General features: G+C 64.3%; 49 protein-coding genes (1 of these 49 running past the window's edge). 14 read left to right on the plus strand and 35 right to left on the minus strand.

The annotated features are described in order from the left end of the window. The first annotated feature begins 138 nt into the window (after nucleotides 1–138). Nucleotides 139–2,139, plus strand: coding sequence for an SDR family oxidoreductase (locus CH285_RS00880; protein ID WP_032365596.1), 2,001 nt, complete (start codon nucleotides 139–141; stop codon nucleotides 2,137–2,139). An 8-nt stretch (nucleotides 2,140–2,147) separates the two neighbouring features. Here the strand turns inward: CH285_RS00880 and CH285_RS00885 are convergent, their stop codons facing one another. Then, nucleotides 2,148–2,342, minus strand: coding sequence for a hypothetical protein (locus CH285_RS00885; RefSeq protein WP_176458562.1), 195 nt, complete (start codon nucleotides 2,340–2,342; stop codon nucleotides 2,148–2,150). 460 nt (nucleotides 2,343–2,802) lie between these two features. Here CH285_RS00885 and CH285_RS28590 point away from each other — a divergent pair, with 460 nt between their 5' ends. The 3 genes from CH285_RS28590 to CH285_RS27395 are packed head-to-tail and all read left to right on the plus strand — an operon-like array spanning nucleotide 2,803 to nucleotide 8,480. Beyond that, nucleotides 2,803–3,897, plus strand: coding sequence for a DNA cytosine methyltransferase (locus tag CH285_RS28590; RefSeq protein WP_094642592.1), 1,095 nt, complete (start codon nucleotides 2,803–2,805; stop codon nucleotides 3,895–3,897). A 37-nt stretch (nucleotides 3,898–3,934) separates the two neighbouring features. After that, entirely contained in the window at nucleotides 3,935–6,838 is a 2,904-nt protein-coding gene (locus tag CH285_RS00895; RefSeq protein WP_176458563.1) for an ATP-binding protein, read from the plus strand. Nucleotide 6,839: 1 nt separating this feature from the next. Beyond that, a complete protein-coding gene (locus CH285_RS27395; RefSeq protein WP_255032217.1) occupies nucleotides 6,840–8,480 on the plus strand; it encodes a response regulator receiver domain in 1,641 nt (546 codons plus the stop codon). 129 nt (nucleotides 8,481–8,609) lie between these two features. On the opposite strand, the gene CH285_RS00900 is transcribed toward CH285_RS27395, so the two are convergent. The 4 genes from CH285_RS00900 to CH285_RS00915 are packed head-to-tail and all read right to left on the minus strand — an operon-like array spanning nucleotide 8,610 to nucleotide 12,336. After that, nucleotides 8,610–9,113: a hypothetical protein gene (locus CH285_RS00900; protein ID WP_094642594.1), complete on the minus strand. Its 504-nt coding sequence runs from the start codon at nucleotides 9,111–9,113 to the stop codon at nucleotides 8,610–8,612. A gap of 9 nt (nucleotides 9,114–9,122) precedes the next feature. After that, nucleotides 9,123–9,881, minus strand: a complete 759-nt coding sequence (locus tag CH285_RS00905) for an alpha/beta fold hydrolase (RefSeq protein ID WP_373454711.1) — start codon at nucleotides 9,879–9,881, stop codon at nucleotides 9,123–9,125. A 20-nt stretch (nucleotides 9,882–9,901) separates the two neighbouring features. Next, entirely contained in the window at nucleotides 9,902–11,476 is a 1,575-nt protein-coding gene (locus CH285_RS00910; protein WP_094642609.1) for a DNA polymerase Y family protein, read from the minus strand. Beyond that, on the minus strand, nucleotides 11,473–12,336 hold the full coding sequence (locus tag CH285_RS00915; RefSeq protein WP_032387024.1) for a hypothetical protein: 864 nt from the start codon (nucleotides 12,334–12,336) through the stop codon (nucleotides 11,473–11,475). Before CH285_RS00915 ends, CH285_RS00910 begins: the two co-directional genes overlap by 4 nt. Before the next feature lie 205 nt (nucleotides 12,337–12,541). Between CH285_RS00915 and CH285_RS00925 the strand changes: the two genes are divergently transcribed. Then, entirely contained in the window at nucleotides 12,542–13,762 is a 1,221-nt protein-coding gene (locus CH285_RS00925) for a serine/threonine-protein kinase (protein ID WP_176458564.1), read from the plus strand. A gap of 23 nt (nucleotides 13,763–13,785) precedes the next feature. On the opposite strand, the gene CH285_RS00930 is transcribed toward CH285_RS00925, so the two are convergent. Genes CH285_RS00930 through CH285_RS00940 form a run of 3 tightly spaced genes read right to left on the minus strand, consistent with a single transcriptional unit; the run spans nucleotide 13,786 to nucleotide 16,768 of the window. After that, complete coding sequence (locus tag CH285_RS00930; protein WP_032374665.1) at nucleotides 13,786–14,793, minus strand: MerR family transcriptional regulator; 1,008 nt, start codon at nucleotides 14,791–14,793, stop codon at nucleotides 13,786–13,788. A gap of 53 nt (nucleotides 14,794–14,846) precedes the next feature. Then, on the minus strand, nucleotides 14,847–15,494 hold the full coding sequence (locus CH285_RS00935; protein ID WP_032365604.1) for a response regulator: 648 nt from the start codon (nucleotides 15,492–15,494) through the stop codon (nucleotides 14,847–14,849). Then, nucleotides 15,491–16,768, minus strand: a complete 1,278-nt coding sequence (locus CH285_RS00940; protein ID WP_255032218.1) for a PspC domain-containing protein — start codon at nucleotides 16,766–16,768, stop codon at nucleotides 15,491–15,493. Before CH285_RS00940 ends, CH285_RS00935 begins: the two co-directional genes overlap by 4 nt. 248 nt (nucleotides 16,769–17,016) lie before the next feature. On the opposite strand from CH285_RS00940, the gene CH285_RS00945 reads away from it, so the two are divergent. Beyond that, nucleotides 17,017–18,408 carry a PspC domain-containing protein gene (locus CH285_RS00945; protein ID WP_094642610.1) on the plus strand — a complete coding sequence of 464 codons (1,392 nt, stop codon included), beginning with the start codon at nucleotides 17,017–17,019 and terminating at the stop codon, nucleotides 18,406–18,408. After that, a complete protein-coding gene (locus tag CH285_RS00950) occupies nucleotides 18,405–18,662 on the plus strand; it encodes a hypothetical protein (protein WP_027496370.1) in 258 nt (85 codons plus the stop codon). The genes CH285_RS00945 and CH285_RS00950 overlap by 4 nt, the downstream gene beginning before the upstream one ends. Nucleotides 18,663–18,667: 5 nt before the next feature. Here the strand turns inward: CH285_RS00950 and guaA are convergent, their stop codons facing one another. The 4 genes from guaA to guaB form a co-directional block, all read right to left on the minus strand. Continuing rightward, nucleotides 18,668–20,257 (minus strand): glutamine-hydrolyzing GMP synthase, encoded by a 1,590-nt coding sequence (guaA, locus tag CH285_RS00955; protein WP_094642596.1) that lies wholly within the window; start codon nucleotides 20,255–20,257, stop codon nucleotides 18,668–18,670. 50 nt (nucleotides 20,258–20,307) lie between these two features. Continuing rightward, a complete protein-coding gene (locus tag CH285_RS00960; protein WP_032408015.1) occupies nucleotides 20,308–22,062 on the minus strand; it encodes an FAD-dependent oxidoreductase in 1,755 nt (584 codons plus the stop codon). Nucleotides 22,063–22,250: 188 nt separating this feature from the next. Next, nucleotides 22,251–23,390 carry a GuaB3 family IMP dehydrogenase-related protein gene (locus CH285_RS00965; protein ID WP_094642597.1) on the minus strand — a complete coding sequence of 380 codons (1,140 nt, stop codon included), beginning with the start codon at nucleotides 23,388–23,390 and terminating at the stop codon, nucleotides 22,251–22,253. Between the two features lie 55 nt (nucleotides 23,391–23,445). Continuing rightward, nucleotides 23,446–24,969, minus strand: coding sequence for an IMP dehydrogenase (gene guaB, locus CH285_RS00970; RefSeq protein ID WP_032365609.1), 1,524 nt, complete (start codon nucleotides 24,967–24,969; stop codon nucleotides 23,446–23,448). Nucleotides 24,970–25,269: 300 nt separating this feature from the next. On the opposite strand from guaB, the gene CH285_RS00980 reads away from it, so the two are divergent. Then, the gene (locus tag CH285_RS00980; RefSeq protein WP_027496364.1) at nucleotides 25,270–25,674 is read left to right on the plus strand and encodes a DUF5319 domain-containing protein; all 405 of its coding nucleotides are present in this window, start codon (nucleotides 25,270–25,272) and stop codon (nucleotides 25,672–25,674) included. Nucleotides 25,675–25,763: 89 nt separating this feature from the next. Here the strand turns inward: CH285_RS00980 and CH285_RS00985 are convergent, their stop codons facing one another. From CH285_RS00985 to CH285_RS00995, 3 genes are all read right to left on the minus strand, one after another. Beyond that, complete coding sequence (locus CH285_RS00985; RefSeq protein WP_052055057.1) at nucleotides 25,764–26,780, minus strand: anti-sigma-D factor RsdA; 1,017 nt, start codon at nucleotides 26,778–26,780, stop codon at nucleotides 25,764–25,766. Continuing rightward, the gene (locus tag CH285_RS00990; RefSeq protein ID WP_027496363.1) at nucleotides 26,773–27,351 is read right to left on the minus strand and encodes a sigma-70 family RNA polymerase sigma factor; all 579 of its coding nucleotides are present in this window, start codon (nucleotides 27,349–27,351) and stop codon (nucleotides 26,773–26,775) included. Before CH285_RS00990 ends, CH285_RS00985 begins: the two co-directional genes overlap by 8 nt. A 135-nt stretch (nucleotides 27,352–27,486) precedes the next feature. Further along, on the minus strand, nucleotides 27,487–28,329 hold the full coding sequence (locus tag CH285_RS00995) for a hypothetical protein (RefSeq protein ID WP_141214989.1): 843 nt from the start codon (nucleotides 28,327–28,329) through the stop codon (nucleotides 27,487–27,489). A 687-nt stretch (nucleotides 28,330–29,016) separates the two neighbouring features. Between CH285_RS00995 and CH285_RS01005 the strand changes: the two genes are divergently transcribed. Continuing rightward, entirely contained in the window at nucleotides 29,017–29,310 is a 294-nt protein-coding gene (locus tag CH285_RS01005; RefSeq protein ID WP_027496361.1) for a WhiB family transcriptional regulator, read from the plus strand. A gap of 79 nt (nucleotides 29,311–29,389) precedes the next feature. On the opposite strand, the gene groL is transcribed toward CH285_RS01005, so the two are convergent. Together groL and groES are read right to left on the minus strand one after the other, a co-directional pair. Then, the gene (gene groL, locus CH285_RS01010; protein WP_027496360.1) at nucleotides 29,390–31,003 is read right to left on the minus strand and encodes a chaperonin GroEL; all 1,614 of its coding nucleotides are present in this window, start codon (nucleotides 31,001–31,003) and stop codon (nucleotides 29,390–29,392) included. A 98-nt stretch (nucleotides 31,004–31,101) separates the two neighbouring features. Next, nucleotides 31,102–31,401: a co-chaperone GroES gene (gene groES / locus CH285_RS01015; protein ID WP_008718149.1), complete on the minus strand. Its 300-nt coding sequence runs from the start codon at nucleotides 31,399–31,401 to the stop codon at nucleotides 31,102–31,104. Nucleotides 31,402–31,922: 521 nt separating this feature from the next. On the opposite strand from groES, the gene CH285_RS01020 reads away from it, so the two are divergent. Beyond that, entirely contained in the window at nucleotides 31,923–33,608 is a 1,686-nt protein-coding gene (locus CH285_RS01020) for an Hsp70 family protein (protein ID WP_080732015.1), read from the plus strand. Here CH285_RS01020 and tsaD read toward each other — a convergent pair. The 8 genes from tsaD to glmS form a co-directional block, all read right to left on the minus strand. Then, on the minus strand, nucleotides 33,593–34,630 hold the full coding sequence (gene tsaD / locus CH285_RS01025) for a tRNA (adenosine(37)-N6)-threonylcarbamoyltransferase complex transferase subunit TsaD (RefSeq protein ID WP_057474249.1): 1,038 nt from the start codon (nucleotides 34,628–34,630) through the stop codon (nucleotides 33,593–33,595). The two genes, CH285_RS01020 and tsaD, sit on opposite strands and share 16 nt — an antisense overlap. Beyond that, a complete protein-coding gene (rimI, locus tag CH285_RS01030) occupies nucleotides 34,627–35,115 on the minus strand; it encodes a ribosomal protein S18-alanine N-acetyltransferase (RefSeq protein ID WP_027496358.1) in 489 nt (162 codons plus the stop codon). The genes tsaD and rimI overlap by 4 nt, the downstream gene beginning before the upstream one ends. Continuing rightward, nucleotides 35,112–35,786 carry a tRNA (adenosine(37)-N6)-threonylcarbamoyltransferase complex dimerization subunit type 1 TsaB gene (gene tsaB / locus CH285_RS01035; protein ID WP_032371131.1) on the minus strand — a complete coding sequence of 225 codons (675 nt, stop codon included), beginning with the start codon at nucleotides 35,784–35,786 and terminating at the stop codon, nucleotides 35,112–35,114. Before tsaB ends, rimI begins: the two co-directional genes overlap by 4 nt. 124 nt (nucleotides 35,787–35,910) lie before the next feature. Continuing rightward, entirely contained in the window at nucleotides 35,911–36,438 is a 528-nt protein-coding gene (gene tsaE / locus CH285_RS01040; protein WP_032371041.1) for a tRNA (adenosine(37)-N6)-threonylcarbamoyltransferase complex ATPase subunit type 1 TsaE, read from the minus strand. Next, a complete protein-coding gene (locus CH285_RS01045; protein ID WP_027496355.1) occupies nucleotides 36,431–37,444 on the minus strand; it encodes an alpha/beta fold hydrolase in 1,014 nt (337 codons plus the stop codon). The genes tsaE and CH285_RS01045 overlap by 8 nt, the downstream gene beginning before the upstream one ends. Nucleotides 37,445–37,447: 3 nt before the next feature. Continuing rightward, entirely contained in the window at nucleotides 37,448–38,650 is a 1,203-nt protein-coding gene (alr, locus tag CH285_RS01050; RefSeq protein ID WP_094716600.1) for an alanine racemase, read from the minus strand. A 76-nt stretch (nucleotides 38,651–38,726) separates the two neighbouring features. Continuing rightward, nucleotides 38,727–40,160, minus strand: coding sequence for an NAD(P)H-hydrate dehydratase (locus tag CH285_RS01055; RefSeq protein ID WP_094642600.1), 1,434 nt, complete (start codon nucleotides 40,158–40,160; stop codon nucleotides 38,727–38,729). Nucleotides 40,161–40,211: 51 nt separating this feature from the next. Beyond that, nucleotides 40,212–42,074, minus strand: coding sequence for a glutamine--fructose-6-phosphate transaminase (isomerizing) (glmS, locus tag CH285_RS01060; protein ID WP_094642601.1), 1,863 nt, complete (start codon nucleotides 42,072–42,074; stop codon nucleotides 40,212–40,214). 99 nt (nucleotides 42,075–42,173) lie between these two features. Here glmS and CH285_RS01065 point away from each other — a divergent pair, with 99 nt between their 5' ends. Continuing rightward, complete coding sequence (locus tag CH285_RS01065) at nucleotides 42,174–43,034, plus strand: dienelactone hydrolase family protein (RefSeq protein ID WP_032388212.1); 861 nt, start codon at nucleotides 42,174–42,176, stop codon at nucleotides 43,032–43,034. A gap of 282 nt (nucleotides 43,035–43,316) precedes the next feature. Here the strand turns inward: CH285_RS01065 and CH285_RS27640 are convergent, their stop codons facing one another. Both CH285_RS27640 and CH285_RS01080 read right to left on the minus strand, forming a co-directional pair. After that, entirely contained in the window at nucleotides 43,317–45,227 is a 1,911-nt protein-coding gene (locus tag CH285_RS27640; protein WP_094642603.1) for a hypothetical protein, read from the minus strand. Then, nucleotides 45,224–45,529 (minus strand): type VII secretion target, encoded by a 306-nt coding sequence (locus CH285_RS01080; protein WP_094642604.1) that lies wholly within the window; start codon nucleotides 45,527–45,529, stop codon nucleotides 45,224–45,226. The genes CH285_RS27640 and CH285_RS01080 overlap by 4 nt, the downstream gene beginning before the upstream one ends. A gap of 150 nt (nucleotides 45,530–45,679) precedes the next feature. On the opposite strand from CH285_RS01080, the gene CH285_RS01085 reads away from it, so the two are divergent. Continuing rightward, nucleotides 45,680–46,720: an LLM class F420-dependent oxidoreductase gene (locus CH285_RS01085; RefSeq protein ID WP_027496347.1), complete on the plus strand. Its 1,041-nt coding sequence runs from the start codon at nucleotides 45,680–45,682 to the stop codon at nucleotides 46,718–46,720. A gap of 21 nt (nucleotides 46,721–46,741) precedes the next feature. On the opposite strand, the gene glmM is transcribed toward CH285_RS01085, so the two are convergent. The 8 genes from glmM to eccCa form a co-directional block, all read right to left on the minus strand. Beyond that, complete coding sequence (gene glmM / locus CH285_RS01090; protein WP_027496346.1) at nucleotides 46,742–48,088, minus strand: phosphoglucosamine mutase; 1,347 nt, start codon at nucleotides 48,086–48,088, stop codon at nucleotides 46,742–46,744. A gap of 106 nt (nucleotides 48,089–48,194) precedes the next feature. Beyond that, a complete protein-coding gene (gene rpsI / locus CH285_RS01095) occupies nucleotides 48,195–48,719 on the minus strand; it encodes a 30S ribosomal protein S9 (protein WP_094642605.1) in 525 nt (174 codons plus the stop codon). Continuing rightward, entirely contained in the window at nucleotides 48,716–49,159 is a 444-nt protein-coding gene (rplM, locus tag CH285_RS01100) for a 50S ribosomal protein L13 (RefSeq protein ID WP_027496344.1), read from the minus strand. The genes rpsI and rplM overlap by 4 nt, the downstream gene beginning before the upstream one ends. A gap of 184 nt (nucleotides 49,160–49,343) precedes the next feature. Beyond that, a complete protein-coding gene (locus CH285_RS01105; protein WP_027496343.1) occupies nucleotides 49,344–49,685 on the minus strand; it encodes a TraR/DksA family transcriptional regulator in 342 nt (113 codons plus the stop codon). A 111-nt stretch (nucleotides 49,686–49,796) separates the two neighbouring features. Beyond that, a complete protein-coding gene (locus CH285_RS01110) occupies nucleotides 49,797–50,078 on the minus strand; it encodes a WXG100 family type VII secretion target (RefSeq protein ID WP_032365622.1) in 282 nt (93 codons plus the stop codon). Between the two features lie 63 nt (nucleotides 50,079–50,141). Beyond that, nucleotides 50,142–50,480 (minus strand): WXG100 family type VII secretion target, encoded by a 339-nt coding sequence (locus tag CH285_RS01115; RefSeq protein WP_032365623.1) that lies wholly within the window; start codon nucleotides 50,478–50,480, stop codon nucleotides 50,142–50,144. 187 nt (nucleotides 50,481–50,667) lie between these two features. Beyond that, the gene (locus CH285_RS01120; protein ID WP_141214991.1) at nucleotides 50,668–52,164 is read right to left on the minus strand and encodes a type VII secretion-associated protein; all 1,497 of its coding nucleotides are present in this window, start codon (nucleotides 52,162–52,164) and stop codon (nucleotides 50,668–50,670) included. Continuing rightward, nucleotides 52,161–56,147 (minus strand): type VII secretion protein EccCa, encoded by a 3,987-nt coding sequence (gene eccCa, locus CH285_RS01125; RefSeq protein WP_094642606.1) that lies wholly within the window; start codon nucleotides 56,145–56,147, stop codon nucleotides 52,161–52,163. Before eccCa ends, CH285_RS01120 begins: the two co-directional genes overlap by 4 nt. Nucleotides 56,148–56,357: 210 nt before the next feature. Here eccCa and CH285_RS01130 point away from each other — a divergent pair, with 210 nt between their 5' ends. Then, nucleotides 56,358–57,347, plus strand: coding sequence for an LLM class flavin-dependent oxidoreductase (locus tag CH285_RS01130; protein ID WP_032388205.1), 990 nt, complete (start codon nucleotides 56,358–56,360; stop codon nucleotides 57,345–57,347). Between the two features lie 126 nt (nucleotides 57,348–57,473). Then, a protein-coding gene (gene eccD / locus CH285_RS01135; RefSeq protein WP_052066176.1) for a type VII secretion integral membrane protein EccD crosses the window boundary here: on the plus strand, nucleotides 57,474–57,671 show its beginning. The gene runs 1,359 nt beyond the window's last position; 198 of the gene's 1,557 nt are visible here — the first part of the coding sequence; it begins with the start codon at nucleotides 57,474–57,476; its stop codon lies beyond the right edge, outside the window.

Genomic DNA, 57,671 nt, shown 5'->3' on the forward strand with positions numbered 1-57,671 from the left:
CCTCTCGGTTGTCGGTGCAGTTGTGGTAACCACACCGATACCGGAGGTCCTCACCTATCTGTCGCTGCCACGCCGTCCACAACGTCCCTGCTCATTACAACTAGCCGTCAAACTTACCGAGGAGTAAGGTCGCCTCGCATGGCGAGCTACATCGTGACCGGCGGTACGGGGTTTCTGGGTAAGAACGTGCTGCCCCGACTTCTCGGACGTGATGCGGACGCCCTCGTCCATGTACTCGTTCGACCGCAATCGGTCGCTCGACTCGAGAAGCTGGCCGACGATCTGGACGGCGGCGACAGAATCCGCCCACTGATCGGCGATCTCGTCGAACCCGGGCTCGGCCTGAAAGACGTTCCGGCCGACGTCGATCACATTCTGCATCTCGGTGCCGTCTACGACCTCACGGCGGGAGACGAGCAAACCCCGACCAATGTCGCCGGAACAGCGTCGGTGGTCGAACTGGCAAAAAGGACCGGCGCTCGTCTGCACCACATCTCGTCGATCGCAGTGGCAGGTGACTACCGAGGGACGTTCTCCGAGAACGATTTCGACAAGGGGCAGAACTTTCCGACGGCGTATCACCGCACCAAGTTCGAGTCCGAGAAACTGGTTCGCGGCAGCTCCGCAGACTGGCGGGTGTACCGCCCCGCTGCCGTGGTCGGACACTCCGAGACCGGCGCGACAGACAAGATCGATGGCCCGTACTACTTCTTTCCACTGTTCGCCGAGCTGGCGAAACTGCCTCCGTTCCTGCCGATCACGGTACCCAAGATCGGACACACCAACCTGGTTCCGGTCGACTACGTCGCGGACGCCATCGTGGAACTGGTTCACCGAGACACCCCGTCCGGCAGCGTTTTTCACCTGGTGAATCCGGAGCCTCAGTCGATGGCCGAGGTGTACTCCGCATTCTCTTCGGCTGCCGGATCCCGCGCCAGAATCGTCGACATCCCAGGGAAGCTGGTTGCCCCCGTGGTGTCACCCACATCCGCAGCGGTTCGGAAACAACGCAACGCTGCGCTTCGCGATCTGGGCGTGCCGCCGGTGATGCTCGATCATCTAACTCTGCCGACCGTCTTCGAGTCCGCAACGACACAGAAAGCATTGCAGGGCAGCTCCATCGCACCGCCGCCGCTGCGGACGTACGCCGACCGCCTGTGGCAATACTGGATGGAGAATCTCGACCCCAAACGCAACCGCCGAGACGATCCACGCGGTCCGCTGTTCGGACGCCACATCGTCATCACCGGCGGGTCCTCCGGTATCGGCAGAGCCAGTGCGGAGGCCGCAGCGCGAAAAGGAGCGGTGGTCATCGTGCTCGCGCGCGGCCAAGATCAGTTGGACGAGGTCGTCGAGCAGATTCGCGCCGACGGCCATGTCGCTCATGGGTATTCGTGCGATGTCACCGACAGCGAGTCGGTCGAACGAACAGTGAAAGCAATACTGCACGACCACGGGCATGTGGACATGCTCGTCAACAGCGCGGGCCGATCCATTCGCCGCGCGCTCTACCGTTCCACCGACCGACTGCACGATTACGAACGCACCATGGCCGTCAACTACTTCGGAGCGATTCGTGTGGTGTTGGCGCTACTGCCGCACATGCGCGAACGCAGCTTCGGGCATGTGGTCAACATCTCCAGCGCTGCAGTGCTGGGGCACCCTCCTCGGTTCTCGGCGTACGTGGCGAGCAAGGCAGCACTCGACGGTTTCACCGATGTTGCTGCAGCAGAGACGCTCTCGGACGGAATCACCTACACGACCATTCACATGCCGCTGGTGGACACCCCGATGATCACCCCGACGGGCGACAAGAACGTCGGCACTGTCTTCTCACCGGAGAAGGCGGCCGCGATCGTCATCCGCGCGCTGAGCGACAAGCCGAAGCGAATCGACACCCCACTGGGAACACTCGGACAGTTCGGGGCCATCTTCAGCCCCAAGGGCAAAGATCGCACGATGCATCAGCACTACCGAAAATTCGCCGAGTCGGCCGCCGCCAAGGGCGAAACGCCGGTACCCGTCGAAGACGGGAAAGCGCCCTATCGGGTTCGGCCGTACGACCCGTCGACCCCCAGCGCGCGTATAGGCAAGGTCGTCCGCCGCATCGGCAGGTTGGTACCCGGCACCAGTTGGTGACGTGCACGTCAGGGGGCCACGGCAGTCCACAGGGTCCAGCGATCGCGTTCGATCAACTCACCTTCGGCCAGGCGAGCACGTAGATACTCGACCAACTCCGTAAGTTCGACGTCGGAGAGTTCGTGCAGGATCGAGCGCCCCGACGTCGGCGAGTACCGCACCCGATCGACGTAGCGGTGACGAATTTCCCACAGCTGCTGCATAGCAAAACGGCGTCACGCAGCCATCACCATGGCACACAACGAAGACCAACGCGCCTGTAGCGGCAAGCCGCTTGCCTGACTTCAGCCGTGAACCGCGTGACGAACTCGGCCGATACGTGTTGGCCGTCGGCGGTATCGAACCACGCAAGGGCAGTCTCGATCTGCTCGACGCCCGGCGGCAGGAGTTCCGCCAGACGTGGCTGTTGCGGCTGCCAATCACGGACCAAGCGGAACTGTATGGGTAGAGTGGGACAACCGAATGAATGGACTGCCCAAGAACGTCAGGAGCGATGAGATTGCGAGGCCTGGTGACGCTGTTTCGGGCCAACTCCGAGACGTCTTTTCTTCATGGAATCCGAGTCGCAGCAACCCGCGGACAACCGTCCATTAGTGGAAGCAGTTCACAGAACGACACCCTGACCTTAGCTACTAGCACTCAAGCCACACTGACCCAGACAGGATGCAAGTGAACTCACCAACACGTCACTCGTCCGATGTCGGTCTGGGATCCTCACTCAACCCGACAGTAATCGACTTTTTCTCGGGCTGCGGAGGCACAAGCACTGGGCTACAAGCAGCTGGAATGCGCATTGCAGCCGCGATCGACTTCGACTCGGAGGCGGCCGCAACTTTTCGGGCCAATTTTCCCAACACTTCATTCCACGAAGCCGACATACGCGAGCTCCAGATCGACGCTTTCGACCACCTCGCAGGTCTAGGAACACCGCTCGTGTTCTCTGCATGTGCGCCCTGCCAGCCATACAGTACGATGCGTCCGTCGGCATCTCGCGCTCGACATCGCGAGCGCTCCTTGCTGCTTACACTCCTACCGTTTATCGATCGATTGGAACCAGACGTCATTCTGGTTGAAAACGTCCCTGGCCTCCAGAAAGTCACGGGCGGATCCACATGGAATCGGTTCCTTGCCCACATTCGTCGAGCAGGATATACGCCAAGCTGGAAAATCATCGACTGCCGGGACTATGGAGTCCCGCAACGCCGCAAGAGGCTCGTGCTTCTTGCCTCTCGGCACGGATCTATTGACATCCCGTCAGCCACTCATGGCACCGACACCATTCCGTATACGACGGTCAGAGACTACATTGGCCACCTTAGACCATTGCGAGCTGGCGAAACTGACCATACTGATCCAATTCACCGGTGCAGATCACTGGGCGATTTAAATTTACGTCGAATTTCTGCCCTACCTGACGGCGGAAGTCGCTCCCAGTGGCCCCAAGAGCTCTGGCTAGATTGTCACCGCAACTCGAAAGGCCATCAAGACACATACGGTCGCATGCGTTACGACGCGACTGCCCCAGTTCTTACTACAAAGTGCACAGACCTTACAAACGGGCGATATGGACACCCAGTCCAAGATCGTGCGATTAGCGCTCGTGAGGCTGCGCTGCTTCAGACGTTTCCCCCAAAATTTCAATTTCTCGGCAGCTTACGATCAGTTTCAAAACAGATAGGAAACGCGGTACCTGTACTAGTCGCAAAGACTATGGGAATGCAAATTATTCACCATCTAGATAGCGAATTGGCCCAGTAGCATGGCTGGGTTTAGGACCAGCGCACGGGCAGTTGACATGCTTGGTCGCCAACAAATCGCTGGAATCCCCAGCGCGATTAGTGAGCTTTTCAAGAATGCACATGACGCCTATGCCACCACTGCCGCAGCTGATTTCATCCGATACAGGGATACCTTCATCCTGCGTGACGATGGCCATGGAATGTCACGAAGTGACTTTGAGCTTAGATGGCTCACTTTGGGAACGTCCTCCAAATCTGTAGAACAGCGCGGTCCGCTTAGCGAATCTCACCCCAAACGCGCAATTCTTGGCGAAAAAGGGATCGGACGTCTCGCCATAGCCGCCATCGGTCCACAAACACTAGTCATCAGCAAAGCAATCGGCCACCCTCGTATTGCAGCACTTGTACATTGGGGCGTTTTTGAACTTGCACATGCCGACCTCTCTCAATTGACGATACCTGTCTGCGAAATTCAATCCGGTGAAACTCCCGATATTGGCAGCATGGGAAAACAGATATTGGATAATCTAGAGAGTTTAATGACTGAAGATGATAAGGGACTTTACGCCCGAGTCAAAACAGACATCGAAAAATGGTGTACCAACGATCCATTCTCAGTCTCGGAAATTGCTGGCTTTAAATTGGCGGAGTTGAAATCGGGAACTGCATTTGTCATCTTGCCTACATCACCGGACCTCAAAGCGGATCTGGAATCGCTAAACCCACGCGAATCTCCAACTCTCCTCAGAACGCTGATTGGATTCGCAAATACGATGACGCCAGGCCATGCAGAGCCTGAGCTAAAAACTATTTTTCGCGACCATCGCGCACCAGATGATATTCGAGATCTAATCGAAGAGCAAGAGTTCTTTACAGTCGAGGAGTTTCTTCGTGCAGACCACCATTTTCAAGGCGATTTTGACGAGTACGGTCAGTTTTCGGGGACTGTGTCCATCTTCGGAGGAGAACCAATTTCGTTTCCCTTACCCTGGAGACAGGCAAGAGGCGCGAAGACGCAGTGTGGACCATTCAGCCTGAACTTAGCTTATATTCAAGGGAGACAAAAGCAATCTCGACTTGAACCCAATGAGTACTTCCTGATATCAGAAAAGCTCGAACGGTACGGAGGCCTTTACCTGTACCGAGATGGCATACGCGTACTTCCCTACGGTGACAATAGATTTGACTGGCTCGATGTCGAGCTACGCCGAACAAAGTCGGCTTCGGATCACTTCTTTTCTCACCGACGCATGTTTGGGGCTGTCGAAATATCCCGAAAAAATAATAGCAAACTGCGCGAAAAGGCGGGGCGAGAAGGTTTCGCAACAAATGAAGCTTACCGCCAATTCCGTTCGATTCTTGAGAATTTTCTAATTATGGTTGCGGCTGAGTTTTTCCGTGAGGGCGGAACGCAGACCGAGATTTACGACGAGGGCAGAATCGCAAACGAACGAATGGAGAATGCGCGCCGTGTAAGAAGTAAGCAGGTTAGGGCGCGCCGGTCCGAGTACAGTACCGCACTAGATCGATTTTTCGATCTAGTGGATTCTGGGCAGCATGACAACAATGCTTCTGAGATAAGCAATTCGGTTAGGGCAGCAATCGAGCGAGCGCAGCAGGAAAGCGACCCTGACTTAGGAGTGGAGCATCTTGTTAGGGCCGAGCTCAAAGCGCGCGCGGACCTGCGCGACTTAATCGATAGACTTCAAGTTAAACGTCCACGCGGTGTCGCTCTTAGTCCCGAACTAACCAGACGTACTCTTGCGTACGAAAAGACAAGAGCAGAAATACTATCATCGACAGTTGAACCCACGGAACGAGAGATTCAGGAGGCTCTTGGCTCCGCGGGCGTTGCACTAAATTCTGCACTGCACAGACGACTGCGATTTGACGAGCATATTGACGATGCAGTGTCCGAGGCCAAATCCGAATCTGCTAATGCCCGTCGCGAGCTTTCTAAGCTCACAGTGGAGACGAACAACAGAAGCAAGGAACTGGCTCGCAAAGCTCAAACTTCGGTGGACTCCACAGTGGCGCAGGTTGTTTCCGAGTCCGCTGCCACAGATGTTTCGATGCTATCTGACAAAGAATTTAGTTTCTTGTGCGGCAGCTTGGAAGGCAGGGTCAGGGACTCGGCGGCGGTGAATTCGGAAATAATGCGGTCCGTTACCGAACAGCTTGCCTCGATTGCTTGGGTACAACCAGGTGAACAAGCAACCACTGTGTCACTGCTCGACCAGCTGGAACAGTTAGAAGCGCGTGTTGAGTCACTTACGGAACGTGCCGCGCAGGACTTTGAGCTAGTTCAAATTGGCATGGCAGTCAATATTGTCACTCATGAGTTTGAAAATAGCATTCGTTCTGTTCGAGACAACCTTAGGCGACTAAGGAAATGGGCGCAGCAGAATTCAGAGCTGAGGCCACTCTACACAGACTTGCGGGCGTCTTTCGACCATCTCGACAGTTACCTTAAGCTTTTCACACCACTCCACCGGAGGCTATACCGAGAACCGGCGGAAATTCGGGGAGTTGATTTAATAAGATACTTAAACGACGTCTTCGAGAGAAAGCTGGAGAGTGGGCGAATTGATCTCCAATCTAGTCAAACTTTCGAAGGACTTCGGGTCCGAATGTTTCCATCAACGCTGTACCCGGTACTCGTAAATCTTATTGATAACGCCATTTACTGGCTGTCAGAATACTCAGGTCCTCGAAAAATCACGCTAGATAAAATTGGTAATAAAATTTCTGTAACAGATTCCGGACGTGGAGTAAAGCTGGGAGACGAGGAATCCGTTTTCGAGCAGGGATTCTCTAGGAAGCCAACCGGTTCGGGATATGGCCTCTACGTCGCCCGAGAAGTTCTGCGTCGCGATGGTGCCGATATTGAGTTAGCCGCTTCATCGCCGGATCGAGGCGCCCGATTCGAAATCGTACTTCCGAATCAACGCGAGGAATGAAATGGTATCCAGGTTTGAACGGCATGTGCAGAAGCAAGTTTTGGACTTTCTGCAAACTGTCTTGATGATTGACGATGAAGCGTTCCGCAAAGCATCGCGTCCGCAAGTTGATAGTGGGGAGAGCTGGGGTGACGATGAAACCCCATACGAAGTCGGTGGCGTAACGAAGCTGAGCCCACCGTCCGAGACGTTCGTTGGAGATGAACTGGACGCACAAGAGGTTTCCGTCTGTTTTGCGGAAAAGGGCCTAACTTGCGCGATCCTTTCTCCTCAAACCAGTCAGGAAAATGAAGAGTTCAAACCAGCATTCGTAAAGACAGCCAAACGAGCCGACGCGCTGATACTTGATTGGAACTTAAACGAAGATGACGGTAAGACTACGTTAAAATTAATTGATTTGGTCTTGAAGGATGATACTAAATCTCCAAAGCGTCGACTCAGGCTCTTTATTATTTATACCGGCGAACCTGACCTTGAGAAAATTGCTGAACGTGTTTGCATCGCGACAGACCGAAGCTTAACGAAGGATGAAGTCCATTGGGATTCCGGCTTTAATCTCGCGTTTAGTCGTGGCCCCGTTCGCGTAGCAGTGTTCGCCAAAGAGCATGTTCAACACCTGCCGCGGGCGTTGTCGAATAGGAAGAGAAAAATTTCATCACTACCGCTGGTGGTAGTGGAGGAATTTAGCCGCCACAGCATGGGGCTTGCAACGAGCGCGTCACTGTCAGCCCTTGCTGGCATCCGAAACGATGCGCACCGGCTAATCGCTGCGTTGGCACCAGAATTGGATGCGGCGATACTCGGCCAGCGCGTCTCCGTTCCACATCCAGAAGATGTCGAACGGCAGGTCGAGTCGCTTATCGCATCCGAGCTCCTTGCGATTGTGCAAGACCATCAAGTCGGTAGTCACATGGGGTTCCAACGAATCAAGGAGTGGTTAAATCATAACAAGCATCTGTCACCTCGCGGAATTACTGAGTGGGAGATTGTGACGGCAGATTTACGACTAGAGCTACTGTCCGACGGTTTTAGCGACTCGGTAGTTTCGCATTTAATTCATTCTGGAACAAGTAAAAACAAATTGGAAAAGATGCGGCGGGAGGGGGCGGCTTTCTTCTCATCCAGCGCGGATGAACGCATCGCTTCCGATCGTCTTTTCGCAGTGCGAATGTCAATGCGCAGTAGATACTCGAAGCCTGTTCCAGTTCTACAGTTGGGTTCGATAATCGAACAACGTGGCGCGTATGCAGTATGTGTGCAGCCACTATGCGACAGCGTGAGAATTGAAGGTAAAAGAGACTTTCCCTTACTTCCTCTCGAAATTGCTAAAGAAGGTGACGGCGTGCCTGGCGATGGGCTACTGACTGTTCCTGATGATCGCGTCGAGAGCGGTTTTGTTCGCCTACGGGTCCGCGCAAAGCCCGCGAGGTTGCTAATGCAAGAATTTAAGGCTGGCGATTCGGGTGTCGTTCAGGCCCGATCGTACAATGGGGTTCGACGTTTCGCTTCAACGTCCGGTCAGACATGGAGGTGGGTTGGTGAGCTTAAGACCGCCCACGCTCAGAGAGTGGCTGAGAAATTGTCCGCTCAATTTTCCCGCGTTGGTTTAGACGAAGCAGAAGTCTTGCGCCAAGGTCTTTGATCGAGACGCAAGTGGATTCGATGATGGTGTCTTTCAAGCTTTCCTTAAAAATGCTGATAGTTCGCTTCTTTAAATTGGTAAGGAATTATCGAAACTGCTATACCGGTGGTGAGCTCGGCAGGCTATCCGTTACATAGCCTTCGCCCACACTCGCAGAAATCCCTGACTCAGGTATGTCAATGAGCCGATGGCCAGTATCCATTTGACGGTGCTGACCACGGTGGTGGCCCGTACGACGGTGTCGGAGATCTGTTCTCGGTTGTCCACCAGTATCAGCCCGACGACGTTTTCGATGTAGTCACCGGCAGCGGAGGCCACGGGAGCGAGAGCCAATGCCGTCGTTACTGCAGGGCTCAGCGGAGTCTTCGCCGCCAAGCTCCTCGCACCCGCACGCAGTGCGATGGCATAGATGGCCGGGTGGACGAAGTCGGGCAGATAATGACTGCGAAAGCAGGCGATCTCCGTCTCGTCCATGCTCGCCAGAATCTGTCGGTACCGCTGTTCGGACCAGGCCGTCTGCACGGCAAGCACTTTCGGTGCCGCGGGTCCCAGCAACCGGGCGATATTGGCCTGGGAGACGACGAACAACGCCGACCATCCCAGTAGCTTCCGATCCAGCACAGTCAGCGACATGAGAGCAGATTACTGTGTCAGAAATGGACGAACTACCGCTTCGAAGGCTGAGTAGCCATCGCGGTGGATGCTGTGTCCGGTCCTGAATGCCTCCACTCGACAGTTCGGAATGCTCGCCACCATCGCGTCGAGCCGAACCGGATCGACCATGCCGCCCGGACCTCCACGAAGTACCAACGTCGGAGCAGTGATGTCGGCCAACGACTCCCACCACCGCGGGTTCGGCCGACGGAACTGCTCGAGAGCAGTGGAGGTCATCGATCGATCGAACGCGAGTACCGCACGGGGATGCAGAACAACGCTGGTCGCCGCATGCCAAAGTTCGGTGACCGACGGCATCCGGCCGGTCAGGGTCGGCGGGGCGTCCCCGGGCCTGATCGGTATCGGAAGTTCTTCGAGAACCAGGCGTCGGATGAGAGACGGGCGACGCTGCGCCACGAGCGAGACCGCGTATCCACCGAGTGAATGCCCGACGAGATCGACTTCGGTGAGCCCGAGGTGATCGATCAGGGCGAGGAGATCACCGCCGAACATGTCGAACTCGTACGTGGGCGTGTGGGCACTCTTGCCGTGCCCGCGCAGATCGACGGTGATCACCCGACGACCGTGCGCGGTCAGAGCCCGAGCGAAGCGATCCCAGGTTCCGCTGTCTCCGCCCATGCCGTGCACCAGCATCACCGGCACCGCACTCGTGTGTTCCAGCGGCGCGAACGAGCGATAAGCGATGTCGACGCCATCGAGGTCGACCGTCTCGGACATCATCTGCATTTCCCCGACGGTAGCGGTTCCTACTCGTAGATTCCTTCTACCCGCCACAGACCGTCGTCGAACACCAGCAGCAACGCCCTTTCGTCGTCGAGCACCACCTGTGCCCGCGCCGTCGGCCCCGTCGATCCTTGCCCGCTGTCCCACCACAGATCGTCGACGGGCCACGGCCCGGCCAGGCCCGTCAACTCCCATTCCTTGGTCCCCCACCGCAATCTCTTGGGCGGCGCATCGAACACACCGCGGTCGGTGACGCCGATTCCCGAACCCGCCCGATTCATCAGCGTCACTGCCGGGCGTGTCTCGATCACCGCCGCCGGTGCCGGCTCGGGTAGTCGGCCCGGCCACGGGGCCGATGGATCGGACAGCGGCACCAACTCGTCTCCCAGTGGACGCAACGTGATCCGCTCGGCCGGCCCGCGTCCACCGCTGAGAACACCCCCGAGCACCGATTCGCCGCCGAGCAGACCCTGAACGCGTACCAACGCCCGACGCGCCCTGTCGTCCTCGTCACCGACACTGCCCCACAAACCCAGCTGCAACTCCCCTGCTGCCACCACTTCGATCGGCTCGAGGCGCAGGACGGTGATCGCCGACGTCGGCTTGTTCTCGCTGCGTCCGGTGATCCAGCCGTCGAGTTGCCACCGCACGCGATCGGCCGTGCCCTCCGGCGTCAACGGCTCGGCGCACCGCCAGATTCGCGACAAATTCTCACCGTTACCGGTACTGGCGTGCACCAGCAACCGAGTGCACGCAACAGCAGCCGCGGCAAGCTTGGTGTGCAGCTGCTCGGCCAATGCGCGCCCGGCGAACGCGGCTGCATCCACCCGGTCGATCGGCGGATCGCACAGATACTCCACATCCAGGTCGGGAGGCAGAGCACGGGCAGACGGCGGCCTTTCGGGCTCACCGCGGGCACTGCGATGCGCCAGCACGGCATCGGTACCGAATCGCGATGCCACATCCGACGGAGACAGGGCAGCGAAGTCCCCGATTCTGCGTAAACCCAAGCGGTGCAACAGATCCACGAGTTCACCACGATCGGCTGCGGCCATACTGGGTTCCGCCGAGAGTTCGGCAATTGGTAACGGCGAAAGAAACCCGGCACCACCACCGCGCGGCACCACCTGTGCGTACCGTGCGGCGACGACTGCGGTGGACAACTCGTCGGCAATCCCGATCTGACATTCGACACCGGCAGCCGACGCTTCGTCGATCAACCGCTCCGCGGCGCGATGCTCGGTACCGAAGTACCGTCCGACACCACGCGCTGCAAGAACCAACAGGCCCGGCCGCAGCACTTCGACGCCGGGGGCGATGGCCGCGACAGCCGAGACCACGGGCTCGAACAGGCGTGCATCACGATCGGTATCGGCAACGGCCACATGCACGTCGGGGCACCGCGCCTGCGCCTCCCGGCGACGTAGGCCGCGCTTGATGCCCGACGCCCGTGCCGTGGCCGAGCAGGCGACGACCCGGTTGGCCGACGTGACGACCACCGGATGCGTCGCCGGTAGATCGGCCTGAGCTGCTGCGGCGACGGCAGGCCAGTCGGGACACCATAGCGCCAGAACACGGTTGGACTGGCCGGTACTCATGTCGAGACCGCGATCGACAACGGATTCGACTCCTGCTGTTCGGCGTGCCATTCGATGCGGCCGTTCTCCGCACGCAAGTCGAATCGAACCGTACGAGGACGCATCGCTTTGCCCCGCGCGCACACCGACAATCGAACCCCACGCAGCCGGCCACGCCCCAGCTCACGGCCGGTGCCGAGGCCGTCGTAGCCGTGCACCGACGCGTCGAGTCGTAGCTCGGCTCCGTCCCAGTGCCCGTCGGTCACCACCAACGTCGATCCCTTGCTGCGGGCGCGCGCCACTACTGCCCTGGCCCGAGTCGGTGGTACCGACAGGCCGCCGAGACCGAGGACGACGAGATCGACGCCGTCGAGCAGGATCGCCGCCACTTCCACCGGGTCGGGGCCGGGATCGGGAATCAGAGCCAACTTGCTCAGTTGCGCGCCCATCTCCACCGCAGCCAGCAGCCCGAAGCGGGGCTGACCTATGACGGCGACATGGCCACCGGCACCGGTCACCGCGGCCACCAACCCGATCAACAACGAACCGGCACCGGACACCGAGGCCACCGTTCCGCGAACCAGACCACCGTGCGGAAGAACCTCCATCAGCGCCGACGGCACCGGAAGAACAGGCCGCCTACGGGTCGGTACCGACACCTGCTCCGAGCTGTCGACGACGTCGGATTCGGGGTCGGAATCGGGGTCGGTAGGGCGGGGACGAACGGGAGCAGAATTCTCGATGCGCACCGAGGCCGTTTCACCGCGAGACGGTACGGCAGCCATCCGACTGCGTAGCAGCGCCACCCGCTCGGGAAGCGACAACCCGTCGAGCGCGTCCGGCGGTACGGAAGCCTGTGCTGCAGCCTCGGAAACAGACATGTCACTCCCCTTCACTGCATGAAAAATCGAGCCGAAACACCGGTGTTCGACGGACGCGGGAAGTGACGTATTCGAACACAATTTCGATCTGCACCCAGTAAAGCCGTTCGGACGGCAACTCGTCAAGGCGATGCCGTAGCCCCTGGTAGAGGCGGTAGTACCGCTGCTGCGGGCACACCGCGGCATCGTCCACTAACCTGTGGACGTGACCGATCAGCAGCGTGTTCGACGGGTAGTCGGGCCCGACTACCTCCTCGCCGGCAGATACCGTCTCGCCGGCAAGCTCGGCGGTGGCGGCATGGGCGCGGTCTGGCTCGCCACCGACACCCTTCTGCACCGGCAGGTGGCCGTCAAACAGGTCACCTCCACCACCCGATTGACCCCGGAACAGGCAGTGGACGTGCGCAACCGGGCCATGCGCGAAGGACGGATCGCGGCCCGCCTGTCGAGCCCACACGCCATCGCGATGCACGACGTCGCTCTCGTCGACGGCGAGCCGTGGTTGATCATGGAATACCTGTCCTCACGCAGCCTCGCGCAGGCGCTCGGCGTCACCGACTCACTACCACCGTTCGAAGTCGCTCAGATCGGTGCGCAGATCGCCGACGCCCTGACCGAAGCACACGACGCCGGAATCGTGCATCGCGACATCAAGCCGGGCAACATTCTGATCGCCGACCGCGGCAAGGATCTGGGCATCGTCAAGATCAGCGATTTCGGCATCTCTCGAGCCAAGGGTGACGTGGAGGAAGCCGACGACAGCGTCATCACCGGCACCCCCGCATACTTCGCCCCCGAGGTCGCCCGCGGCCAGGACCCCACTGCGGCCAGCGATGTGTTCTCCCTCGGTGCCACGTTGTACACCGCAATGGAAGGTGCGCCGCCCTTCGGCATCGATCACGATTCGATTGCGCTCCTGCACCGAGTTGCCAAGGGGCAGATCATCTCTCCCACTCGCAGCGGAGACCTCACCGGCCCACTACTGCACATGCTCGAGCCCGATCCAGCTCGACGCCCCACCATGGCGCAGGCCCGTGACGAGATCATTCTTGCCGCAATAAGCAAGCGCGGCACTATCTCTCAGTTGCGCGGAGTACCTCTGACCTCAGCGGACGGCGTCGTCCCCGCCTGGGCGAGACGGTCGACTCCCGTCTCGGAATCTCGTCGACCGTCCCGAGAATTCGGACGCACCATCGCCGGTCTGCCCGCCGTGCAACCGGGAGAAAGCCGAACGGATCCGACTCCCTCCTCGTACTCACCGCCGCCGTTCGACCTGCCGAAGAAGAGAAAGAACCCGGTCCAGGACGCACTCATGCGCATCGAGGACGTCATCGGCGACCGGACGTCCATCCCGGCAACGGCCGTCCTCGGCGGACTCGTCGTGGTCGTGATTCTTCTGATCCTGGCCGTCGTCCTGTTGCTGTAACAACTCCCGCACACTCCGTCCGTTCAGCCGAGAACCGGCATCACCAACGTCGTCAGAGCGCCGTCGACCGCGGAACGCACCAGCATCGGTTGATCCGGTGCAGCGATATCGAGCATCAGATCCGGTCCGACGGCCGATGCAACGGCGGCCTGCAGAACGGCCGCATCGAAGAACACAACGCTCTGTGAACCGGTCACCCGTGCAGGAACCGGAACACCATCGACCGAGAAACCGTCGGGCCCGGCCTCGATACGCAGGGTACTGCCGTCGACGGGAACGAAATCTCGTTGCAGCACAACCCTCGTCACGGTCGGAGCCAGACCGTCCATCATCGTGCGCCAGTCGGGGAATTCACCGTCGACCGTGTTCACCGGCACCCGAGAACCGTCGGAGTCGATCACCATCGACTCCTCGGTTCGCGTCAGCACGAGGGTGCCCGACGCGGGGACGGCCTCGAGAGATCCGACGGCTACGATTCGCGACCACGGTAATCCGGGCGAGCACTGCGCGACGAGACTGCGCGTGGACAATCGATACCGATCCGTCGCGGTGAGGGTGACACTGCTTCCGTCCACCTCGATCAGTACGCCCTGCAGTACCGGAAATTCTTCGCTCGTCCCGGCCGCCGACGAGACCTGCGCCATCGCCGAGGCCAAATCCTCGGCTGATACCGTTGCCGTGCAGTCTTTCTGGTCGAACAGTCGGCGAATCGACACTGCTGCCTCGGCTGCCGCCCGCGCCTGTGCAGCCAGAGCTTCGACGTGTCGATCCACGATTTCGATGGCGGCAGTTCCATCGCCGTCGAGGGCAGCGGCAACCTTGTCGAGTGGCAGCCCGATCTCGCGCAGCTGGCGAATGATGTTCGCCCGCTGCGATTGTGCGCGGGTGTAGTAGCGATAACCCGATTGTGCATCGATGGACGCCGGGGCCAGCAAGCCGCAATCGTCGTAGAACCGCAGCGCGCTGGGGGTCAGCCCGCTCTCGCGCGCGAACACACCGATGGTCAGGAATTCTTCGTCCGAATCAGTCATGCCGAAATCCTGAAGCTTCCCGTCGGTCGAAGGTCAAGCCCAACGCAGACGGCCTAATCGATTCGACGCTTGTGCGCCCACCGCGTCAGTGCATTCCTGTTCGATTGCTGGGTCTTCCGAAGAACATTGGACGCGTGCGTTTCGACGGTTTTGACCGAGATGAACAGATCCTCGGCGATCTCCCGATACGTGTAGCCGCGCGCCAGCAACCTCAGCACTTCGAGTTCACGGGGCGTCAACGAATCCAATTCCGGATCCAACGGCGGCTCGGGCGCTGCGCTGCGGCCGGTGAACGAGTCGAGGACGAAGCCGGCAAGACGCGGGCTGAACACCGCGTCTCCCCCGGCTACGCGTCGGACGGAATCGGCCAGTTCCGAGCCGGAGATGGTCTTGGTGACATACCCCCTCGCGCCGGCCCGGATGACGGCGATGACGTCCTCCGCTGCGTCGGACACGCTGAGCGCCAAGCACACCGGGCCCTCGGCGATTCGGTTGAGCACGGCCACGCCACCACCGTCGGGCATGTGCACGTCCAGCAGCACCACGTCGGGCTTGGTGGAATCGATCCCCGACACCGCCTCGGCGACTCCGCCTGCTTCCCCGACGACGTCGATGTCCACCTCACGGCCCAGTTCGGCGCGTACTCCCGAGCGAAACACCGCGTGGTCGTCGACCAGAAAAACGCGGAAAGGGTCGGTCACGTCGGCTGCTCCTGATGGTTGGATTCGGATTCGGTGGTCACTGCCCCGCCGTTGCGTGGCATGAAGATTCGTACTTCGGTTCCCTTACCGACTGTGGACCGCACCTGTACGGAACCGCCGCGGCGTTCGATTCGTCCACGGATGGACTTGGCCAGTCCCTGTCGGTCCTCGGGCACCGCAGACTCGTCGAAACCCGTACCGCGGTCGCGGACGAACACACTGACCTGCTCGGGTTCGGTTTCGGCGAACAGATCGATGTTGGTCTCACCGGAATGCTTGGCCGCGTTGACCAGAGCTTCACGAGTGGCCCCCAGCAGCGCGGTGAAGCTCTCGCGCGACAGCCCCGATTCGACGTCGTCCGGCAACAGATGCACGTCCCCGACCGTGATGGGACGGACCGTCACGCCGTGTTGATCCTCGACCTCGCCGGAGATGGTCTTGAGCGCATCGGCCAAGCTCGAATTGTCTGTGTCGCCGCCGTCGAACAACCACTTGCGCAGTTCTCGCTCCTGCCCACGCGCCAGCCGCATGACCTCCTGCGGCCGATCCGCCTGCTTCTGAATGAGCGCCAGCGTCTGCAGCACCGAATCGTGCAGATGCGACGCAATCTCTTCACGCTCGTCGTTTCGGATACGCGCCGATCGCTCGGCCCCGAGCGCACGCCAGGTCCGCAACCAGATCGGCACCGTCAACAGACCGACTCCGACGAGGGTGACCACCACCGCCAACAGGGACGACCGAAGCGACGCGAGATCGACGCGGGCCAACACCACCACGGCCAGGCCCAGGACGATCAACGTCGCGCCGCCGACGACACGAGCCCAGCTGAGCACGGTCGGTTGCTTGGGCAGCCCCAGCGCCGTCCGCGGCCCCTCGGCATCGAATTCTCGCCACACCAGGGCAGCACCGACGACGACCACGACGACCGGCACGACAACCGATGCCGCAGTACCACTGAGCAACCAGGCCAGACCGACGGCGAGTCCGAGGCCGATGGCGGCCAGTCCCAATGCCCGTTGCCGCTCGGTAGCGCTCGGACGTGCCGTGTCGTCACCGACCGGGGTGAACATCCAGATCAGGCCGTACGCAACGATCCCTGCACCGGCGGACGCCGCGAGCAACGCGAACGCCACCCGGATCTTGAACACGTCGACACCCAGATGATCGGCGAGTCCACCTGCGACGCCGCCGACGATACGACCGCCGCCGCGGCGTCGATACGGTGCGGGGGCCGAACGTTCCAACGCTGCACGAGAAGCCGAACCCGACGCCAGGACAGGGTGCGGCGGGAGTGGGCGGGTCGACGGCGCAGCACCGGGCGCGGCGGACGCGCCGACGGCGGCGTCAACGGCTGGATTGTCGACAGGGTGCACGCCCACGATCCTGGCACGGCCGGGGGCAGTACCGCATCAGGGTTCGCCCTGATCTTTCGCCCTTGCAACAGACCCGGGTGCAAGTCCGGGGTACGAGATCAGGGGAATCCCTGATGTGTTCCGAGGTTCGAGCCGACACGATGGTTGTCATGAACAACGTGACCGTCTCGGATCAGCTACAGCAGATGTGGCGCACCCGTCCGCACCGCTTGCCGCAACGCGGACACGTGGCGGGTGTAGCAGCCGGTATCGGCTACCGATACGACGTCGACCCCGTACTGATCCGGGTCGCATTCGTCGTGTCCACCCTCTTCGGCGGCACCGGAATCGTGCTGTACCTGGCGGCGTGGCTGGTCCTCAGCCGCGCCGGCGACTCCGCCTCGGGGGTCGAATCCATGGTGGGCCGCGGGCACAGTTCCGATTCGACGACGAAGACCGTCGTCGTGGCGGTCGCGTTGGTGATCGCACTGTCGACACTCGGTCCGGCCGGTGTGGGACTCGGCGGATCCGGCGTGATCTCTCTCGCGGCGATGCTCGGCGGACTGTGGTTGCTTCACCAGCGCTGCCCCGAGCCGCCGCCGTACCTGCGAACAGCGGAATTCACCCGGCAGCAGTACGCACCGACCCCGTTCGGCTCGACCACCACCTCCGCGGAGCAGTGGTCCGCCGCGCAATACCGGCCGCCGCAGTTCCAGTACGAGCAGTACACCCCGTACACGACGCTGCCCAAGAGCTACGAGCCGACACCGCAGACAACACAGCCGGTATCGGAATCCGGTACTGCACCGACCGTCGACCTCACCAAGAGCACACGTGCCGAAAGTATTTCTGCCACTGCCGTTCCGACCACACCTCAGGCCGTGACACCTCCGTCGTGGGACCCGTTGGGAGTGGCACCGTTTGCGTGGGACCTCCCCGAACCGGCCGGCACCTTCCCACCGGCAGCGATCGAACGTAAGCGTCGATCGCGTTGGACGGCAAGCTTTCTCGGCCTTGCATTGCTCGGCGCTGCCGTCACCACCGGGCTCGGAGCACTGACAGGTTCCGACTGGATCACTCCGGGCCGCGTCGGTGCCGTCGCGTTGTCGATCATCGCAGTGGGTCTGATCCTGGGCGCATTTCTCCGAAAGGGCTACGGCCTGTTGGTCGTCGGCGCGCCGCTGGCCGGGTTCGTCGTCCTGGCATCGGTTGTCGGGCCGGTGAATCTGGACGACAGCGTGTCGGGCGCGCAACGGGTTGCCCCCATCACCGCCGCCGCACTTGCCCCCGCCTATGACGTCGGCTTCGGTGAACTGGACCTCGACCTCACCGGCCTGACGCTCACCGAGAACAAGACTGTGGCGATCGATGTGACGTTCGGCAGTGCCGTGGTGACCGTACCGAGCACGATGAGCATCGAGACGAAATGCAACGCCGAATTCGGTTCGGCCGAGTGCGGTGATCCCGGCGTCCGCGCCGGAAAGGACGCACGACCCGACGCGCCGGTCTTGACGATCGAAGGCGATGCGACATTCGGAGAACTGAAAGTGGTGCAGCAATGAGCGACAACGGAATTCACACCGAATACGGCCACGGAGACAGTTCTTCGGACACCGCGGCACAGAGTTCGAGCAGGCAGGGCCCGTCGGCTCCGTTGTTCCTCGCCGGACTCGCCGCGCTGATCGTGGCGATCGCCGCGCTGATCGGCCAGGACGCCGTCACCGCCCTGGCCGAGGTTCAGTTCCGCTGGGTGTTCGTCATCGCTGCCGTCGTGGTGGGTGCGGCCTTACTGCTGGGTCCCAGCAGAAAGCACTGAACCCGCTACTCCCACTCGATGGTGCCCGGCGGCTTGCTCGTGACGTCGAGTACGACTCGGTTGACCTCCGGAACCTCGTTGGTCACCCGAGTCGAAATCGTTTCCAGCACGTCGTACGGCAACCGGGTCCAGTCTGCAGTCATCGCATCCTCGCTCGACACCGGACGCAACACGATGGGGTGGCCGTAGGTCCGACCGTCTCCCTGCACGCCGACGCTGCGCACGTCGGCCAACAGCACCACCGGGCACTGCCAGATCTGCTGATCCAGGCCTGCGACCGTAAGCTCTTCTCGGACAATCGAATCCGCGTGACGCAACGTGGCCAGTCGGTCCGCGGTGATCTCGCCGACGATGCGAATGGCCAGTCCCGGTCCCGGGAACGGCTGTCTGCCGACGATGTCCTCGGGCAGGCCCAGCTCGCGTCCGACGGCGCGCACCTCGTCCTTGAACAGCGCACGCAACGGCTCGACCAACGCGAACTGCAGATCGTCGGGCAGTCCGCCGACGTTGTGATGGCTCTTGATGTTCGCGGTACCCGAACCGCCGCCGGACTCCACGACGTCCGGGTACAGGGTGCCCTGCACCAGGAACTCGACGGAATCACCGTGCTCGGCGTTCTCGCCCAGCACCTCGGCAACGGCACCCTCGAAACTGCGAATGAACTCGCGGCCGATGATCTTGCGCTTCTCCTCGGGGTCCGACACCCCTTCGAGCGCGCCGAGGAAGGTGTCCACCGCGTCGACGGTGACGAGCTTGGCACCGGTCGCGGCTACGAAGTCCTGCTGCACCTGCTCGCGTTCGCCTGCGCGCAGCAAGCCGTGGTCGACGAAGACACAGGTGAGCCGATCACCGATCGCACGCTGCACCAGAGCCGCGGCCACCGCGGAATCGACACCACCGGACAGGCCGCAGATCGCCTTACCCGTCGGACCGACCTGCTCCTGGACGGCGTCGACCAGCGCGTCGGCAATGTTGGCGGCAGTCCAGTCCGGCTTGATTCCGGCGGTCTCGTGCAGGAATCGGCTCAGGACCCGTTGTCCGTGTGGTGAGTGGAGTACCTCGGGGTGGTACTGCACACCCGCCATCCGCTTCTCTTCGTTCTCGAAGGCAGCAACCGGAGCCCCGGCACTGGTCGCGGTGACGGTGAAGCCGTCGGGAGCAGCGGTGACCGCGTCACCGTGACTCATCCAGACCGGCTGAGTGGAAGGCAGACCGTCGTGCAGGCGGCCGCCGTCGACGCTGAGCTGAGTACGCCCGTACTCACGTGTTCCGGTGTGCTCGACGGTTCCGCCGAGCGCCTGCGCCATGGCCTGGAACCCGTAGCAGATACCGAAGACCGGGACGCCCAGTTCGAGCAGGGCGGAGTCGAGTTCGGGTGCACCCTCGGCGTAGACGCTGGACGGCCCTCCGGACAGCACCAGAGCAACGGGATCCTTGGCGGCGATCTCCTCGGCGGTCGCGGTGTGCGAGATGACCTCGGAGTACACGCTTGCCTCGCGCACCCGGCGGGCGATCAGCTGTGCGTACTGGGCTCCGAAATCGACGACCAGAACCGGCCGTGCGTGTGCGGGATCGTGTGCAGAGGAGTCGGTCACCTGGTCAGTCTAGTGGGACGGCTTCGGTGCACTCGCAGCACCCGAATCGCTCACGCGACACCCGAATGTTCGACGGGCATGGCCGCCGAACCGGACCTGATCTGCACGATCGGCAGCCGCAGGCCGCCGGGTGCGTCGACGGGCACGACGGGCGAGTTCGGAGCGATCGGATCGAGGCGCTGGTAGGGCTGGCCCTGCGCCGGACGCAGGTCCGACTCGCCCTTGTTCGGCCACAGAGCCGCCGACCGCTCGGCCTGCGCGCTGATGGTCAGCGACGGGTTGACTCCGAGGTTGGCCGAGACTGCCGCACCGTCGACCACGCTGAGAGTCGGGTAGCCGTGGACGCGGTGGTACGGGTCGATGACGCCGTGCTGCGAGTCCTCGGCGATAGCGCACCCACCGAGGAAGTGTGCGGTGAGCGGGATATTGAACAGCTCGCCCCACGTCCCTCCCGCGACGCCGCCGATCTTCTTCGCGATGCGCCGAGTGGCGTCGTTGCCCTCGGGAATCCACGTCGGGTTGGGCTGACCGTGTCCCTGACGGCTCGAGATCTTGCGGCCGAAGGGGCCCCGCTTGGTGAACGTGGTGATCGAGTTGTCGAGGTTCTGCATCACCAGTGCGATGATGGTCCGCTCGCTCCAGTGCCGGACGTTGACGACGCGGACGAACTGGATCGGATGCGCGATCAGCGCGAAGACGAACTTGAGCCAACGCGGAATCTTTCCTCCGCCGTCGGTCATCAAGGTCTGCAGCATGCCCATCGCGTTGGAGCCCTTGCCGTAGCGGCACGGTTCGATGTGGGTGTTGGGGCTGGGGTGGAACGAGGACGTGATGGCGACGCCGCGGGTGAGATCCATGTTCGGATCGACCGCCAACTTCGCGGCTCCGACGATCGACTCCGAGTTGGTGCGGGTCAGCTCACCGAGAGTGTCCGACAACCGCGGCAACGTGCCCGTGTCCTTCATCTTGTGCAGGAGGTTCTGCGTGCCCCATGTGCCGGCTGCCAGCACGACATTGGCAGCGCTGTACGTCTTGCGACCCTTGCGCAGACGCGCTCCGGTGCGCTCGGTGTCGACGTCCCAGGTGCCGTCGGACCGAGGATTCAGGCCGGTGACCGTGGTCATCGGCACGATCTCGGCTCCGGCACGTTCGGCCAGCCCGAGGTAGTTCTTCAGCAGAGTGTTCTTGGCACCGTGGCGGCACCCGGTCATGCACTCGCCGCATTCGATGCATCCCGTGCGCTCGGGGCCGGCACCACCGAAGTACGGGTCCGGGACGGTCTTACCTGGTTCGTCTCCGAAGAACACGCCCACCGGTGTCTGAATGAACGTGTCGGCAACGCCCATGTCCTCGGCCACCGACTTCATCACCTCGTCGGCGGGGGTCATGTGCGGGTTGCGCACGACACCCAACATGCGGGTGGCCTGGTCGTAGAACGGAGAGAGCTCACTGCTCCAGTCGGTGATGTGCGCCCACTGCTTGTCCTCGAAGAACGGTGCCTGCGGCTTGTACAGCGTGTTCGCGTAGTTCAGCGATCCGCCGCCGACCCCTGCACCGGCGAGGATCAGGCAGTCGCGCAGCAGATGCACCCGCTGGATGCCGTAGAGACCCAGCTTGGGTGCCCACAGGAAGCGCTTGAGATCCCAGCTGTTCTTGGCGAAGTCCTTGTCCTCGAATCTCTGCCCGGCTTCCAGGATTCCGACGCGGTATCCCTTCTCCACCAGCCGAAGCGCGGTGACGCTTCCACCGAAGCCCGAACCGACGATGAGAACGTCGTAATCCGTTGCGCGTCCAGCTGAACCCATGGTGACCTCCGCTACGTCCGTTACCTGTCGAACAGTATGCACATCGCTGTGTGACTACCGCCACAATCGATTCTAGCTGTTACGGAAGGTATCACCAACCGAGGGTCGGCTTACCGGGACATGCCCGACGAACGACACAGGGCGCGCACCCGGAGATCGAGTGCGCGCCCTGTCGTATGGGGGTTCTGTCAGGCCCGAACGTTCAGGCCGACCTTCTGGAATTCCTTCAGATCGGAGTAGCCCGACTTCGCCATCGAGCGACGCAAACCGCCGACGAGGTTGATCGAGCCGTACGACTCACGCGACGGTCCGTGCAGCACCTGATCGAGGCTCGGACGCTCCCCCGCGGACATCGGCAGCAACGCGCCACGCGGCATCGACGGATGCGCCGCGGCGGACGGCCAGTACCAGCCGCCACCGGGAGCCTCGGCGGCCACGGCCAACGGCGCACCGAGCACTGCAGCATCCGCGCCGCAGGCGATGGCTTTCGCCAGTGCGCCGGACGTGGTGATGTCACCGTCGGCGATGACGTGCACGTAGCGTCCACCGGTTTCGTCCAGGTAGTCCCGACGTGCGGCTGCCGCGTCGGCGATCGCAGTGGCCATCGGAACACCGATGCCGAGCACCTCACCGGTGGTCGTGCCACCTTCGACGGAGCCGTAGCCCACGATGACGCCGGCCGCACCCGTGCGCATCAGGTGCAACGCGGTCCGGTGATCGCTGACGCCACCGGCGATGACAGGAACGTCGAGTTCGGCGATGAACGTCTTGAGGTTGAGCGGCTCGTCGTCGCCGTGCGCAACGTGCTCGGCGGAGATGATCGTGCCCTGAATGACCAGCAGATCGAGACCCGACGCGATCAGCGCAGGCGTCAGAGCACGGGCGTTCTGCGGGCTCACTCGTACAGCGACGGTGACGCCTGCATCACGCACCTGGCCCACTGCGGCGGCCAGCAGATCGGGCTGCAACGGCGCAGCGTGCAGTTCCTGCAGGAATGCGATCGGTGCGTCGGGATCGAGATCGGTCTCGGCGATGTGGATCAACTGATCGAGCTTGGCCTCCACGTCGGCGTGCCGCGCCCACAGCCCTTCGCCGTTGATCACCCCGAGCCCGCCTTGCTTACCGAGCTCGATGGCGAACGCAGGCGAGACCAACGCGTCGGTCGGATGGGCGAGCACCGGAATGTCGAACCGATAAGCGTCGAGCTGCCAGGCAGTCGACACCTCCTTGGACGACCGGGTCCGCCGAGACGGCACGATATCGACGTCGTCCAGCTGGTAGGTGCGACGGGCTTCTCTGCCCATGCCGATTTCAACGAGGTCGCGCACGCGCGCACCTTTCTACTTCGAGAGCGAATCGTTCGGCCACCAGGGGCCGACGCGACTATCGGGTGGTGTAGTTCGGGGCCTCAGCGGTCATCGTGATGTCGTGCGGGTGGCTCTCCTTGAGACCGGCCGCGGTGATCTGCACGAACTGAGCCTGCTGCAGGTGCTCGATGGACGTCGACCCGGTGTACCCCATGGCAGCGCGCAACCCACCGGTGAGCTGATGGATGACCTGGTTCAACGGACCCCGGTACGGGACGCGTCCCTCGATCCCCTCGGGAACCAGCTTGTCCTCGGCCAGCACGTCGTCCTGGAAGTAGCGGTCCTTCGAGAACGACTTCGCTCCCCCGCGTCCCTGCATCGCACCGAGCGAGCCCATTCCGCGGTAGCTCTTGAACTGCTTGCCACCGACCAGGATCAGCTCACCCGGAGACTCGGCGGTGCCGGCCAGCAACGATCCGAGCATCGCGGTCGACGCGCCTGCGGCGAGTGCTTTGGCGATGTCACCGGAGAACTGCATACCGCCGTCGGCGATGACCGGCACACCGTGCGGCTTGCACGCGGCCACGGCTTCGAGGATGGCGGTGATCTGCGGAGCGCCGACGCCGGCGACCACGCGGGTGGTGCAGATCGATCCGGGTCCGACGCCCACCTTCACCGCATCGGCACCGGCCTCGACGAGGGCGAGTGCGCCCGCGCGGGTGGCGACGTTTCCGCCGACGACCTGAACGCGCTCGCCCACCTCTGCCTTGAGCTTGCTGACCATCTCGAGCACCTGAGAATTGTGGCCGTGCGCGGTGTCGACGATGATGACGTCGACGCCGGCATCGGTCAGTGCCATCGACCTGGCCCAGGCATCCTGCCCGACGCCCACTGCTGCTCCGACCAGCAGTCGACCGTCGCGGTCCTTGGTGGCGTCGGGGTGCTGCTCGGTCTTGACGAAGTCCTTCACCGTGATCAGGCCGGTGAGTGCGCCTTTGCCGTCGACGATCGGTAGCTTCTCGATCTTGTGGCGACGCAGCAGGCCGAGGGCCGCTTCGGCGGTGACACCCTCCTGCGCGGTGATCAACGGTGCCTTCGTCATGACGTCGGCGACGCGACGGTTCTGATCCACCTCGAACCGCATGTCGCGGTTGGTGATGATGCCGACCAGCGCACCGGTCTCGTCGGTGACCGGGAGCCCCGAGATACGGAAGCGCGCACACATCGCGTCGACCTCGGCCAGCGAATCGGTGGGCTTGCAGGTGACCGGGTCGGTGACCATCCCGGCCTCCGAGCGCTTGACAGTCTCGACCTGAGACGCCTGATCGTGCAACGAGAGATTGCGGTGCAGCACACCCATACCGCCTGCACGTGCCATCGCAATGGCCATCCGCGCCTCGGTGACGGTATCCATCGCAGAACTGACCAGCGGGACTCGCAGCCTGATCTCGCGGGTGATCTGACTGGACGTGTCCACGGCGCTGGGGATCAGATCCGAAGCGGCCGGCAGCAGCAGGACGTCGTCGAACGTGAGGCCGAGCATCGCGACCTTGTTGGGATCGTCGCCGCCTGTGCGGACGTGGGCTCCGGGACTACTCATACGAATCTGGCCCTCCCTAGAGCCTGGTTGCATCGTGGGCGCGGCATGCGGCCGGTGAGAGCTCGCAGGCGCACCGCGGTGCGGTGTTGGAGAACGGATGGAGTTTCGGCACTTGCACTCATCTGTTCAGCGCCGGGAACCATGGTATCGGCCTGCGGCACAATCAGTGCGCACGCCTCCCGCTGCGGACGCTCGGAGGCACCGAATCGAAGACCCGACGGGGTCCGGCGGTACGGATCGTCCGGCATGTCGCACTCGAACGGCTGGCGCAGACCCACCAGTTCTGCGTACCGTGGAGGCGTGCGCGATCAACTGCCTCCCGGTCTACCCCCGGATCCGTTCGCCGGAGACCCCGCCGACCCGTCGGCCGCCCTCGATGCAATCGAGCCCGGCCAGCCTCTCGATCCCCAAGAACGGCTGGCCGTAGAAGAAGACTTGGCGGACCTCGCTGTCTACGAGGCGCTCCTCGGCCACCGCGGTATCCGTGGACTCGTCGTGTGCTGCGAGGACTGCCAGCAGGACCACTACCACGACTGGGACATGCTGCGTGCGAATCTGCTTCAGCTACTCGTCGACGGCACCGTGCGCCCGCACGAGCCGGCCTACGACCCGGTGCCCGACGCGTACGTCACGTGGGATTACTGCCGTGGTTTCGCCGATGCATCCATGAACGACGCTCTGCACGGAGACGGTTTCGAGAGCTGAGACCCCAGACAAACGAAGAAGCCCGACACGATCATCGTGTCGGGCTTCTTCGTTGTTCACGGTCTGCGTCGTCGAACAGGGCCTGTCGCTCAGCTTCCGCCGGACGGAACCGACATGCGGTCGCCGTTCTCGGACGAACTGCCATTGGCGGTGGCCGTCGGCTGATTCGGGTTGTCGAGCACCGTCGGTGTGACGTCGGTGGTCGTCGGACTCGGACTCGTGGTGACGGGAGGGCTGACCGGTGTCGTCGTTTCCGGATTCGGCGTGCTCGGAACCGCGGTGGATTCCGGTGCAACCGTCTCCACCGGAGCCGTCGGAACCAGAGTTGCTTGGCTGGGCACCGACAACGGGGCTGCCGGGGCCGCACCCATCGGAGGTACCACGGGCGGCGCCGTCATGGCCTGCAACTCCTGCAGCAAACGGGCCAGCCACTGGTCGAGTTCGGCTCGCTGAGCATCGTCGATGACCGCGGAACTGCGGTTCGATGCGCCGTCGAGGAGAGCGCGGGCAGCGTCGGCATCGCCGGACGACAGAAGGTTCTCCGCCTCCTGCAGCTTCGATGTCGTATCTATCTGCGCGACAGTCGAATCGGCCTGCTCGGAGAACACGACCGACTTGACGCTCCACAGCGGATCCTCGGGCGTCGAGTTGTACGAGATGACCACCAGACCGCCCAACACGACCGCGATCGCGGCGGCGGCACCGGCGAGGGGACGCAACAGACGCATCCGGCCCCCGCGGTTCGCGGCGCTGGATCGCGCCATGTCGGCTGCCACCTTCTCGCGCTCGACGGCCGCAACAACGGTGTCGAGAGAAGGACCGGCCGGCATGGACGGTGTGATCACGTCCGCTCGCCAATTGGCGAGCAGGAGCGCGAGTTGGTAATCGTCCGCATCATCGGTTGCGATCGGTCCGTCACCACTGATCGCGTCGATGAAGGCATCGTCACGACGAACGGCAACGAGGTCCACGGGACCACCGTCTGCGCCGATGTCGGCATAGGGATCGTTCTGCTTCGGTCCAGTGGGTGTCACGTGCTCTCCGATACGCGAGATTCCGCGACGCGGGGTCTCACCGGGGCCACCGTGACCATTGTCCCTAGCCATACATTTCACCTGCTCTCACAACTTCGTTCTTCAGTTTTGCGATAGCTCGGTGCTGAGCCACGCGGATAGCGCCTGCAGTGCTGCCGACCGCAGCTGCCGTCTCCTCGGCCGACAATCCGACGATGAGTCGGAGCACCAGAATCTCGCGGTGCTTGGCGGGCAGGGTGTCCAGTAGTGCAGTCATCTGACGACTCGACTCGGATTCCAGAGCTCGCTGCTCCGGACCGTGTTCTGTCGACACGACATCTGGTACTTCGGCGGCCGGGTCCGATTTGTTACGCGAGGCACTGCGATGAGCATCTGCGACCTTGTGCGCCGCGATGCCGTACACGAATGCCATGAACGGACGACCTTGATCCTGGTAACGCGGCAAGGCGGTCATGACTGCCAAACAGACCTCCTGCGCCACGTCGTCGGCCGAAAGCTGACCACGCTCAGCCGAACCGACTCGAGCCCGGCAATACCGGACGACGAGTGGTCGGATGAATTCCAAGACCCGGGACAGAGCCAGTCGATCGCCTTGCGCTGCGGCAACGACGAAAGAGTCCAACTCCTCACCCGCACTGTTCATCGTCGACAAATTTCCCCGCGTTACAGGTACGCACCCGCCTGGGAGCGCTTCCACGTGGTGGTGGAACGAACCAAGGATAGCGATACCGACGGCCCACAATCGAACCGCTCGGTCCGTGTGCGGCTACGGTCCAGGTCAACCGACCGCGGATCCACCCACTCGTTCGAGTGCGGCTCCCAGGTCGCGCGCCGGAACCATGTTCGGATCCGCTCCCCCGGTTCCTTCGCACAGCATCGTCGCGGCCCAGCGCAGGGGCAGTAAACCGTGCATCGCCGCAGCGCAGGCCACGTCGACGGCTCCTGCACGTGCGCGCTCGGTCGCACCGGCGCAGCTCAGGGCAGCGGCCATCACCAGATCGGTTTTGATGCGATGCCGTAACGAATCGGTGTCGTCGGCAAGTGCGCGAGCAGACTCGGCGTGTCGGAGCGCTCCCGAGCCGTCCCCACGCATCATTGCCAGCTCGGCTGCCACCCAGTGCGCGCGCAGCGCCGGACGCCACAGATCCGACCCGCCACGCACCGAGAGCAGCTCTGCGTTGCGCGCCAGGAACGCATCCGCGAACCCGAATCGGCCGGTCCCCAGTGCATCCGCCGCCAATCCGACCAGCGCATCACTGCGCGCCTCCACCGCGTCCGTCGTTCGCGCCTCGCCGGTGAGCCCGATCAGGAACACCGCCCTCCCGTCGAACCCGCGGGCGAGCCGGTGCCGACCGACCTGGCGTAGCCATGACGCCCTGGTCGACTCGTACAGGGACTCGAGCGCCTGCGACGTCGGCCGGAACCGCCGGAGCTCGACCCGGGCGGCGTTGTACCGACCCTGGCCGGCCAGTGCGACGCCGCGGCACCAACTCTGCCGCGCATCGGTGGCCGCCGGAAGGTCGGTTCGACCGGGGTCTGCTCCGAACGCCGCCTTTTTCAGCTCGAGCCCGATGCAGTCGGACTCTCCGGTGACGGGCGAGGACTTCGAAACCAAGTGCACGACGTCAGGGTATGGCCACAGCCGGACCGCAGGCACGCGAGTGGGCCGACCGAGAACGACGGACACACAACGCACGAATGCGAATGTCGCGCCGGACGGGCTGTCGCATTCACGACGACCTTTCGGGACGCCGCTGCAGTTTTCACAGAATTAACAATGTGAATAGGTGTTGTTTCGGAAACAGTTATCTGAACGCTGTGTGGCGAATGGGTTAAACGGCGGGTCGTTTATCGGAGCCGGACAAGAATGCGTCGGGCACATTCGACACCGCCGATCGGAATCGTTCGGCAACAACGACCGACTCCTCGCTCGATCCGCTCGGCCGCTCGTGCAGCGAGGCCGAACCCGGCCCGCCACTGCTCGACGCTCTGCGACAACACCTTCGAGCTGCGGGTCTTCGAGAAACGCGCGGTGGAATTCGGAGCGACACCGGCTCGCGCCGACACGTCACCGTCGATCCTGCGCCGCGTCGTGCCATGAGCATCGTCTCCCGACTCGGCCGATTTCTCAACCGGAAGCGCACACATGCGAGCGGTTCGAAGTAAATATCGAGCGTGTTAATTCTTCGCCCTCCCGCTATGCATTTGCCCACGATCGAGCTCTATTGACTCGATTTCGTCGACCCACATAACGTTGTCGCTGTTCGGATCACGAATCCGTCGAAGCCACACCACCCTAGGAGTTTCCATGCCGCAGCCGAATCACCTCCCTGGGCCGAACGCCGATATTTGGGATTGGCAGATGCACGGCCTGTGCCGTGGCGTCGACTCGTCCATGTTCTTCCACCCCGACGGCGAGCGGGGTCGGGCGCGAGCACAGCGAGAGATGCGCGCCAAAGAGATGTGCCGCAGCTGTCCGGTACTCGCTCAGTGCCGCACCCACGCACTCAACGTCAGCGAGCCGTACGGCATCTGGGGAGGGATGTCCGAGACGGAGCGCGAATTGCACGCCCGGCACAACCGCCGTCGCATCGCGGTCTGAGCACACGACATTCACAGCTGCACACACGACGAAGCCCCCAACCCGTTCGGGTTGGGGGCTTCGTCGTACTACCCGAAAATCAGTGAGCGTGTCCGTGGCCGGTTGCGGCCTCGGACTCCTCTTCGGGCTTCTCGACGATGGAGCTCTCCGTCGTCAGGATCATGCGCGCGACGGATGCGGCGTTGACCACGGCAGATCGGGTCACCTTCACCGGATCCACCACACCGTCGGCCAGCAGGTCGCCGTACGTCAGGGTCGCAGCGTTGAAACCGTGGCCCTTCGGCAACTCGGCCACCTTGCTGACGACGACGGAACCGTCGATGCCGGCGTTGGTGGCGATCCAGAACAGCGGTGCGTTCAGTGCAGTGCGCACCACTGCGACGCCGGTGGCTTCGTCACCGGTGAGGCCGAGATCGTCGGCCAGCGACAACGCGGCCTGAGTCAGAGCGGAGCCACCGCCGGGAACGATGCCTTCTTCCACTGCAGCCTTGGCCGCTGCAACTGCATCGTCGACGCGGAACTTGCGTTCCTTGAGCTCGGTCTCGGTTGCGGCACCGACCTTGATGACGGCGATGCCGCCGGAGAGCTTCGCGAGCCGCTCTTCGAGCTTTTCACGATCCCACTCGGAGTCGGTGTTCTCGATCTCGCGACGAAGCTGGCCGACGCGGGCATCGATGTCGTCCTGCGAGCCAGCACCGTCGACGATGGTCGTCTCGTCCTTGGTGACGACGACGCGACGCGCCCGGCCGAGCAGCTCGAGGCCGGCTTCCTTCAGGCTCAGGCCGACATCTGCAGTGATGACCTGGCCTGCGGTGACGACTGCGAGGTCGTCGAGGAACGCCTTGCGACGGTCGCCGAAGAACGGAGCCTTGACGGCAACGGCCTTGATCGTCTTGCGGATGGAGTTCACGACCAGAGTCGACAGAACCTCACCCTCGGTGTCCTCGGCGATGATCAGCAACGGCTTGCCGCTCTCGGCAACCTTCTCCAACAGCGGAAGGAAGTCGGGAAGCGAGGTGATCTTCTCGCGGTACAGCAGGACGTAGGCGTCCTCGAGCACAGCTTCCTGCGTGTCGACGTCGGTGACGAAGTACGGCGAGAGGTAGCCCTTGTCGAACTGGACGCCCTCGGTGACCGACAGCTCGGTGAGCAGCGTCGAGGACTCCTCGACGGTGACGACGCCGTCTGCACCGACGCGAGTGAGCGCCTCACCGACGAGTTCGCCGATCTCGGGATCCCGCGAGGACACGGTGGCAACCTGAGCGATGGCCTGCTTGCCCTCGACCGGGGTGGCGGCGGCGAGCAGTGCCTCGGCAACCTTGTCGGCTGCCTTGGAGATGCCGGTGCCCAGCGCGATGGGGTTGGCTCCGGCGGCGATGTTCTTCAGTCCGCCGCGGACGAGAGCCTGTGCGAGAACAGTCGCCGTGGTGGTGCCGTCGCCTGCGACGTCGTTCGTCTTGGTGGCGACGCTCTTGACCAACTGGGCGCCGAGGTTCTCGAACGGATCTTCCAGGTCGATTTCACGAGCGATCGACACACCGTCGTTGGTGACCGTGGGGCCACCGAAGGCCTTGGAGAGGACGACGTGGCGACCACGCGGTCCGAGAGTGACCTTGACTGCGTCGGCGAGCTTGTCGACGCCGCGCTCGAGAGAGCGGCGCGCTTCCTCGTTGAATTGGATTTGCTTTGCCATGTTTCGGTGTTACTCCTTCGAGTAAAGAAACTCGATCGAACGCACTCCGCCCCGGGACCGACACTGAAATCGGATTCCGGGGCGGGATGCGTTGTGGCCTACTTGGCGATGACTGCCAGCACGTCGCGTGCCGACAGAATCAGGTACTCCTCGCCGGCGTACTTGATCTCGGTGCCGCCGTACTTGCTGTAGATGACGGTGTCACCTTCTTTGACGTCGACCGGGATTCGGTTGCCCTTCTCGGTGACACGGCCTTCGCCAACGGCGACGACGGTGCCCTCCTGGGGCTTCTCCTTGGCTGTGTCGGGGATGACCAGACCGGAGGCGGTCGTCGTCTCGGCCTCGTTGGCCTGGACGAGGATCTTGTCCTCGAGCGGCTTGATTTTCACGCTCGCCACGTTGAGCCCTCCAAAGTTATGGGGTACGCGTCCGGGGTCGGATCCCCGGACAGCTGTGTGTAAGTACTTCTCGTGCGGTCCTGACAAACTCGGCACGAAACTCGGTCCCGTCGTCGCGGGTGCCGGGACTTCGCTCGGTGCCAACTAGCACTCTATACACGAGAGTGCCAGCACTCAAGGGCTGGGTTCGCCAGGCGTGCGTTCGGGCGACCGACTCGGCCGGATCGCACTTCCACCCGACCCGCACCGGTCGCCTCGGCACGCGACACGGGGATTTCCACACTTTTTTCTCGACGCCACGACACTGCCGAAGGCGCAGGTGAGGCCGCACCCGAGCCTACGAAGTAACCGACCGAGCAGATTATTACGGTCGCGCAACGGGATCGGTAACGTTACGATAACGGAGCTGTCCGAACGATAACGATCGACAGCCGTGCTACGACTCGACAGACGAGAGGCACTGCACGACATCGGCGGAACCGAACGGTTCCCGCACACGGACAACGGGGCGGAGGTACACCATGCGGGTAGGAGTCGGTGTATCCACCGGATCCGAGGGCGTGTGCGCAGCCCTGGTCACCGTCGAATCCGACGGCAGCCACGCAGTCGAGTACCGCACCGTCTCGGCGGATCGCCAGGCGAAGATCGATGTCGGTGATCTCGTGACGTCCGCGGTCGAGCTGATGGCGTCCCTCGTTCCCGGCGACCGGCAGCCCGATTCCATCGCAGTCACCTTCCGAACCGAAGAACATGCGGCGCGCATCCGCGCTGCACTCGCACACACCACGCGAGACGTTCGGCTCGTTCCGGAAGCCGCCGCCGCGTCGGCACATCTGGCCACCACCGGTCTGGTCGACGGGTACGACACCATCGCCCTGGTGGACCTGGGAGCCAGTGGACTGTCGGTGACCGTGGCCCGCCGGACCGACGGTGTCGTTCTGTCCTACGGCCGATCCGAGGCCATCGGCGGCGTGGTTCTCGACGCACTGGTCAAGGACCTCGTTCAGAACATGACGCTCGACAATCTGCGAGACGACATTCGCGACGACCGCGGAATCGGATCGGCGCGGTACCGGGCGATCAAAGAACTGCTCTCACACGAGAACGAAGCACGCATCGAGCGATACAGCGGTGTACCGCTGACCGTGAGCCGCGCTGCATTCGAGACCGCTGCGTCGCCCCTCTTCGACGAGGCAGCGCAGTTCGTGCGCAGCGTGTTCGACGAAAGCACCCATGAACCCGAGGCCATCGTGCTGATCGGCGGCGGTGCCCACATCCCGCTGCTGGCCACGTCTCTGACCGACACGTTCCATGCACGCATCGTTCGCCTCCCCGAGCCGGATGCCGTGCTCGCCGTGGGCGCGGCCGTCGTCGCCGCATCGGTGACCGACAACGATTACCCCCTGGTCTCGGCCGCACGCCGGACTGCGGGCCGGATGGGTCGCTACTCGGGTGCGATCGCGGCGGCCGTCGTCGCAGGCGGGCTGGTCCTCGCCTACGGGCTGCAGACGATGACCCCGGCAGACGACCCCAGCGTGTCCCCTGCCGGTAGCGCCACCGAACCCGTCGCAGCCGGGGACGCAGGACGACCCGCAGCCGAGGGCTACTCGCCGAGCGATACGCCGACTTCGACCCGTTACACGGCTGACCCGATCGGCCCCGCGGCGACCACAGCCGATTCCTCGCGTCCGACGTCCCGACTCCCCGCGTCCTCGGCACCGACCACCACGCCGACGCTGCGACCGGCTCCCGACCTCCCGCGGATCGACTGGCCCATGGATCCGGCACCGGAGTCGTCGTCGCCCGACGCGGGCACCAGCGTCACCGTCGAGCCGTCGACGCCGGTCTCGCCCGAGCCCACGACGACGCCCGCGCCGACCACCAGCTCGCCCGTCGAGCCGACCCCGGCCCCGGGTGAGACTTCCGAACCCACCACGCCGTCCGGCCCGATCGAGCTCAGCCCAGGACCGACACCTCGGCCCTCGGCAGGGTCGGTTCCGGAAAGCTCGGAAGTCCCGACCGGATCGATCACCGTTCCCACGACGGTCGTCCGTGGCTCGGATCCCACTCCGGAATTGACCGCTCCGCCGACGGTCTGGTCACCACCACCTGCTGTATCCGGTCAGAGCGTCGAACCCCGGACGTCACCGGACACGGCAGCGCCGCGAACCTCCGAGCCCCCTCAGGACGCTCAGCCGGGAACCTGACTGGTCGCGACCGACAGGCCGGGGTCCGTCACCGCTGTCAGAGCCGACGGTGCCGCGCCCCCGGCAACCAGGTGAGCACCGAGGGCGGCAATCATGACACCGTTGTCGGTACACAGCCGCGGCTTCGGAATTCTCAGCGTCAAACCGTTGTCGGCGCACCGTGATTCGATCAACGAGCGGATCCGCGAGTTGGCCGTTGCACCTCCACCGAGAACGACGGTATCGACGTTCACGTCTGTCGCCGCCCGAACCGCCTTCATCGTCAACACATCCGCAACGGACTCCTGGAACGACGCCGCGATGTCGGCGACCGGAATCGGATCTCCGGCCCGCTGACGGGCCTCGACGAAGCGGGCGACGGCCGTCTTGACCCCCGAGAACGAGAAGTCGTAGCGAGCGTCCCGTGGGCCGGTCATTCCGCGGGGAAAAGCAATTGCAGTCGGATCGCCTTCGCGCGCCGCATCGTCGAGCGCCGGACCGCCCGGGTAGCCCAGACCGAGCAGGCGGGCCACCTTGTCGAACGCCTCACCGGCCGCGTCGTCGACAGTGGTACCCAGCTCCGCGATGGGCCTGGACAGATCGTCGACGTGCAACAGATGAGTATGTCCACCGGAGACCAGAAGTGCCACGCACGACGGCATAGGACCGTGCTCGAGGGTGTCGACCGCGACGTGGCCGCCCAGATGATTGACGGCGTAGAAGGGGACGTCCCACGCCGCTGCGTAGGCCTTGGCAGCGGCAACTCCGACCAGCAAGGCACCGGCCAGTCCTGGTCCGATGGTCACTGCGACCGCGTCGGGACGATCGATGTCGGCGGCGGCGAGAGCGCGGCGCATCGTCGGAACCATGGCCTCGAGGTGGGCCCTCGACGCCACCTCGGGCACCACTCCGCCGTACCGGGCGTGCTCGTCGACACTGGATGCCACCTCGTCGGCCAGCAACTCGCACACACCCGAGTCGCGCCAGCGGACGATGCCGACTCCTGTTTCGTCGCAGGAGCTTTCGATACCCATGACGATCATCGGGCAGCCTCCGTCTTCTCCGGCCGACGCATGGTGAACGCATCGGCTCCGCTGGGCTGGTAGTACTTCGCCCTGGTACCCACGATCTCGAAGCCCTCACGTCGGTACAACTCGATGGCCGGGTCGTTGTCGGTGCGCACCTCGAGAAACACCGGCCCACCGTGATCGTCGGCGACGCGCAGCAATTCGCTCAACAGTCGTCCGCCGATCCCCCGGCGATGGTGCGCGGGATCGACACCGATGGTGTGCACCTCGGCCTCACCGGCGACGAATGCGCCGCGGCTCGGTTGCCCCAGCAGAGAGATTCCCGCGTAACCGACGATCTCGCCGGCCTCCTTCGCCGTGACGTAATGATTGTGCGGCGCAGCCAGTTCCGCCACGAACGCGTCTGCCGACCACGGGTCGTCACCCTCGAAGAGCACCGTCTCGAGATACGCGCATCGTGCGCAGTCGTGCACCGTCATCGGTTCGATCGTCACCGTCATCGCGCGGCCTTCTCCGCAGCCCGTTCGGCGAGTGTCTTCGCGTCCGGCCGCCGCAGATAGAGCGGAACGAGCGGTCCCGGTACAGTCCCGCTGCCGATGTCGGTGGCAGCCACCCGGACCAGACCTGCCGGGGACGGGGCCTGCACGTCACGCACCGGCAACCCGAACAGTGCGGCATGCGGCGCGGAACCGGCGACAGCGTCGACGCCTCCGTGCTCCAGTTCGGCCGGAGCGATCACGTCGGGGCCCGCTACCCGAACCCCGGCTTCGTAACGTGCCCAATAGATTTCGCGACGACGTGCGTCCGTGACCACCAACAGCGATCCGGATTCGTCGACGTCAGCCGCGATCGCGTCGAGACTGCAGACACCGTGGACCGGCAGTCCGAGCGCATCACCGAATGCGGCCGCGGTCGCCATCCCCACCCGCAGGCCGGTGTACGGACCGGGGCCCACTCCCACGACGACGGCCGCCAGATCGGTAGCCACGATGCCGGCCTCGGCCAGGCACTCGAGGATGTGGGGAGTCAGAACCTCGGCGTGCGATCGCGCGTCGACCTTGATGCGGGTGGCGACGGTGGTGACATCGGCCCCGTCGGCAGCGGAGTCGGACAACCGCACCACACCTGCGGTGACGGCAGGGGTCGAGGTGTCCACGGCAAGTACGAGCACGAGGATCAAGGCTACCCGCCCGGTGGCCGCACCCAGCACTCCCGTAGCCGCGGCACCACGAACCCGGGATACCCGCATCGCACGCTTCGTCGAGTGCCGTTACGGGCGCGCCGGGCTTCGGTGCTCACTCGGGTGGGCGGCCGAGCGCATCGCCATTCACCCGTCGAGCACTCACCCTTCGGACGTCCGATTCCGGATCGCGTGACAAGCACACGGAGACATGCTGATCCGTCAGGGTCTCCACCACGCCCTCGCCCCACTCGACGACGACGACGGCGTGCTCGAGATCGGTATCGAGGTCCAACGCGTCCAGCTCGTCGAACGCGGACTGTCCCGTCATACCCAGACGGTAGGCGTCGACGTGCACGAGAGCGACAGGCGGTAAACCGTTGGGGCGCAAGCCTGGTCGATGCTCGCGGGCGATGACGAACGTCGGTGAGGTGACGCGACCGTGCACCCCGAGACCCGCCGCGATCCCCTTGGTCATCGCGGTCTTCCCCGCACCGAGCGGACCGTCGAGTACGACGAGATCGCCGGCGACCAGAATGTCCGCGAGCCGAGCACCGAACTCGGCAGTGTCCGTCGCCGTCGCCAGTTCGGCCTCGACGGGCAGGTCGAGCCGCGAGTTCGGTGGACTCTCGGAATCAGACAACGCCCCACCGCTTCTTCTTGGGCTCCGATGCTCGCGCCACCAGGCGAAGGATCGCACCGTTGACCTGTTCGGGGAACTCCAACTGCACCAGGTGCCCACCTTGACGCACCCGCACCATCTCCGATTTCGGCAGGGCGTCGGTGAGTGCTTCCGAACTCGCGAAGGGAATGATCCAGTCTTCGTCGCCGCACACCACCGACACCGGAATGTTCTCGAATTCCGCCAGAGCCGCCGACTCGTCGTGCAGTTCGAGCGTCTCGAGAAAATTCACGATAGTGACAACGGAGGTGTCGTCGATCATCGACTGCGAGAATGCCACCAGCCGAGGAGACACCCGCGTTCCGTACGAGGCCGCGCGCAGCACCGGTGAAATGATGGCGCGCACCGCTCCTCGCCCGAATTGCACCAGGCCGGGTGACGTGCGTACAGCCAGTCGAAAAGCATCGACTGCCGGATTCTGCAGGCTGCGGCCGACTCCCGTCTGTGCGAGGCCGGCAGCCGTAGTGGAGATCAGCACGGCACCGATCACTCGCTGCCGGACGACGGACGACCGCTGTCGCGCCATGGAGAGAATCGACATGCCGCCCATCGAGTGCCCGACCAGAACGATGCGTCCCTTGGGCACGACCGAACGGATGACCGCGTCGAGGTCGAGGCCGAGCTGACCGATGGTGCAACTGCTTGCACTGGGCACCCCGGAGCGGCCGTGACCGCGCTGGTCGTAGAACACCATGCGCACGCTCGAACCCCACTGCTGTTCGAGCGCACGTCGTTGGAAATGCCACGACGACATGCGCAGGCAGTATCCGTGCACGAACACGACGGTCAGTTGTGCATCCGCCGGCCCCACCTCACGGACCGCCAGCGGAACACCGTCGTCCGCCGTGACGATACTGCCTCGATCGGCGTCCATCAGGTCGAGATTCTCGGTCGCCAGCGGATCCTTGTTGGATCGAAACGCCGTCTCCCGCACCACTATCGCAAGACTCTCCAGCAATCCCAGCATGGCCTACTTCGTCGCCTCCCCTGAGCGCGTGCCGACGAAACGACGTCGAACACGTCCACGAACGCCGGTGACGACCTCGTAGCCGATGGTGTCGAGCGCATCCGCCCAATCCTGAGCGTGCGGCTCTCCGCTGTCCCCCGGCCCGAACAGTATCGCCTCGTCGCCGATGGCGACACCCGAGCTGTCGCCGCCGAGATCGACGACGAATTGGTCCATGCACACGCGCCCCACCGACGGGTAGCGACGACCGTCGATGGTCACCTCGAAACGACCGCTGAGTCGGCGTACGACCCCGTCGGCATAACCCAGCGCCACCAGTGCGACCACGGTGTCGGTCGGAGCTGTCCAGGTGTATCCGTACGACACCGATTCACCTCGGTTCACCTTCTTGATGTGGGCCACCTGCGCGGACAATGTCATGACCGGACGCAAGCCGAAATCTCCCATATCGGGCACCGGCGACAGGCCGTACAGCGCAATACCCGGACGCACCATGTCGAAACCGAGGTCCGGCCTGGTCAGCGTTGCCGCCGAGTTGGACAGATGCACGACGGCCGGCGAGATACCGCGCCGGCCGGCGCGGGCAACAGCGTCGCGGAGCCGCTCTGCCTGGGCGTCGTTGGCCGGGTGATTCGGTTCGTCGGCACAGGCGAGATGCGAGAACATCCCTGTCAATCGCACGGACCCCTCGGCGACAGCCGACGCGGTGGCATCCAGGACGACATCGAGGTCCGCCCGCGCAACGCCGTTGCGATTGAGGCCGGTATCGATCTTGAGCGAGAGGTCGGCGGTGAGACCGGTCCGCCTGGCTGCGGCGATCACCGAGTTCAGCTGGCCGGCCGTGGAGACCCCGACTCCGATGTTCTCGGCGATCGCAGCACCGAAGTCCGAATCGGCCCGGTGCAGCCACGCCAGCACCGGCACGGTGATTCCGGCTGCGCGCAGTTCGAGGGCCTCGCCGATGGTCGTGACCCCGAATTCGTGCACGCCCGCCGCGACGGCAGCGTGTGCCACGGGGCCTGCCCCATGGTTGTAGGCGTCGGATTTCAGGACGGCCATGACGGCGGCGTCGCCTGCGACTTCCTGCAGAACCCGGACATTGTGGGCCACGGCATCGAGATCGACGGTTGCCAGAGCACCCGAATCCGTCCGCGGATCGGTCTCCACGTCGCCGTTACCGATAGTCACAACATTCGATAGTGCCATCCCTGCCGCACACACCACGGATCAGGTGGCACAACTCATGACACACCGTTAGGTCGGCCGGCGAGCCCAGTGCAGCTCAGACAGCGACCGAGCGGACCGTCCGGATGGCTTCTCGCAGGCTGTTCGACAACGGTGTCGCCGAGATCGGGGCGGCGAATTCGCCATCGGCTCCGTGCGCGGCATGGGCTGCGGCCAGTGCGTGCACTTTGGCCCCGCACGCGGCCGCCGTCGACGGTGCCATTCCGGTTGCGAGCAGGGCACCGAGGACGCCGGACAGCACGTCCCCGGATCCGGCGGTGGACGCGGCGGATCCGCCCGCGTCACTGACGAACGCGGTGCCGTCCGAGTCGGCGACGACCGTCGCGCGGCCCTTGAGCAGCACGGTGACGCCCCACCGAGCGGCGAGGCCTCGTACGGCCGCGACGCGGTCGGGACCGGGTTCCGATCCGGTCAGGCGGGCGAACTCCCCGGCGTGCGGGGTCAACAGCGTCGGTGCAGTGCGATCGACGACCCACTGCTCGTTGTCCGCGAGGATCGTCAATGCATCGGCGTCGACGACCACCGGCAGATTCGATTCGAGAACTCGACGCACGATGTCCGCCGAGGATTCGTCCGTGCCGAAGCCGGGGCCGACGACCCACGACTGCACCCTCCCCGCTGCATCCAGATCCGGTGCGACGACGACCTCCGGGTGGTGCGAGACCACTTCTGCGTCGGCACTTCCCACGTACCGAACCATCCCGGACGTGGCGGCGACGGCTGCGCCGACACACAGCAACGCAGCCCCGGGATACGTGGCGCTGCCGGCCAACACGCCGACGACTCCCTGCGAGTACTTGTCGTCCGACGCGGTGGGAATCGGCCAGATTCGGCCTACATCGGCCGGCTCGAAGGACTCGATCTCGGGCGTCGGCAGGGTCAGCCCGATGTCGACCACGTCGATTCGGCCGCAACGAGGTACGGCCAACACGTGCACCGGTTTGCGAGCGCCGAACGTGACGGTGACGTCGGCGGTCACCGCCGGTCCCGACACCTCACCGGTTTCTGCATCGACGCCACTGGGAATGTCCACGGAGACAACGGGCGCGGTGATCCGGTCGACCATCCCGGCAGCGTGGGGACGCAGCGGACCCTTCCCGGATATCCCGACGATGGCGTCGATGACGAGGTCCGGATCGTCCGGCTCCGTGACGACCCGTCCCCCCGAGGCTCGCAGGGCCGCAAGACCTTCGGTGTGCACACGGTCCGGATCGAGCAGCAGCGCGGACACCGCGACGCCGCGCCTGCGCAGGAACGCACCTGCCCACAGGCCGTCTCCGCCGTTGTCTCCCGATCCGACCAGTATCAGTACTCGTCGCCCCGCGACGCCGCCGGTTCGCGAGAAGAGCTCGCGCGCCACCACCGAGGCCAAACCGTACGCAGCGCGGCGCATCAACGTGCCGTCGGGCAACGATCGCAGCAGCGGAGCCTCGGCGTTCCTGATCTGCTCGGGTGTGTAGTAGCCGCGCATGCCGAGGTCCTCCCGCTCGTGCCGTCAAGTGTGTCGAGCCCGCCGGTCCTTCTACTCGACCGTGACGGACTTGGCCAGATTTCGCGGCTTGTCCACGTCGTAGCCGCGCGCCTGAGCGACCTCGGCTGCGAAGACCTGCAGCGGAATCGTCGAGAGCAACGGCTGCAGCAGTGTCGACGCCGCCGGGATCTCGATGAGGCTGTCCGCGAAAGGCCGGACCGCTTCGTCGCCCTCCTCCGCGATGACGACCGTTCGAGCGCCGCGGGCCTGGATCTCGCGGATGTTGCTGAGCATCTTCGAGTGCAGCACCGCACGGCCCTTCGGCGACGGCATGACGATGATGACCGGAACGCCGTCCTCGATCAGCGCGATCGGACCGTGCTTGAGCTCACCGGCGGCGAAGCCCTCCGCATGCATGTAGGCGAGCTCCTTGAGCTTGAGCGCGCCTTCGAGAGCGACGGGGTAACCGACGTGTCGACCGAGGAACAGGATGGTCGACGACGTCGACAGCTCGCGCGCCAGCGCACGCACCGGCTCGACCGTCTCCAGCACCCGCTGCACCAACTCCGGCATCGCTTCGAGCTCGGCGAACTCGCGCGCCACCTCGTCCGGGTACTTGGTGCCGCGCGCCTGCGCCAGGGCCAAGCCGACGAGGTAGTTCGCGGTCACCTGGGCGAGAAACGCCTTGGTCGATGCGACGCCGATCTCCGGACCTGCACGCGTGTACAGAACTGCGTCGGCCTCGCGGGGAATCTGCGAGCCGTTGGTGTTGCACACCGCAAGGACGCGAGCCTTCTGGTCCTTGGCATGCCGCACTGCTTCGAGGGTGTCGGCGGTCTCGCCGGACTGCGAGATGGCCACGACCAGGGTCGACCGATCCAGGACCGGGTCGCGATAGCGGAACTCGCTGGCCAGTTCCACTTCCACCGGCAGCCGGGTCCAGTGCTCGATGGCGTACTTGGCGAGCAGACCCGAGTGGTAGGCACTGCCACAGGCGACGACGAACACCTTGTCGACGTCACGCAGTTCCTGATCGGAAAGACGCTGCTCGTCGAGCACGATCCGGCCATTGTCGAAGTGGCCGAGCAACGTGTCGGCCACGGCGGCGGGCTGCTCCTGGATTTCCTTCAGCATGAAGTAGTCGTGGCCGCCCTTCTCGGCGGCCGCGAGGTCCCAATCGATCCGGAACGGACGCCCCTGCGCCTCGTTGCCGTCGAAATCGCTGATGTCGTAGCCATCGGCCGTGATGACGACGACCTGGTCCTGCCCGAGTTCGACGGCGTCGCGCGTGTGCTCGATGAATGCAGCGACATCGGACCCGAGGAACATCTCGCCCTCGCCGACTCCGAGCACCAGAGGCGTGGAGCGACGAGCCGCGACGATCGTGTCCGCGTGATCGGAATGAGTGAAGACCAGCGTGAACGCACCTTCGAGGCGACGCAGCACTGCCTTCGCACTGGCCACGAAATCGCCCGCAGTAGGCCCGTCCGCGTATGCCCGAGCGACGAGGTGGACAGCGACCTCGGTATCGGTGTCGGACAGGAACTCCACACCCGCCGTTTCGAGTTCGGCACGCAGCGGACCGAAGTTCTCGATGATGCCGTTGTGCACCACCGCCACCGATCCGGACGCGTCGCGATGGGGGTGAGCGTTGCGGTCGGTCGGACGCCCGTGCGTCGCCCACCGCGTGTGTCCCATGCCGGTGGTCCCGACGAACGTATCGGTGCCGATGTCGTCCAGTTCGGCCTCGAGGTTTGCCAGACGCCCGGCCTTGCGCTCCACCGCGGTAGAGCCCGCGCCGTCCAGTATCGCGATTCCTGCGGAGTCGTAGCCCCGATATTCCATACGCCGAAGCGCCTCGACCACCACACCCAAAGCTGGGCGGTGGCCGACATATCCAACGATTCCGCACATGGTGCATCAGGGTACTCGGCACGACGCGCACGACCCATTCGCTCAGGTCGCCGTGTCCGGCGTCCCCATACCCGAGCACATTCGGTAGCGTCATCTCTCGTGGCGAAACCGAAGAAGCTGGCATCTGCTCTCTCCAAGCGTGGCCCGCACAAGGTACTCAGAGGGAACCTGGCTCTGGCCGGGCAACCTGGCGTCGTCTACACCCCGGCCGAAGGCTTCGGCCTGCCCGGTGTGGCGTTCGCGCACGGTTGGATGCTGCGCCCCGGCAGTTACACCGACACCCTGAAGCACCTGGCGTCGTGGGGGTTCGTCGTGGCAGCACCCGACACCGAGCGTGGCCTCGTGCCCTCGCACCGCGGACTCGCCACCGACCTGGGCACTGTGCTCGACATCATGACCGGCGTTCGCCTGGGCTCGGGCAACATCAGCGTGCATCCCGAGAATCTGGCCACAGTCGGTCACGCGATGGGCGCCGGGACCGCCGTACTCGCTGCCTCCCGACGACCGGATGTCAAAGCGGTCGCCGCCCTGTTTCCGGCACCGACGGCACCGTCGTCCGAGGACGCCGCCGCAGGCCTCGACGTGCCCGGACTGGTCGTCGGCGACAGCTCGAACGCAGATTCGCTCAACGACAATTCATTGGCTCTCGCCCAGGCCTGGCACGGACCATCCGTCCTCCGACGGATCGACGGCTCGACGGCAGACGGATTCGTCGAAGGCCGGCGAATGCTCCGCGCACTGGGAGTCAACAGCTCCGACCGCAAGACCCAGCAACGCACCCGCGCTGCACTGACCGCATTTCTGCTCTACCACCTGACCGGCGACTCCGACTACGAGGAATTGGCCGGAACGAACGGCGACATCGCCGGCACCCGTGCTGTCGACCCTCACGCGCCGCTGACCGAGCAGCCCAAGCCGAAGGCGACCGCGTCGATCAAGGCATTGCTGGGTCGCGGCTGACCCACCGGGCTCGGCGTCGTCACACCAGCCACGATCGGGGTTGCTCGTCGGGGTCCGGTTCGACGTGTGGTGCGCCGTGCCGCCGATCCAGGTGAGCCGGGCGCAGGACCGAGCCCGCTGCCGACCGAGTGTCGCTTCCGCTCAACCGGTCCGAAACCCCCTGTCCCACATCGGTTCTCGCCGGTTCTCTCGGATTCCGTAGCCGTTCGGCGGCATCCGCCATCGCCGACCGATGCGCGTCGCGAATACGGTGCAGTTCACGACGCCACGCGGGGTCCGAATTCAGAGTGCACCCGCCTCGCTCAAGCCCGCGCCGGACCCCGCCGAGCTGGGCTGAGGTTCGGTGACCGGAGGGGCCACGGGAGCTGCAGGTACCTCATGAGTCTCGTTCGAGCCCTGCCGGACGGAGCGCTCCTCGCCCGAAGCTTCAGGAACGCATACCTCCGGGGTGTCCGCGGTCGATGCGGGCTGCAAGTCCGTCGGTTCACTACCCACCTGCGGCTCGTCGGCCGGTGCGACATCCACCGGCGGTGAGGTCGCTGTGTTCGGCTCGGTAGCGCCGGACTCGGCAGAAGGAGAACCCGGTTCGGTCTCGGGTTCTGGTTCGGTGGTGGTTCGATCCCCCGCGGCGGGCTCCGGCGGTTCCACGGTCGCCGAAGACCGGTTCGACACCCCGACACCGCTCGGATCGACGGTCCCGGGAACTTCGACGATCTCCGGCAATCCGAAGGGACCGACGCGCAACTCGAACGTGCGCACCCCGAGGCCCGGTGTCTCGAGTCGAAGCGATACGGCCCCATCGTGTTCGAGCGCGATACGGGCACGATGGCCGTCGAGTTCGGCCTCGAGATGGCCGCGCTCGCCGACGACCTTCGATGCATCACCGAATTCCGGCGACGGGATCGAAGCGGGCGGATCATCGAGCGTTGCAGTCGGATTGGGTTCTGCGGTGGGGTCGGGTTCTGAGGCGGGGTTGGGTTCTGCGGTGGGGCCGGATTCTGCGGTGGGGTCGGCATCGGTCTCGTCGCTGAGACTGCCGTCGCCGGTCTTGTCACCGAGCGCCTCGACAACCCGGTCCACGATGTCGTCCACAATGCCGTCCACGATGCCGTCGACGAGTCCGGCGACTGCATCGACCCGACTGTCTTCACGACCATTGTCGTTCTCGGTTTCGCCCCACGCCGTGGGACCGGTGGCACGTGCATCCGGAGCAGGTGCCGGTTGCGCCGGCGGAGCCGAGGCCGGCACCTCGGACGGAGGGTGGGCTGCCGATGCGGGTCCGGTGACGGCTGCCTCTCCCCCAGCTCCGGCCGTGACCGCCGCAGGGCAGTTCTCGGGCGACGACCGCTCACTCGATTTCTCAGCAACAGCCAGCGGCACCCAGCTGCGCTCGTCGAGCTCGTCGAACACGGGGTGGACGACTTCCTCGATGATCTTCACCACCAGGGCCAGGCACTCTCGAACGGCCGTGTCCGTGGCCGTGCAGGCAGACGACATTGCGGCACACGTGCGTTGCACATGTGGCACGAACTCGCCCTCGATCCATTCTCGAGACCGGTCGGCGACCTCGGCTGCAAACTCGTCCGATACGTCTGCTCGCGCGAATCGCTCGGCCCATTCCGGAAACGCCGGTGCCAGGCGGGCGAACACGGTTGCCCGGTCGACCGGGACGCACTCGATGCCCGAGGCCAGCAGAAGCGCATCGATTCGGTCGGGATCGTGTCCTTCCACGGCGTCGGTATCGAGGCTTCCGACGAGCTCGGCCTTGTCGGTCACAGCCTCACGCAGTACGTCCACAGCCGCGTACATCGTTTGCAGCGCATCCTCGACCGAGTCGAGAAGCACCCCTGCTCTCTCCTGCTCGGTGGCCACATATCGCTGGGCCGTCTCACCGGCGTCACCGTGCCACCGCAGTCGAAGAACGATCAGGAGCTGCGTCTGCTCGTCCAATTGTTCACCCAGCGCCGCAGCCATAGCCCCGACCGCATCTGCGTCGGACGCCAGAGCCTCCAGGTTCAGGCCGCGCTGCTCGTCGTACCGTGCACACACCTCGTCGTAGCGCGGGACTTCGCTGCCGGGAACACGCTCGGCCAACGGCAGGAAACGCTCGAAATACAGCAGCCCGACGGCATTGGCGTCGAGAATCTCGTCGACCGATGCTGCCTCGGCGGGCGAGGTGGAAGAAACAGTCACCGCAACGAGTCGATCGCGTGGGCACCGGCGTCGTCCTGTATTTCGTACGCGCTCATCGCGGCGACGAGGGCATCCGCGATGTCGTCGACCGACGATCGCCACACCCCGACGGCTCGCCCGAGCCTGGAGTGGGCGTCGAGATAGGCCGCGCCCAGGTCTCCGTAGTTCCGTCCTGCGGCGGCGGTACCGAATCCCGGTGATGCGATCGAATCGGCTGCCGTGCCCAGGGCCTCCGCCGACGCCGTCATCGAGTTCGCCACCTCGCGCACGCGGACCGCGTCCACCCAGAATCCGTCGCTCATCGCCCGCCCGTTCCCGCTCGAAGTGCCCCTTTCCCTCTATGACGTGCGCCGACTCCCATCGGTTCCCCGGCGAGCGGTAACGTCCCGATACGAAACGTCGGTAACAGACAACCGAGCAGCTCCACCAGCTACTCGAGAACGAGGAGTCCCATGCACATCGGAACGATGCTGAACTACAGCGGTGGTTTCACCGAGACCGTTGCCGAGGTAGCCGAACTCGAGAAGGCGGGCCTCGACATCATCTTCGTGCCCGAGGCCTATTCTTTCGACGCCGTCAGTCAACTCGGGTTCCTTGCGGCCAAGACGAGCACGATCAAGATCGCGTCGGGCATCTTCCAGATCTACACGAGAACGCCGTCGCTGACGGCCATGACGGCCGCCGGCCTCGACTACGTTTCCGACGGGCGCTTCGTTCTCGGACTCGGCGCATCCGGGCCACAGGTCGTCGAGGGTTTCCACGGCGTCAAGTACGACGCACCCATCGCCAGAACCCGTGAGGTCATCGAGATCTGCCGCCAGGTGTGGCGTCGAGAAAAAGTGCAGTATCAGGGCAAGCACTACCAGATCCCGTTGCCGGCGGACAAGGGAACCGGCTTGGGCAAGCCACTCAAGCTGATCAATCACCCTGTGCGCGAACGTATTCCGGTCGTCATTGCCGCTCTCGGACCGAAGAACGTCGAGCTCACCGCAGAGATCGCAGAGGGCTGGCAGCCCATCTTCTACTTCCCGGAGAAGGCAGCCGACGTGTGGGGCGAATCGCTGGCCGCAGGCAAGGCCAAACGCGATCCGTCACTCGGCGAACTCGAGGTGTTCGCCAGTCCCACCCTCGCCATCGGCGAGGACGCCGACAAGTACCTCCCCTGGGTCAAGCCGCACCTGGCGCTCTACATCGGCGGCATGGGTGCCAAGGGAAAGAACTTCTACAACTCCCTCGCTCAGCGCTACGGCTACGAAGCCGAGGCCGAGAAGATTCAGGACCTGTACCTCGCCGGCAAGAAAGAGGAAGCAGCAGCGGCGGTTCCGGACGAGCTCGCGCGTTCGGTGAATCTCATCGGACCGGAGAGCTACGTCAAGGAGCGCGTGGCAGCCTTCGCCGAAGCCGGCGTGACGACACTCAACGTCGCACCGTTGGCCGAGGACACCGCAGGACGCGTCGCGCAGCTCACCGCGTTGCGAGAACTCACCGCCTGACGATCGGACACCGCCTGACGATCAGACCGCCGCGACCCGGCCCGCCAACTCCTCGGCGAGCCGGGTCGCGACGTCGAGTTCGGACGCTTCCACCATCACTCGCACGAGCTGTTCGGTCCCGCTGGGACGCAACAGAACTCGCCCCGATTGGCCGAGCTCGAGCTCGGCGACGGCCACGGCGTCCGACACCGACGGTGCCGACGCCACCGCAGCTTTGTCCGAGACACGTACGTTGATCAACACCTGGGGCAGCGTGCGCATCGGCGACGCCAGATCCGCCAGGGTGCGTCCGGTCCGGGCCATCCGCTCCATCACACGCAGCGCGGTCGCGATCCCGTCGCCGGTCGTCCCGATCGCAGGGAGTACGACGTGTCCGCTCTGCTCACCACCGAGTGCGTACCCTCCGCGGCGCAACTCCTCGAGGACGTATCTATCACCGACTGCGGTGGTACGCAACGTGATTCCCGCTTCGCGCATCGCGATGTGGAGCCCGAGGTTGCTCATGACGGTGGCGACCAACGTGTTGTCGGTCAGCGTGCCGTTCTCACTCATCGCGATGGCCAGCACAGCCATGATCGCGTCCCCGTCCACCACCGCACCGGAGGCATCGACCGCGAGGCAGCGGTCGGCGTCGCCGTCGTGCGCGATCCCGAGGTCGGCCCCGTGCTCGACGACAGCCTTCTGCAGCCCTTCCAGGTGCGTCGAACCACACCCGTCGTTGATGTTCAGCCCGTCTGGCTCGGCGTTGATCGCCACGACAGTCGCACCGGCCCGGCGGTAGATCTCCGGTCCGACCGTCGAGGCTGCACCGTGCGAGCAATCCACCACGACGGTGACACCGTCGAGTCGGTGCGAGAGCGGTGCGACGAGGTGCCCGGCATAGAGCTCGGCAGCGTCGGGAGCGACGTCGATGCGACCGATGGCAGCGCCGGTCACATCGACCGGCTTCTCGGTGCGGCCGTCCACCCCGAGCAATGCCTCGATGCGATCTTCCATGTCGTCGTCGAGCTTGTGCCCGCCTGCGGCGAAAATTTTGATTCCGTTGTCGGGCATCGCATTGTGCGAGGCGGAGATCATCACGCCCAGCGCCGCGCCGTATTCGCCGGTGAGGTAGGCGACCGCGGGGGTCGGCAGCACGCCCACGTCGATCACGTCGACACCCGAGGCAGTGAGCCCGGCCGACACTGCGGCACCGAGCATCGAACCGCTGATTCTGGGGTCACGGCCGACGACCGCTGTCCGTCGACCACCGTCGACATCCGGTGCCAGCACGGCGGCGGCAGCCCGGGCGATGGTCATGGCGAGCTCTGCCGTCAGGACCCCGCCTGCGAGTCCCCTCACTCCGTCGGTGCCGAACAATCGCGCCATGAATGAAGACCCCTTCGAACAGAGAGAACATCGTCGGAAAATGCCTCGAGGGCAGGCATCCGATCTTGCTGGAGCCTGCCCTCGAGGATGGAACGGGTAAGACGCGTCAGCGCTTGGAGTACTGCGACGCCTTACGGGCCTTCTTCAGGCCGTACTTCTTGCGCTCGACCGCACGCGCGTCACGCGTGAGGTAGCCGGCGGCCTTGAGAGCCGGGCGATCGTCCGGGGTGAGCTCGATCAGCGCACGCGAGATGGCCAGACGCAGCGCGCCTGCCTGTCCCGACGGTCCGCCACCGTGCAGCAGTGCCGCGATGTCGAAGGACTCCGCGCGGTCGACCAGCACCAGAGGAGCCTTGATCAGCTGCTGGTGCACCTTGTTCGGGAAGTAATCCTCGAGGGTGCGGCCGTTGAGCTTGAATCCACCGGTGCCCGAGGACAACCGAACACGAGCGACGGCTTCCTTGCGGCGTCCGACGGTCTGGATCGGGCGATCGAACACGATGGGGGCCGGAGCTGCAGCAGCTTCGATTTCCGTGGCCACCTCGGGATCTTCCACTGCCACGAACTCGTCGGCGGCGATCTCTTCGATGTTCTCCTGCGACGTCACGTCATTTCCCTCCGGCGCCGTCACTGGGACACCTGCTTGATCTCGAACGGAACGGGCTGCTGAGCGGCATGCGGGTGGTTCGGTCCCGCGTAGACCTTCAGCTTGCTCGCGATGGCATTTCCGAGCTTGTTCTTCGGGATCATGCCGACAACGGCCTTCTCCACGAGACGGTCGGGGTTGTTCTCGAGCACCTGACGCGTCGAGCGCGACTTCAGACCGCCCGGATGGCCGGAGTGGTGGTGGTGGAACTTGCCATCGAGCTTGTTGCCACTGATGGCAACTTTCTCGGCGTTGATGATGACGACGAAGTCGCCACCGTCGACGTTGGGTGCGTAGGTGGGCTTGTGCTTACCGCGGAGCAGTGTCGCGGCCTGGACGGCGAGGCGTCCGAGCACGACGTCCGTGGCGTCGATCACATGCCACGTCCGGGTGGTGTCCCCGGCCTTCGGGGCGTAAGTAGACACAGAAAATTCCTGTCTTCATGATGTCGCTGCTGGCCAAGACGTGTGGATGCCCTCGGCGGCCAGTTGAGACCCGAGGACAAGAGCTCTGCGCATCGAAGAAATGCGGCGAGCCCATACACGCCAACGGGGAACGATACCGGGAGCCGGCACCCAGGTCAAAACGCCTCCGACGCGGAAGACCGGCTCAGGACAGGCGAACGCACCGCACACAGCGGCGGGCCGCAGGCAATGCCTCGAGCCTGATCGCCGGTATCGACTCTCCGCACCGCTCGCACGTGCCGTACGTCCCGAGATCCCACCGCGTGGACGCGGCGTCGAGCTCGCGCATCTCGGACTCGGTGTCGGAGATCAGGGCCGCGATCTTGGCACGCTCGAAGGCGATGGTGGAACCCTCCGGGTCGTGTTCGTCGTCGTCGGTGGTCCACCGGCTGCCTTCGATGACCGACGCGAGCTCGTCGCGAAGGGAGTGCAGGCGGTGTTCGGCGCGAGAACGCTCGGCATCGATCGCCGTCCCGAAATCCGTCATCCGTCCAGTACACACCGCCACCGCAACCCACGCCAGGTGCCGCGCCCCTCGACAGTCGTATGCCCCGACCGACAAGTGCCGATCGGGGCATACGACGCTCGTGGTCGACGGTCAGCGCGCCATGCGCGCCTTGTTCGCCATCTCCACCCCGTGCATGGCCTCGCCGCCGGTGCGGGCGGCCGCGACGAGGCTCGACAGAATGAGATTGAGCTCGTCGGATGCGGAGTTCCACTGACGCTGGAGTTCGTAGTAGGACGTCATCGCGTCGCCCTCCCACGATTCGTAGAGTCTCTTCGCAGTGCCGTCCACGTCGGCGAGAAGGTCTTTGGTCACGTTCGCCTGCTTGTTCATCGCCTCGGTCAACGCCGCGATCTGAGCGAAGTCGTACTTCATGTCGAATCAGTCTCCTAAATAGAGCTCGGTCGTGTGGTCGGCCGTCGGTGGCCGGTCGTGCCGTCAGTTGAACGTGGTCAGTCCCGAACCGAGCGATCCCGCCACCTGATTCACAGCCGCCACGTTGTCGTCGTCCGCATCGGAGTAGCCGTGGCCGTTGGTCTTGATGTCCGCCGAGATCTGCTCGAGCGCGCTGCGCATCTTCTGGGCACTGGTGTCCCACTGCGACATGACATCCTGAAACGACTTGCCGGCCTTGCCCACCCATGCCTCGGCGGTCTGCTCGACGATGGAACGCACGGCCGAGTTGGACGCATCGATCGACACGCTCAGGCCCTCGATCGTCGCCCCGGCGGCAACGAGCTCCTGCGGTGTGACGGTGACGCCGTTCGACGAACCCATAGATTCCGGTCCCCCTGGATATCCCACTTCGACTCCTCTGCTTCGATTTTGGTATTCACGTACGCCCGCGGCGCACATGACGCTCGACCGAGGGACCGCGTGCGGCCCGCTCACTCCCCTACATCTCCTTGGACGCAGCCACCCCTTGGTTCGGTTCCGGCATACGGCGAAAATCTGCGCGGCGGCCTCAACTCATCGGCACGATCTCCAGAGTCTGGGTGGCCAGATCACATTCGGTGTCGATCGCGGACGAGTCCGGTCCCTCGAACTGGCAGCCGATGCTCACCTGCACATCCGATTCGACCAGCACACGCCACAACACAGTGGACGCATCGGCCGGCCGCTCGACGTACGAGATCCCCACCCGACCTCCGAAATCACGGGCAGGCTCCAGCGATCCGATCGGGGAGTCGGGTCCACGCGCGTCGACTGCCGCACCGAGCTCGGACGCAACCTGTTCGAGCGTCGAGCCGGGCACCAGTTCCTGCACTGTGACGACGATGCGACGCTCGGGTGCTGTCGGCGGAATCAACACCATCCGGGCCGGGTCCTCCATCCTGGTCCAGGTCGCCGGTAGTCGCAGCGACGCCCGGCCCGAGACGAACGTCGCCGACGGGATCACCGACGGTGACTCGCTCGTCGCCGATACTGCTGTCGCCGAGGTCGTTTCGGTCGTGGGGGCGGCTTCGGTCGCGGAGGTGGATCCGGTCGTCGACACCGCCTGGGTGGCAGGCACCGCGAACGGCGGCGAGGTCGCGACGGCCACCTCTTGCGGAGACCGAAGGACGAACGTCAGTGCAACGACACCACCGGCAACGATGACCGATGCGGCCACCGCACCGAACACTCGAACCGGCAATCCGCTTCTTCGGGGAGGTGGCACCGCGACGGTCACTTCGTCGAGCCATGCCGCCGAGCGCCCTGCCGCGGCTCGACCTGGCGGGGCAGTCTCCACCTCCGCTCCCGCACGTCGATACAGAGACCTGGCCACGTCGAGACCGGTCAGCCATCGTGCCGGATCTTCCGCAACGGGGCTCGAGCTCGAACCCGACTCCGTCACGATGAAAATGTCCTCGGGACATTGCGACACCGACGATCGAAGGTAGTCGTCGGCTCGTCGTCGCCAGCTGTCGTCTCGTTCTCCGACAGCAAGTACTGCACCGATGTCGCCGCCGTGAGTTCCTGCCTCGTCCACCAGAACGATCGTCGTGTCGAGAGTGCCCACTTCGATCACCACCGCAGCAGCCGGTGCGCGTTCTCCCGCCGACGCGACCGCGGCGATCGCCGTCTCCACGACGACGACCTCGCTCGCCGACGTGGCGAACACGGCTCGGAGGAGCTCTCGACGCTCGTCGCCCCACGTCGAGGGATACGCGATCTCGAGCAGATCGAGTCGGTCGTGTATCCCGGCTCCCTGCAGCGCCGACCACACGATCCCGTGCAGGACTTCGTCGCGATCCCACACTGCGCCGCCCACGAGCATCGATCGATCGTCGAGACACAGCAGCGGAGGGACCTCGGTGTCCGCGCCCGCCCGCCCGAAGACGAGCCGGCCACCCTCCGATACCGCGTATGCGGATCCGACGTGTTCGCGTGGACCCTGCAGCGTCGCACCGGACGCGACGACAGAAATCTCCGAATGACTCAGGTGCACAGCCGCGTAACGCCACTGCGGCCTCGTCAACTCGAGTGTCCGAGCTGCACGAGCGCGGGGCCGGACCGATCGACGAACACTCCACGTCCGGGCGGCATCGGGCTCGGACGCACGGTGCCGATCAAGCTCCCCTCGTCTCGGCTCCCGCTCATGACCAATCCCGGAGTCACCAGGTCGCGTAGCCGCCCGATCACCGGGTCGAACAGTGCCCGCCCCGCCCCGCCCGAGCGACGCGCCACGATGAGGTGCAGTCCGATGTCCCGGGCGTGTGGCAGATGCTCGACCAAGGGCGACAACGGGTTTCCGGACGCCGTGGCCACCAGGTCGTAATCGTCGACGACGACGAACACCTCGGGCCCGTCCCACCACGACCGCTCGCGAAGTTGCTGCTGGGTCACGTCCGATCCCGGCATGCGCCTGCTCATTCTGCCTGCGAGATCGACGATCATCGCCGTCAACGTCGCCTGCGCGGCCGCATAGCCGGCCAGATGCTCGGAATCGACTGTGCCCAAGAGAGTTCGACGATAGTCCGCCACGATCAGTTTCACCCGATCGGGTGGGTTCGCATCGACCAACGATCGACAGATCCCCCGCAGCAGGGACGTCTTCCCGCATTCGCTGTCGCCGAAGACGACGAAATGTGGGTTCTCGGCGAAGTCGACCGTCACCGGAGCCAGCTCGGCCTCGTCGATGCCGATCGGAACCCTCAGTTCCGCAACGGTGCCACGGTCGCGGGGCCAGGCGCCGGCGAGTCGATCGAGCACCTCCGACCGTTCGAGCATCTCCGGCAACATGCGGACCGGCGGGGCAGGGGGCCCCGTGGACGCTGCGGCGATCGCGCTGACGGACTCTGCGACAGCTCGGGACAGGTCGGCCACCGATCGACGGTCGTCGACCCGAGGCAGTGCGATCTGCAGGTGGAGACCGTCCTTGGTCATGCCCCGGCCCGGTCGGCCCTGCGGCACACTGGCGGCTTTCGTTCGGCCGATGTCCGAGTCCGACGGATCTCCGAGTCGCAGCTCGAGCCGGGTCCCGATCAGATCCTTCGTCGCGGGCCTCACTTCTGCCCAGCGAGAGGCCGTCAGAACGAGGTGCAGACCGAATGCCAGTCCCTGGGTCGTCAGCGTCGCGATCTGTTGTTCGAGACTCTCGAAGTCGGATCTGATGGATTGCCATCCGTCGATCACCAGGAAGACGTCGCCGAACCGGTCGTTCGCATCGACCGGTTGCATCGCCCGCAGCCGCCGGAACTCGACCATGGAATCGATGCCGCGATCTCGAAACGTCTTCTCCCGCTGACGAACGACAGCCGCGACCTCGGCCACGGTCCGGCGCACTCGGTCGACGTCCAATCTGTTGGCCACCGATCCGACGTGCGGTAGTTCGGCCAACCCGGCCAGCGTTCCACCCCCGAAGTCCAAGCAGTAGAACTGAACCTGAGCGGGTGTGTGCGTCATCGCCAGAGCCATGATCAGCGACCGAAGGGCCGTCGATTTCCCCGACTGCGGAGCCCCCACGATCGCGACGTGCCCGGCTGCACCGGACAGGTCGACGGTGAGCAGATCCCGCCGCTGATCGAACGGCCTGTCGATGATGCCGATCGGAGCACGAAGTGTGCTCAGCGCATCGACGCCGCCGCTCAGTACCGACCGAGGCAGTAAGCGGGTCAGTGTCGGTGCCTTGTCCAACGGCGGTAGCCATACCTCGTGGGCCGGCATGCCGCGGCCTGCGATTCGGCCGACGACGACGTCGAGAACGGTCGCGCCGGTGTCGTCGTTCTCGACCGGATCCGGTTCGACCACCGGCTCGACACGGACGTCGTTCTCGACGGGATCGACCATGACCGGATATGCGGTGAACGGCCTCGGACGGATATCGACGCCCTGCGCGGCGGGTGCCCCCGCACTCGAACGTGGCGGAACGTACGGTCCGGACACGTAGGCCGCAGCGAAGCGGACGATCTCGGCCGAATCGCACTTGAGATAGCCGGCACCGGGCTGGGCATGCAGGTGGTAGGCGTCGGGAACACCGAGAACGGAACGTGACTCGTTGGCCGAGAACGTTTTCAGACCGATTCGATAGGACAGATGACTGTCGAGTCCGCGCAGCTTGCCTTCTTCCAGACGCTGACTGGCCAACAACAGATGCATGTGCAACGAACGTCCGAGCCGCCCGATAGCCACGAACAATTCCGCGAATTCCGGTTGCTGACTGAGCAATTCCGAGAACTCGTCGACCACCACGAACAGAGCGGGCAACGGTGCCAGAGCAGCTCCCGCTGCGCGCGCCTTCTCGTAGTCGGACACATTGGCGAAGTTTCCGGCCGAGCGCAGCAACTCCTGCCGACGGTTCATCTCGCCGGCGAGGGCATCACGCATCCGGTCGACCAGAGCCAGGTCCTCGGACAGGTTGGTGATCACGGCCGCAACGTGCGGCGCGGCCTCGAGCCCTGCGAAGGTCGCCCCGCCCTTGAAGTCGACCAGTACCAGGTTCAACTGCTGCGGGGCGTGGGTGGACACCAACCCTAGAACGAGGGTACGCAGAAACTCCGATTTACCCGAACCCGTTGCGCCGATGCACAATCCGTGTGGACCCATGCCGTTCTCGGCAGACTCCTTCAAATCGATCTCGACCGCGCTGCCGTCGGGTGCGACGCCGATGGGTACCCGCAACCGGTCTCGACCGCGACGCACTGTCCACGCTCGATCCGTATCGAGCGCACCGACGTCGGCTATTCCGACGAGGCTGTTCCATCCCGACACTGCGGCCCCGTCGTCGGTGACGGTATCGACAGCGGAGGGCGACGACGGCGCGCGATACGGAGAAAGGCGTCGAGCAACGGCGTGTGCCTCGGTGGTACTCATCGCGTCCGCCACAGCGAAGACCTCGACTGCCGTGCCGCTGACCGCACCGATCGAGCCGTTCTCGACCACCAGCTGAAGCCCGCGACTTGCCGCCAGTCGCGTGCACAACCCGGACAGGTCGACGATGGTGACGGAATCGAGGCCGGTGTCGGTGAGGTCGGTCGAACGGTTGGCAACCAGTCCGCCGTCCACCACGATCACCAACTGCGTGACCCCACTGTTCACCGCCCCACGTGCGAAGCGATTCCGCATCGACAGGACGTCCCCCAGCGCGCTCTCGAGCTCGAGGACACTGCCGAAGATCATTCGCGCAGAACCGGCACCGTCTCGCAACACGTCGTGTTGTGTGTGCGGCAGCCACTTGGTCCATTCCCACTGCTCCACGGTGTCGGGGCCGCAGACGACGGCAACCGCGAGGTGGTCCGGTCCGTGAAAGGTACAGAGATAGGCGACCATCGAGCGCACCATCGCACGAGCGGCATCGCGATCCCCGGCTATCGACAGAGCGGCGAATCCCCTCAGCGACACGGCAATCGGCAACTCGGCCACCACCGAGTGTGCTCGCACGAATCGACGCAGCGACACCGCGGACACCGGTTCCAGCTCTTCCACAGGTCCGGTCTCGGGAGGCACGAGTCGGGTCGCCAAACGCTGATCGCCGAGCCCGACCCGCACGTGGGCGAAGTCGGCGTCCTGAGGCCGACGTTCCCACATACGCTGCGTTCCGGCCGTCGACCACAGAGTGCCCGGATCCGGGTGGCTCCACTCGAGTGCCCTGCGCTGATCTCGCTCGGTGTCGGCGACGTCTCGTCGAAGCTGGTCGAGATACCGCAGGTAGTCCTTACGGTCCTCGTTCGCCTCGGCGGTACGGGCTCCCCCGGACTTGCCCCCGCCGGCCAACATGCCCACCATCGACATCAGCATCATGGCTGGGAACATCAACATCATCGGGTTCGCTGCCGCACCGGAAGTGAACATGAGCGCAACCATTCCGACCATGGCGGCGACCATCACCAGCGGCATCAGCTTCATCAGGAGATTGCCGGGTACCGCGCGCGGCACGGGAGGCGGCGGTTGAAGTACGACCTCGCCGCCCGGTGACCGAGGTACTTCCCGGCGCGCGCTGCGAACGAAGCGCACGGTACTCATCGATCAGCCCCCACGGCCGCGCCCCCACAACTGCATTCGCGGCGACCTCCCCCCGAGGCCGCGTGGACGACAGGCTAACGCATGCACAACCGGAGGGTCCACCGTTGCGTCGAAGCATCGGGATACAGAAATAGAACGGCACCGCATTCGGTTGAACGAAGAATGCGGCTCCAAGGCCGCACATGTTCGACGAACGAAAGGTCGGCTTCCGTGTCCGTACCCCTGTCCATCCTCGATCTCGCACACGTGGGCGAGGGCGAAACAATCCGAGACAGTTTCGACGCCAGCGTGACGCTCGCCCAGCATGCCGAGAACTGGGGTTACCAGCGCATCTGGTACGCCGAACATCACAACATGAAGACGATCGCATCGTCGGCGACGTCGGTGTTGATCGGGCACGTGGCCGCACACACGAAGCGAATTCGACTCGGCTCCGGCGGGATCATGCTTCCCAACCACGCGCCGCTCACCATCGCCGAGCAATTCGGCACGTTGGCCACGTTGTTCCCGGACAGGATCGATCTCGGACTGGGCCGCGCCCCCGGCAGCGACCAGGTGACCATGCGCGCCATGCGCCGCGACCCCGCGTCCTCGGACCGATTCCCCCAGGATGTCCAGGAGCTGCAGGGGTACTTGTCTCACCAGTCCCTCGTCCCCGGGGTCAGTGCCACGCCGGGTGCCGGCACCGAGGTGCCGCTGTACATCCTCGGATCGTCTCTCTTCGGCGCACAGCTCGCGGCAGCCCTCGGCCTGCCGTATGCATTCGCGTCGCATTTCGCACCCGACGCACTCGAACAGGCCGTGGAGATCTATCGCCGCGACTTCCGTCCGTCGGCGCAGCTGTCCGAACCTCACCTCATCGTGGGCGTCAACGTGATCGCCGCGGACACCGTCGCCGAGGCTCAGGCCCAGTTCCTCCGCACCAAGAGAAGCCGCGTGAGCCTGCTGCTCGGACGGGGTCGCACCTTCACCGACGAAGAAGCCGACATGGTGCTGGAAGCACCTGCGGGGCAACAGATCTCGAAGATGACGAAGTACTCGGCCGTCGGGACACCCGACATGGTCAGGGAGTACCTCGACCGATTCGCCGAGCGCACGGGAGCAGACGAGTTGATCGTCGCCTCGGGCGTCTCCGATCGTCGATCCTGGCTCAGGTCGTTCGAGCTGCTGGCCCAGGTGAGCGAGCTGGTTCCTGCCTGACTGCTGAGAGCAGGTCTCGTCGGAGGCGACGAGCGGTCGAGTGTCGGCGTGATGTCGTAGGGTGTGGACGCACGATGCCCGGGGGCGGGCATCGACAGTGCATTGCACGCATCCGGGGGGATATCCATGACACGCGCCGACAGCCGTCCCGCAACGACGAACACACCGTCCGACGCAGCCGAACCGACCATCGCATCGGACCCGGCCCGACGTGCGCAGGGGCTGCGTGCCGTCTTCGCCCAGGACGTGTGCCGGGTGACGGTGTCGGCGGGGTCGACCCAAGTGGATATGGCACTGCCCGTCGACGTTCCGGTGTCGCTGTTG

The sequence above is a fragment of the Rhodococcus sp. 05-2256-B1 genome, from assembly GCF_002258465.1.
In the GTDB taxonomy this organism is placed as follows: Bacteria; Actinomycetota; Actinomycetes; order Mycobacteriales; family Mycobacteriaceae; genus Rhodococcoides; species Rhodococcoides fascians.

Coding starts and splice junctions, on each gene's coding strand:
- CH285_RS00985 (WP_052055057.1), bottom strand. CDS start 26,780: ATGGCTAGGGACAATGGTCACGGTGGCCCCGGTGAGACCCCGCGTCGC.
- CH285_RS00945 (WP_094642610.1), top strand. CDS start 17,017: ATGAACAACGTGACCGTCTCGGATCAGCTACAGCAGATGTGGCGCACC.
- CH285_RS28590 (WP_094642592.1), top strand. CDS start 2,803: ATGCAAGTGAACTCACCAACACGTCACTCGTCCGATGTCGGTCTGGGA.
- eccCa (WP_094642606.1), bottom strand. CDS start 56,147: ATGAGTACCGTGCGCTTCGTTCGCAGCGCGCGCCGGGAAGTACCTCGG.
- tsaD (WP_057474249.1), bottom strand. CDS start 34,630: ATGATCGTCATGGGTATCGAAAGCTCCTGCGACGAAACAGGAGTCGGC.
- CH285_RS00915 (WP_032387024.1), bottom strand. CDS start 12,336: ATGTCTGTTTCCGAGGCTGCAGCACAGGCTTCCGTACCGCCGGACGCG.
- CH285_RS01020 (WP_080732015.1), top strand. CDS start 31,923: ATGCGGGTAGGAGTCGGTGTATCCACCGGATCCGAGGGCGTGTGCGCA.
- glmS (WP_094642601.1), bottom strand. CDS start 42,074: ATGTGCGGAATCGTTGGATATGTCGGCCACCGCCCAGCTTTGGGTGTG.
- CH285_RS27395 (WP_255032217.1), top strand. CDS start 6,840: ATGGTATCCAGGTTTGAACGGCATGTGCAGAAGCAAGTTTTGGACTTT.
- CH285_RS00905 (WP_373454711.1), bottom strand. CDS start 9,881: ATGCAGATGATGTCCGAGACGGTCGACCTCGATGGCGTCGACATCGCT.
- CH285_RS00930 (WP_032374665.1), bottom strand. CDS start 14,793: ATGACTGATTCGGACGAAGAATTCCTGACCATCGGTGTGTTCGCGCGC.
- CH285_RS00880 (WP_032365596.1), top strand. CDS start 139: ATGGCGAGCTACATCGTGACCGGCGGTACGGGGTTTCTGGGTAAGAAC.
- CH285_RS01080 (WP_094642604.1), bottom strand. CDS start 45,529: ATGAGCGACGGATTCTGGGTGGACGCGGTCCGCGTGCGCGAGGTGGCG.
- CH285_RS01005 (WP_027496361.1), top strand. CDS start 29,017: ATGCCGCAGCCGAATCACCTCCCTGGGCCGAACGCCGATATTTGGGAT.
- alr (WP_094716600.1), bottom strand. CDS start 38,650: ATGGCACTATCGAATGTTGTGACTATCGGTAACGGCGACGTGGAGACC.
- CH285_RS00895 (WP_176458563.1), top strand. CDS start 3,935: ATGCTTGGTCGCCAACAAATCGCTGGAATCCCCAGCGCGATTAGTGAG.
- CH285_RS01045 (WP_027496355.1), bottom strand. CDS start 37,444: ATGCTGGGATTGCTGGAGAGTCTTGCGATAGTGGTGCGGGAGACGGCG.
- rimI (WP_027496358.1), bottom strand. CDS start 35,115: ATGACGGTGACGATCGAACCGATGACGGTGCACGACTGCGCACGATGC.
- CH285_RS01105 (WP_027496343.1), bottom strand. CDS start 49,685: ATGACGGATTTCGGGACGGCGATCGATGCCGAGCGTTCTCGCGCCGAA.
- CH285_RS01055 (WP_094642600.1), bottom strand. CDS start 40,160: ATGCGCGGCTACTACACACCCGAGCAGATCAGGAACGCCGAGGCTCCG.
- guaB (WP_032365609.1), bottom strand. CDS start 24,969: ATGAGTAGTCCCGGAGCCCACGTCCGCACAGGCGGCGACGATCCCAAC.
- CH285_RS00900 (WP_094642594.1), bottom strand. CDS start 9,113: ATGTCGCTGACTGTGCTGGATCGGAAGCTACTGGGATGGTCGGCGTTG.
- groL (WP_027496360.1), bottom strand. CDS start 31,003: ATGGCAAAGCAAATCCAATTCAACGAGGAAGCGCGCCGCTCTCTCGAG.
- CH285_RS01110 (WP_032365622.1), bottom strand. CDS start 50,078: ATGAAGTACGACTTCGCTCAGATCGCGGCGTTGACCGAGGCGATGAAC.
- CH285_RS00885 (WP_176458562.1), bottom strand. CDS start 2,342: ATGCAGCAGCTGTGGGAAATTCGTCACCGCTACGTCGATCGGGTGCGG.
- CH285_RS00960 (WP_032408015.1), bottom strand. CDS start 22,062: ATGGGTTCAGCTGGACGCGCAACGGATTACGACGTTCTCATCGTCGGT.
- glmM (WP_027496346.1), bottom strand. CDS start 48,088: ATGGCGCGATTGTTCGGCACCGACGGAGTGAGGGGACTCGCAGGCGGG.
- CH285_RS00950 (WP_027496370.1), top strand. CDS start 18,405: ATGAGCGACAACGGAATTCACACCGAATACGGCCACGGAGACAGTTCT.
- CH285_RS00990 (WP_027496363.1), bottom strand. CDS start 27,351: ATGAACAGTGCGGGTGAGGAGTTGGACTCTTTCGTCGTTGCCGCAGCG.
- CH285_RS00910 (WP_094642609.1), bottom strand. CDS start 11,476: ATGAGTACCGGCCAGTCCAACCGTGTTCTGGCGCTATGGTGTCCCGAC.
- CH285_RS01085 (WP_027496347.1), top strand. CDS start 45,680: ATGCACATCGGAACGATGCTGAACTACAGCGGTGGTTTCACCGAGACC.
- CH285_RS01115 (WP_032365623.1), bottom strand. CDS start 50,480: ATGGGTTCGTCGAACGGCGTCACCGTCACACCGCAGGAGCTCGTTGCC.